Here is a 57482-nt window from a genome sequence, read left to right on the forward strand (position 1 = left end):
TCGGGGGGTCCGGGGGGCTGGCCCCCGGTCGCCTTCACATCAGTCTTTCAGACTTTCTTCGCGCAACCCGTCGGCCAGCAGGTTCAGACCCAGAACCAGCGTCAACAAGGCCAGCGCGGGTGGCAGAGCAGGGTGCAGGTAGATCGACAAAAGCTTGCGCCCCTCGTTGATCGTCGACCCCCAGTCAGGGCTTTCAGGTGGCAGGCCCAGACCAAAGAAACCTAAGGTTCCCAGAAGGATGGTGGTATAGCCAATGCGCAGGCAGAAATCGACGATCAGTGGGCCGCGCGCGTTGGGCAGGATTTCCCACAACATGATGTACCACGGACCTTCGCCACGGGTTTGTGCTGCTGCCACGTAGTCCCGTGTTTTGATGTCCAGCGCCAGTCCGCGCACGATGCGGAAAACGGTGGGCGAATTCACAAAGACCACCGAGACGAAGACCACCAGAATACCACCTGGAATATCGAACAGATCCAGATAGGTCGGCAGACCCCAGATACGATAGGCGTCGGTATTGATGATGTAGCCACCGGTCGAAATCAGAGACAGGTAGAACCAACCCGCTACCCCTAAAACTCCGATCAACAGCGGTGTTCGGAAGTTCGGTCTGGTATAGTAGCGTGAGTTCAGCAGCACACCGAGGAAGATGATCGGGAATACGAACAAGACGGCCGCCATGTAATTCGGTACCCCGGTCGCAACGATCTCGGGCGTGACCAGCAGATAGAACAGCAAGATCACCGGGAAGGCCAGAATCAGGTTCGCAAGGAACGACAGCAAAGTATCCAGCCGACCACCATAATAGCCTGCCGGAAGGCCCAACGTGATGCCAACCATGAAGGCAAACATCGTGGCAAGCGGGGCGATCTGAACAACAATCCATGCCCCTTTGACCATGCGGCTGAACACATCGCGGGCCAGATTGTCGCCACCCAGCAGATACCAGGCGTATTGACCGTCCTCTAGATTGGAAAGTGGCGTACCTGGCACTTTGTTCTTCATGCCCGAAACCTGTGACAGCGGGTCATGCGTGACGATCAAATCCATCGCGCCGAATACCCCGGTGAAAACCCAGAACATCACAAGGCCAAAGCCGATCATGCCGATGGGGCTGTCAAACAGTTTGCCGTAGAGGCCAAGCTTGCGTTTGAAAGCGATCGACATGGCATAAAGGATGATCAACGACACCCATACAGGCAAGAACTGCTGGGACATGGCGCCAATAATCCCGGCGCTGGTGCCCATCACAACGCCCAGCACGATATAGGCGAGTGCGATTCCGACACTGGCCAAGAAACTGTAGCGCAGTGCAAGTTGTATCAGTGTCCGCAGGCCCGAGCTTGAGCTCAACGTACCGTCCGGGTTCACCGTCATCTGGTCTTCGGGCAGCACGATGCTGGCCAGCATCCAGACGGCAATGGACAAGACCATTAGCGCAAGGCCAAGGGCAAAAAGCGGGTTCAGGAAGGCGATAGAGCCGGTCCAGGTAAGTGGTTCCATGATCTAACCCTCCTTAAGAAATGCGGATGCGCGGGTTGAGGTAGACATAGCCGATATCCGAAATCAGCTGGGTCACCAGCACCACAAAGACCGACACGACCGAAATCGCCAGCAACAGCTGAATGTCGTTATTGCCCGCGGCCTGAACCAGCGCCCAGCCGAAGCCCTTGTAGTTGAACAGGGTCTCGACGATCACCACGCCATTCAGCAGCCAGGGGAACTGCAGCATGATGACGGTGAAGGGTGCGATCAGCGCGTTACGCAACGCATGTTTCATGACGATATTGGGGAAGGACACACCTTTCAGACGCGCTGTCCGGATATATTGGGCGGTCATAACTTCGGTCATCGAAGCGCGAGTCATTCGGGCAATATAGCCCATCCCATAAAGTGCAATAGTCAGGACCGGCAGGAAGAAGTTCTCAAAGGTCGGGTTCTCCATCGCTTGCGTGGCCGTGCCTTTGAACCACTTCAAACCAACTGCGGATGAGGTGAAGATCGCGATAAAGATCACGCCCGAGACATATTCCGGCGTCGCCGTCGTTGTGATGGCGAAGGTCGATAACGTCCTGTCAGTGGCAGATCCTTCTTTCATTCCTGCCAAAACACCAAGGATCAACGCGGACGGAACCATCAGCAACATGACCCAGAGCATCAGACGACCAGTCAGAGCCAACCGGTTCCCAACAACGGTGGAAACCTCTTCCTTGAAGACAGTCGAATAGCCCCAATACCCTTGCAGGATTCCGCAGAAACTCGGGGATTCTTCGGCGGTTTTGCCCGGCAGGATGCATCTTCCCTGAACGGTTCCGTCTTCATTCGTGTACCGATACGAGGGCAGGACACCCAGCCATTCGCCGTATTTTATCGGAGTGGATTGGAGGTAACCATTTTTGCTCAGGTAGCTCTCAACCTGTTCATCCGACATCCGAAAGTTGCCCTGCGTTTTCGCCAGCTTCTCGAGGTTCGGATAGAGGTTGGTTAAGAAGAAAACCAGGAATGTCAGACACAATGCCGTCAACAGCATGATGCCAACGCGCCTTAGAATGAAAAGTCCCATATTTGCCCCTGTGGGTCGGCTAGCGCGGGTTTCATGGAACGCCACGCTTAGCTGTTATTATTTGTTCGTCGCGTTCAGGACGAAGAGGCCGCGCCAGGGGGGCGCCTCCTTTTGCGTTTTGGCTCAGGACGTAAAGCCGAACTTATAAAGCTGCGGCAGGTCTGCGATATGCTTTTCGACACCCACCAAATTGTCGCGGTGATGGCGCATCGCTGTCCGCCAATAAGGCTGGATCGTGACACCTTCGTCGATCATGATCCCCTGCAGTTTGGCCATCACTTCACGACGTTTGTCGACATCTGCGATCGAGTTCGCCTCGGCCAGCAACGCATCAAACTCTGCATTGGCAAAACCGGATTCGTTCCACGCGACTCCCGATTTATAGGCCAGTGCCAGAACCTGAGTGCCCAATGGGCGGTGGTTCCAGTTCGTCGACGAGAAGGCGTATTTCGTCCAGTCGTTCCAGAAGGTCGACCCCGGCAGAACTGTATGCTTGGCCTTGATGCCCGCGTCGTTCAGCTGCGCTACAACCGCGGCCGTGGTGTTACGGCGCCAGTCATCGTCGATTGATTGCACTTCGTGCTCAAAATCACCCATACCCGCTTCGTCCATCAGGGCTTTCGCCCCGGCAGGATCATACGGGATACGAGTCACGGCCGAGTCATGTTCAGGGTGCATCGGCCCGACGTGGCAGTTGTCTGCTGGAATGCCGTAGCCCGACATGCCCAGCTCCAGACACACCTCGTTGTCGACCGCCATGGCCAAAGCCTGACGAACGCGCTTGTCGCCGTAGATCTTGTTGCCGTTTTCGTCTTCGGCCAACTGGTTCGGGCGGATAACGATGGTGAAGCCTGATGGGATTTCCGAGCGCACAAGCCCAATGCCGTCGAAGATGTCGACGAATTCGCCAACAGATTCCCAGTTCATGTCGATCTCTTCGGCCTCATAAGCCGCAAGGAATGCAGCCGGGTCAGTGCCGTAGTCAATGAACTCGATGCGGTCGATATAGCCGCCTTTGCCAGCCTCATATCCCCACCAGTCGAAACCTTCGTTGCGCACCAGCACGCCTTTGACACCAACTTCGTGGCTGTCAGGCAGCATGAAGCCCGTGCCGACGGGGTTTGAAAGCATGTCGTTCGCATCGAAGCTGCTATGAACGATTGCGGCGGGATAGTCCGCCATACCCGGGATGATCGTGATGTCAGGCGCGTTGCACTTCAGTTTGACAGTATGGGAGTCAACCACAGTGATTGCACCGTCCGCAGCTTGCTGAGTGCTTTCGTCAATAAGCGACGCCATACGCGATGCCATCGAGTTGCCTTCCAGACCCGCGTCACACCATCCTGCAATGTTGCGGGCCACGTCTTCGGCTGTGAAATCGTCGCCGTTGTTCCACTTTACGCCCTTGCGAACGTTCAATGTGTATTCAGTGGCGTCATCATTGGCTTCCCAGCTTTCCAGCAGCATTGGCTTGAACGAGCCGTCGTTGTTGTATTCAACGAGGTACTCCAGCCAGCCTGCTGTGAAAGTGGCAATTTGCGTCCAGTCATAAGTTCGCGGATCTTTGAGCGCGCGCACTTCCATCTGATAGCGGATGGTACCACCGCGCTGCGGCTCTTGTGCCGCCGCAGGCGATTGCAGACCGATCAAACCATAGGCCGTCGGTACCGCGACACCCAGCGCCGTCGCGCGGACCAGAAATTCCCGGCGGCTAAGCTTGCCGTCACGGTATTCCTGCGCGTGCATCTCGGCCGCCCAGTGCACCTTGTCTGTGGTGATTGCCGTATTGGTCATAAATGTCTCCCTGTGACATTGATTTTGTTGATTTGTTCTTGTTCTAAGCGACACGGGCTTGTCCGGTCGAAAGAAAGAAGGATTCCGGTTTTTGGACTCTGTGCATCCCCATGCCGCCATTCGGCACCAGAAATCACTCAACGTCAACGTTCGGAATCGACATAAAATGCACAAAAGCGACGTTCCCGCAGTGTTGATATTTCGGTACGGATTTTGTCATGTGGCGCCCCGCCAGAAGAAACCCTTGCGGAGATTCGGCGTCAAATCACTGATAACAGACGAAAAACCAGTTAGTTTCCGTTGATCTGTTTGCTTTCGGTGTCAAATCCTGTGGAATGAACAACACCAGATATCACTTTGAGAAATCAACGTGATTCCATGTTTTCATTCTGGCTCGAAACCACGTGCGTTGACGTTTGGCAAATTGCCGGGTCGAGATTGTGGCCCGTTCACGGGCCTGATCCAAAGTCAGTGTTCCATCCAGATAGGCCATAAGCTCTGGCACACCAATGGCTTTACAGGCGGGAAGAGCGGGGTCGAAACGATTCCGCATGGCGCGTACTTCGTCGATTGCGCCCAGCTCCAGCATCTGATCAAAACGGCGTTCAATCCGATTCAGAAGCCACGTTTTGTCGACGTCAAAAACGATGGGAACCGCATCATCCAGCCGTAAAATTGGCGGTGGCGTATCGGCCTGCCAAGATAACAGGCTGCGACCAGTGGCGCGCTGCACTTCCCAAGCACGCTGCACGCGCGCGCGGTTCTGCGTATCCAGGCCAGACAGTGTCCGTTCGTCGACCCCGGCGACAAGCTCAGCAACGGTCAGCAAGTCTGCTTCGGCCCGCACCTGCGACGGAGTTGCGGGGATCTCGGCCATGCCTTCGGTCAGGGCCGTGAAATATAAACCGGTCCCGCCGACGATGATTGGCCGCTGGCCCCCGGTCAGCAGTGGCACCACTTCGCGCAGCCAGTGACCGGCTGAATATTCCTGATTATAGGCGATGTGACCATAGAGCAGATGCGGCGCGCGTGTTTCTTCTTTGACAGATGGTCGGGCCGAGATCACTCGCCAGCAGTCATAGACCTGACTTGCATCTGCATTGACGATGACGCCGCCATGCCGTTCGGCGATCTCCAGCGCCAGTGCTGATTTCCCGGATGCCGTCGGCCCTGCAATCAGGACAGGTTTGTCAACGGGAATAGGGGGCAATTGCTGAAATATCGCGTCCGTTGATCGCCGGGTCATATGCGGTTGCCTCAATCCTCACCAACCGCATTGAACCTGCGGAGCTTTTGCTTCATTTTGCGCCGGAAATTAACCCCGTGCCAGCCCGGAGCGCAACATGAGCCTTTCCCCGTCTTCTGAAACTGCCGAAACCCCGAAAACCACATACAAACGTGTCATGTTGAAAATTTCAGGAGAGGCATTGATGGGGGATCAGGGCTTTGGCCTGCACCCGCCGACAGTTCAACGCATCGCGCAAGAGGTGAAATCGGTTCACGATCTGGGCGTTGAGATCTGCATGGTTATCGGTGGCGGAAACATTTTCCGGGGCCTGAGTGGATCTGCTCAGGGTATGGAGCGGACGACAGCAGACTATATGGGGATGTTGGCCACGGTGATGAACGCACTGGGTATGCAATCTGCCCTGGAAGAGATTGGGGTGTTCACCAGGGTCATTTCGGCCATTCGCATGGATGAAGTGTGCGAGCCGTATATCCGCCGCCGCGCCGTACGACACCTTGAAAAGAAAAGGGTTTGCATCTTTGCGGCCGGCACCGGCAACCCGTATTTCACCACCGACACCGCGGCGACCTTGCGCGCCAATGAAATGGCGTGTGAGGCGATTTTCATGGGCAAGAACGGTGTCGACGGCGTCTACGACAAGGATCCCAAACAACATGCCGACGCGGTGCGTTATGACACGGTCACCTATGACGACGTTCTAGCCAAGCGGTTGCGGGTCATGGATGCGTCAGCCATCGCGCTGGCGCGTGACAACAACCTGCCTCTGATCGTCTTTGGTCTGGATGAGCCCGGAGGTTTCCGTGGTATTCTTGCAGGCGAGGGGACATATACCAAAGTTCAGGGTTGAGGCCCGAACGAGACCTGCCCCAGAGTGTTAGAAATTCAGCCCCGGCAACCCCGCCGGGCTTTTTCTTTTGCTTCAGCTTGACGGTCGCGGATGGTGCTGTCTAAGTAGCGTTGTCCTTCCGAAGTGAAGGGCTGCCCGGTGTTTCGTCAGCTCATGGCGCAAGCACAGGCTGGGCTGGAAGACCTGCCATGATTTCTGAGATGTCCGGAAACATGAGCGGGCATCTTGTTGATATGACAGCACAACTAAGGAGCAATGAGGCATGAGCTCTCTGGATATCGATTTCGTTCGGGCACAGTTTCCGGCTTTTTCCGAACCCAGCCTGAAAGGACAGGCGTTTTTTGAGAATGCGGGCGGGTCATATACCTGCAAGCCGGTGATCGACCGGTTGACGCGGTTCTATACGCAGCGAAAGGTTCAGCCCTACGCCCCTTATGAGGCCAGCCGTCTTGCAGGTGCCGAGATGGATGAGGCACGCGTGCGCATGGCCGCCATCCTGGGTGTTGAAACCGATGAGCTGAGCTTTGGCCCTTCGACGACACAGAATACCTATGTTTTGGCACAGGCGTTCAGGCAATGGATGAAACCTGGCGAGGCGATTGTCGTGACCAATCAGGATCACGAGGCAAATTCGGGCCCATGGCGTCGTCTGGCCGAGGCAGGGATTGAAGTGCGGGAGTGGCAGATCGATCCTGAAACCGGATCACTGAACCCGCAGGATCTGGAAAATATGCTGGACGAAAAAGTGCGTCTGGTCTGTTTCCCGCATTGTTCCAATGTCGTTGGAGAGATTAACCCGGTCACCGAGATCACTGCGATTGCCCACGCGGCTGGTGCATTTGTCTGCGTGGACGGCGTATCTTACGCCCCGCATGGGTTTCCGAATGTTGGCGATTTGGGGCCGGATATCTATCTGTTTTCAGCCTATAAAACTTTTGGCCCGCATCAAGGCTGCATGGTCATTCGCCGAACACTGGGAGAGTTGCTGCCCAACCAAGCGCACTACTTCAACGCCGACGTTCTTTACAAGCGCTTTACCCCGGCAGGCCCGGATCATGCTCAGATTGCGGCAAGTGCAGGTATGGCCGATTACGTCGAGCTCCTGTGCACGCATCACGGTGGGCCTGACGCCGGTGCAGCAGAGCAGGGTGCCTTTGCCCATGACCTGATGCGCGCGCATGAGGTGTCCTTACTTCAACCGGTTCTGGATGCGGTAAAGGACCGCAACGCGGTACGTCTGATCGGCACTTCAGATGCCACCCGGCGTGCGCCGACGGTAGCGCTGTCGCTGAACCGTCCCGCTGAGTCAGTTGCAGCAGAACTGGCGCAATACGGTGTTATGGCGGGGGGAGGCGACTTTTATGCTGTGCGCCCATTGCAAGCGATGGGCGTGGATCTGGCACAGGGCGTTTTGCGGGTCAGCTTTACACATTATACCTCGCAGCAGGAGATTGATCAGCTTTTGGAGGCGCTTGAACACGTTTTGTGATCCACTCAGCTTGGGGCTTCGTAGAACGAAGAAAACCTCAGGGTGGATATGGAAAACGAGCGGTCTCCGATCATCTTATGGTACCGACGGGATCTGCGCCTGTCGGACCATCCGGCATTGACTGCTGCTGTTGCAAGCGGCCGTCCGATCATACCAGTCTTTGTTCATGACCTTCTTGTGCAACACCTTGGCGCGGCCCCAAAATGGCGGTTGGGGTTGGGTCTGGAGGTCTTTTGCGACGCTCTGACGAGGCTTGGTAGCCGTCTGATCCTGCGGCGTGGCGATGCGCTTGAGCAATTGCGGACACTTGTCAAAGAGACGGGCGCAAAGGCTGTCTATTGGTCGCGGGCCTATGATCCAGCGTCGATCAGACGCGATACACAGATCAAAACGGCGCTGACCGAACTGGGTGTAAGCGCAAAGTCCTTTCCTGGTCATTTGCTTTTTGAGCCCTGGACGGTCGCAACAAAGCAGGGCCAGCCGTTTCGTGTCTACACTCCTATGTGGCGCGCGGTTCAGCGGCGGGACGTGCCAGCGCCGGATGCGTTGGTGTCACGCTTGGCGGGGCCTGCAACCTGGCCTTCCAGTGATAAACTGAGTACCTGGCATATGGGTGCGGACATGTACCGAGGCGCTGCAATCGTGCGCCCCTATGTCCAACCCGGAGAGAAGGCCGCCCGCGATCGACTTGAGCACTTTCTCGACCAGGTCCCCCGTTATTCCAATGACCGTGACCGGTTGGATCTGGACGGAACATCAAACCTGTCAGAATACCTTTCATTGGGCGAGATCGGGCCACGCACGGTCTGGCACAGGGTTCAACAGGCTGCGATGACGGGAACCCCCGGCGCCGAGGCATTTCTGCGGCAGTTGGTCTGGCGTGAGTTTGCCTATCACCTGATGTATCACTCACCGCATCTGCTGACTGATAACTGGAAAGCGGAATGGGATGATTTCCCGTGGAATATCGATCCGGACCACCCTGAAGTTGCCGCCTGGAGGCAGGCCCGAACCGGAATTCCTGTCGTCGATGCTGGCCTGCGGCAGATGTATGTGACAGGCCGTATGCATAACCGGGCCCGGATGATTGTTGCCAGTTACCTGACCAAACATCTGATGACACACTGGAAAATCGGGATGAGCTGGTTCGAGGATTGCCTGATTGACTGGGACCCAGCCTGTAACGCCATGGGCTGGCAGTGGGTTGCGGGATCAGGCCCCGATGCGTCGCCCTTCTTTCGTATTTTCAACCCCGAAACGCAGGCCGAAAAGTTTGATCCGCAGGGGTCTTACCTGCGGCGCTGGATCGCCGAAGGCCAGACGAAACCCAGTGACGTTGCACTTTCCTATTTCGCTGCGGTTCCCGGGTCATGGAACCTGTGTCCGCAGGCGGATTATCCCGAACCTGTCGTGAAACTGGCGGATGGACGAAACCGCGCCTTGCGTGCGTATGAAAGCCGAAAATCCCACTAAGGAACTGAAAACTTGCCAGAAACAAAATCGCGGCCTAGCCTGATACCTGTGCCGCAGAGGGGAGAGCGGATGGTGCTGACGACAATAGAGGGGCAGTCGGATCTGCCCAGGTATTTCGCCCAGGTCTTCAAGATGCTGGCCCGAATGGAGTCGGGGCGACTAGACATAACATTGCCCGATGGACGCAGTTTTCGCGCAGAGGGACCCAAGGCAGGGCCTGTTGCTCAGATCGATATCCACGACGGAGATGTTTTTGCCCGTCTGATCCGCGAAGGCGAACTGGGGTTTTCTGATGCCTATCTTGAAGGACATTGGAGCACGCCTGATCTGCGCTCATTCATGGATCTTGTCCACCTGGGGTCCGAAACCGTCTATGACGGGTTTACTGGAAAGTTCCTTGTCCAGGCCTATGAACGTCTGCGGTTCTGGCTTCATCGCAATAACCGGACGCAGGCGAAAAAGAATATCTCGTACCACTATGATCTGGGCAATGACTTCTACGGTTTGTGGCTGGATGACACGATGACTTATTCCAGCGCCATTTTTGAGACCGGGCAAGAAAGTCTTGAGAAGGCGCAAACTGCGAAATACGCCAGCCTTGTCGATGAAATGGGGGCCAAACCCGGTGACCACATTCTGGAAATCGGATGCGGTTGGGGCGGTTTTGCCGAATATGCCGCGAGAGAGCGGGGCCTGCATGTAACCGGCCTCACGATCAGTGAGGAACAGTTTAAATATGCGAAAGAACGCATTGAAAAAGCAGGACTTTCCGATCAAGTGACCTTCAAGTTGCAGGACTATCGTGACGAGCGTGGGCAATATGATGGCATAGCCTCAATCGAGATGTTCGAGGCGGTTGGCCAAAAATACTGGCCGGTTTATTTCGAAACCGTTCGTGAGAGGCTGAAGCCGGGGGCGCAAGCGACCTTGCAAATCATAACCGTAGGTGACCACCGCTGGGATTATTACAAGAACGGTGTTGATTTCATTCAGAAATACATATTTCCAGGTGGAATGCTTCCGTCGCCTACGATCTTGCGGCAGCAGATCAATCAGGCCGGTCTGAATGTGGTGAAGTCGAAAGAATTCGGCAAAAGTTACGACCTGACGCTGCGGCGGTGGTATGAGACGTTCAATGCAAAATGGGAACAGATCGCAGATCTGGGCTTTGATGAGCGTTTTCGCCGCATGTGGAATTATTATTTGACTGCCTGTGGCGCAGCCTTTGACACGCGCAATTGCGATGTGACACAGATCACCGTAGAAAAGCAAGTTAACTGACGGACCGTAACATGCCCACTGCCTCGCGTCTTGTAGCCGCCGTTTGTCTCATCGTGCTGGCATTCATTGTCTCAGGAATGATTATCGAAAACGGTGAAGAAGGTAAGGATTACGGGTACTTTACGCTGGTTAACATGGGCCTTGGTGCGGTTTGCGGGTGGGGCATCATGGGCAAGCGTGCAGGGCGCGGCTGGACAGCTGGGATCAATAACGGTCTGACTGGTGTCGCCTCGCTGATTTTCTGGGCGTTGTTCGTGCAGGGCTGTTACGAAATGTTCCGGCTTGCCATGCGCAATCGTTACGGTGGCCCGTTTGAGGCCATTCTGGCCATTTTCAAGATCGGGGTTGAGTACGGTAAGCTGCTGATTTACCCGGAAATTCTGATTGCATTCCTAATCGGGGCTGTTGTATCGGGACTGGCCACAGAACAGGCCGCCCGATCATGGCGCTGATCCGTTACTGACAAGAGAGATCGACTTTGTCTGATTTGTTCTTTTATGGAACGCTGCGACACTTGCCGTTGCTGGAACGCGTTCTTGGCCATCCTCTGAGCGAAACCAAAGCGCGGCCCGCCCTACTTCGAGGCCATGCTGTCCATTCTGTTCAGGGGCAGGATTTCCCGATGATCCTGGAAATGGAAGGCGCCAGTGCCGAAGGTTTACTGGTGCAAGAACTGTCGACTGTGGATCTGGCCAGGCTTGATTATTATGAAGGGTCTTTCGACTATGATCTGAAGCCGTTGAAGGTCGAATTGGAAGATGGGATCGAGGCCGAAGCGCAGGTCTTTTTTCCTGCCCCCGATGCCTGGAGACCGGGTGATTTGTGGTCGCTTCAGGACTGGGCGGACAGATTGGGCGAACTTACAACGCTCGCCGCTGAGGAAGAGATGGCCTATTTCGGGAAGGTTGATCCCCGGATCATGGCCCGCAGTATTCGCGCCACTCAAACGCGAGCCTGGTCAAAGATCATGGCCGGGCAGCGGCGAACCGGTGATCCGCGGGACATTGCAAAAGACGTGATCGTGCATCGCCATGACCGGGTGTATCTTGATTACTTCGGGATGGAGGAAATCGATCTGCAACACCGGCGGCATGACGGCAGCATGGGTCCGGTTCTGCGCCGTGGAAGTTTGTTGCAGGGCAGTGCGGTCGGCGTTCTGCCCTATGATCCGGTCAGAGATACCGTTTTGATCGTGGAACAGTTCAGACCGCCGGTTTTCCTGAACAACGATCCGGAACCCTGGCTTTGGGAAGCGGTGGCCGGGATGATTGATCCGGGCGAGACACCCGAACAGGCCGCGCATCGCGAGGCGATGGAGGAGGCGGGTATTCGTTTTGACAGGCTGGAATATGCTGGCGGTGCCTACACATCGAGCGGATCTTCCACCGGGTTCATGTATCTTTATGTTGGTCTGGGTGAGTTGACGCACACCACAATCACCGGTGGCCTGGACACAGAAGGTGAAGACATCCGCAGTCAAATCCTGCCGTTCGACGAATTCATAGACATGACGGATCGCCATGTTTTCAAGGATCTACAATTGGTGTCTCTGGCTTATTGGCTGGCCCGCCACCGGGACAGATTGCGCGGGTGACTATCCCGCTTGTGGTCGCGGCGGTGCGGCTGTAGATCTTCGATGGTACAAAACGACAAGGGGCCATCATGCGCATTGCACGAGATCTTGCTGACGCAGTAGGAAAAACACCGCTGATCCGGCTGCGCCGCATCAGTGAAGAAACTGGTTGCGAAATTCTCGGCAAAGCCGAATTCATGAACCCCGGTCAATCCGTCAAGGACCGTGCTGCACTCTATATTATCCGTGATGCCATTGCGCGGGGCGATTTGAAGCCCGGTGGCACCATTGTGGAAGGCACCGCCGGCAATACCGGTATAGGTCTGGCGCTGGTGGGTGCGTCAATGGGGTTCAAGACCGTGATTGTGATCCCGGAAACCCAGTCGGAAGAAAAGAAAGACATGCTGCGGCTGGCCGGTGCACAACTGGTTCAAGTTCCGGCCGCACCTTATCGCAATCCCAATAATTTCGTGCATTATTCCCGGCGTTTGGCCGAGGAATTGGCGGAGACGGAACCCAATGGGGCAATCTGGGCCAACCAGTTTGACAACGTGGCGAACCGTCAGGCCCATGTTGAAACCACTGGACCCGAAATCTGGGAACAAACAGAAGGTAAGGTCGACGGGTTTATCTGTGCTGTCGGGTCGGGCGGTACGTTGGCCGGGGTTGCCGAAGCGTTGCAGCCCAAGGGTGTGAAAATCGGTCTGGTCGATCCTATGGGTGCGGGTCTCTACTCTTACTACACCACCGGTGAAATCGCGATGGAGGGAGGATCGATTGCCGAAGGTATCGGACAGGTTCGGATAACAAAGAACCTGGAAGGGTTCACGCCGGATCATTCCTATCAGATCACTGACACCGAGGCGTTGCCCTATATCTTTGACCTGCTCCGTGAGGAGGGGTTGGTCATGGGCGGGTCAACCGCGATCAACATGGCGGGCGCCGTGCGTCTGGCCAAAGAAATGGGGCCGGGCCACACGATTGTGACTGTCCTTTGCGACTATGGCACGCGGTATCAGTCCAAGCTGTTCAACCCGGATTTCCTGCGCGAGAAAGAATTGCCGGTGCCGGATTGGATGACTGAAGCACCGCGCAGCATTCCCGGCGTTTTCGAGGACGTGTGATGCCGAGGCAGGTTCGCCTGTTTCTGACACTGGTATTCCTGTGTCTTGTCGGGCTCGCAGGCGGTGCTGTCGCGCAGCTGACCGACAGGCAAAGTGAGTATTACCGGGGCTGGATAAAAACGGCTGACCGTGCCGAGTCCGTGATTGAAGCGAACCGTGCGTCAAACGCTGCGTTTGAGAATTTACGTTCTGAAATAAACGGTTACCGAGAGGACTTTAACAAGGCACGCAGCGCCAACACAGACCGTATCGCAACGCTGGAAAGCCAGATCAAGGCGCTTGGTCCAAAACCCGAAGGGGACGCGGCCGAACCTGAAGACATCGCTAAATTGCGAACTCATCTTAATGAGCAGCTCAACAGTTTGCGGGTGCCGCGCATCATTTCCGAAGAAGCTTATACCCGCGCAAATGGATTGATCAGTGAAATCGATCGGATCATCCGGACGCGGCAGACAAAACAATTCTTTGAGCGCGGGCCGTCACCGATCAACCCCGTATATTGGGGACCTGCTTGGCAAGACGTAAAAGAGGCGCTTCAGAGCCTGACAAATGAAACAATTACCAACCTGCGTTCGGACGTAGTGAAAGAACGTATCCGTGATCGTGGCTTGGGAATCTTGTTTCTGGTGATCCTGGCCGCGGTTTTACTGATCTTCGGCAAACGTTGGTCCGAACGGGGCGGCGACTATCTGAGGTTGCTGGGCGGAGCGGGCACTGGTGTTTGGTCCTTCATCATTTCTCTGTTGCGGATTCTGTTGCCATGGATCGGTGTCGTTGCCGCCATCGCCGCAATCAGTCTTTCGGGTATTCCGGGTCTGCGAGGCAGTTTGTTGCTGGAAAAAATCCCCTACTGGGCGGCAATTGCCTTCTTCTACGACTGGATTGGCCGACAGATTTACGTGATTGGCGCTTCACAAGGATTCAAGCGCCTGTCTGCTGCTCGGATTACCGAATTGCGGATATACATTGATCTGTTGGCTTTGATGTTGATCCTGCACGAACTGGCGCTTCTGTTTCAGCAGATCGAAAACGTCTCGGATGCGACTCGTGCGGTGATCAGCTTTCCCGTGATTGTTGGAACGGCATTGCTTTTGCTCCGTGTGCGGCAGATCAGAACGAACGACCGCCTGCTGGACCAGACGGCGTCTACCCGGGCCGCTGGATTCAGCCAATTGGTAGAATTCCTGCGCAAGGCCATGTTCCTGCTGGGGATCGCAACACCCGTACTGGCACTGGTTGGCTATACTAATGCGGCCGAAGCGATTGTGTTTCCGGCGGTAAAAACACTGGTTCTGATTGCCGCACTGGCAATTTTTCAACGGTTTGTCAGTCAGATATACGGATGGATCACAGGGCAGGGCGACGCTGCGCGCGACTCTCTTTTTTCAGTCTTGGTGGGCTTTGCACTGGCCATCGTCGCGCTGCCTGTTCTGGCGATATACTGGGGCGCGCGCGAAACGGACCTGCTTGAAGTATGGTCACGTCTGTTGCTTGGCTTTGACATCGGTGGTGTCACGATCTCACCCAGCAATTTCCTGACATTTATCGCCGTTTTCGCAATCGGTTATACGCTGACGCGGTTGTTGCAAAGCGGGCTGCGCAACTCGCTGTTACCCAAAACCAGTATCGATCCGGGCGGGCAGAACGCGATTGTCGCTGGCTCGGGTTATATCGGGATATTTCTGGCTGCGCTGGCCGCGATCATGGTCGCGGGGTTTGATCTGTCGTCTCTGGCAATTGTTGCGGGTGCACTGTCTGTCGGTATTGGCTTTGGGCTGCAAACGATTGTGTCTAATTTCGTGTCCGGCATCATCCTTCTGGTCGAACGGCCGATCTCCAAGGGTGACTGGATAGATGTGAACGGGATGATGGGCTATGTGCGTGACATTTCCGTCCGATCGACCCGGATCGAGACGTTCGACAGAACGGATGTGATCATTCCCAACTCGGACCTGATCAGCGGCGTCGTCACCAACTACACACGTGGCAATACCATCGGCAGGGTGATTGTACCGGTCGGTGTCGCCTACGGAACAGATACACGGCTGGTCGAGACCATTCTGGGCGAGGTCGCAAACAACCACCCGATGGTTCTGGCCAACCCGGCGCCCAGTGTAGTGTTTCAGGGATTTGGAGCGGATGCGTTGGATTTCGAGATCAGAGCGATCCTACGGGATGTGAACTGGGTTTTATCCGTCAAATCCGACATGAACCACGAGATCAATCGGCGCTTTCTGGAAGCGGGTATCGAGGTGCCGTTTGCACAGCGTGATATCTGGTTGCGCAATCCCGAAGCTTTGCAGACCTCGAACAAGGTTAAAGAGGCAGGCCTTGCGCCCAAACAGAACACAACCGATTCAACGGCAGGAAAGCCAGTTGAACTGACAGAATCTGATCTGGACTCTGACGCGGGCGATGAAATCTGACGACCAGCCCGACAGCTGAAAGGTCGCGTTTCTGGTTGCTTGACGCTCTGGGTAGACTACCGGATTTAATTGATCCTTTCCGGTGATTTCACCGAATTGGGGCCTTGCAAATCTCATGACATTGGTCCAAACATCGCCGGCACGGAGAGGTGGCCGAGTGGTCGAAGGCGCACGCCTGGAAAGTGTGTAGGCGGGGAACCGTCTCCAGGGTTCGAATCCCTGTCTCTCCGCCATTACCCCCCTCAGACAGAAACCCAAACCAGCCCCGGCGTCTTGGCTGTGTACAACTTGGTTTCGTGTACCACGCCGGGTCTTCGAAAGCGCAGGATTTTACATCCCGGACACTTTTGCTTTTCCTAAAATGAACGCGCGTTAAGCCGGAAAACGAAAAAAATACCATAAACATTAACAAAAATGTCCATCTGATATAGAATTACAGTGTTTTTGTTCGGTAACTCTTGGGTTTTCGTGTGGCGCAAACGCTTTATGATAAATACGGTGGCTTCAAAACGATCAGCCGTGTCGTGATGACCTTCTATGAAATGGCGTTGGATTCGGATGACATCGGCCATTATTTTGAAGATATAGATATGCCGCGGCTGATTGATCATCAGACGAAGTTTGTATCATCCCTGATCGGCGGACCGGCGTCATTCAGTGATGACAGGATCGAAGCCGTACACAGGCATCTGAGTATCTCACATGACGAATTTGATGTGATGGCTGAGCTGTTTGGCGAAGCGCTGAGCGTGCATGGTATGTCCGATCAGGATATCAAAACCGCGCTGGCCGCAATTGAAGGGAAGCGTTCAATTATCGTCGCCCGAAACGCGGCATGAGCATTCATGCAATAAACGAACAGCTGTTACGCGCCATCGGTGTCGGCATTGCCGTGGTGCGCGCCTCGGATCTTCAGTTCGTTTTTCATAACGGACCTTTCGCAGAGTGGTTTGGAACTCCCGAGAACGGCAGTACTCTTACGGACATTCTGCCTGCCCTTGATCCCAAAGAACTGGAAGACGTCAAGCAATCGGGCCTGAGATATTCGGTTGAGTTGCAGATCAAACCAAAACGGCGGACCTTGATCTTTGCGGTCGCAGTTTCGTTGGCAAGCGGATTGTCCGAGCAGGTTCTGATTGTCGAATGCCAGAACATCACGCGCATTCGCGAGCTGGAAAGCATGATCGACAGCTATTCCACCATGGTCGAACGCAACACACGAGAACTGGAACGCGAGAAAGAACGGGTTGAACGCCTGCTTTTGAACTTGATGCCACGGGCGGTTTATGAAGAATTCAAGACATTCGGTGTCGTCACTCCGCAGCTCTACAAGCAGGTGTCTGTAGTCATGCTGGACTTTGTGGGTTTCACCGATTTCGCGGCCAAGACCGACCCGACAGTGACCCTAAGTGAGTTGAACGACATTTTCACGGCGTTTGACAGGATCGTTGAACAATTCGGGTGTGAAAGGATCAAAACAATAGGTGACGCATATCTTGCGGTCTCAGGCATGCCTGACCCGACACCCGATCACGCGACCGCAGTGGCTCATTGCGCGGTACGTTTCCTGCGTTATCTCGAACGCCGTAACGAAAGCCATCCGCACAAATGGCAGGCCCGGATCGGTTTGGGCATGGGGGCCGCAGTCGGGTCTGTCGTGGGCATTCAGAAATACGTCTACGACGTTTTCGGTCCGGCGGTAAATATCGCGTCCCGACTGCAAATATTCGCCAATCCTATGAAAATCGTTGCACCGGAAGAGATGAAATACGCCCTGATTGACGAGTTTCAGGTCTCGGACCTGGGACGTGTCGACATAAAGGGAATGGGCGAGATGAATCTTATCAACGTAACGTCCGGGCTGAGCTTTCCGCAAAGCAGTCGAACTTTTTGAAAGGTGTCAGTCGTCCTGAGGGATCAGACCCAGCCCTCGCAGATAGATACCAATGCCGCTTTCCAGCAGGTCTTCTGGGGGGAAGGGAGACGTCGCCCCGGTATTGCGCGCGTATAATTCAACCACGCCATGGCTCATCGCCCAGATGTGCGCGCTGAACATCGACGCGGGCGGGCGCTTTTCTGGTGGAATATGTTGCGACAAGTCAGCGGCTGCTTTCTCCAGAACCGATTTGGCCCGATTGGCGGCCATGGATAATTCTGGGGTGCGATTCAACGAAATTCCGCTTTCAAACATGGCGATGTAGTGGCCGGGGTTCTTCCGGGCAAAAGCCAGATAGGCCCGCCCGGTTGCTTCGAAGGCGGATAGGGCAGAGGGTTGGCCTGTGTCATAAGCGTATTGCATCAGGTCCGCGAACATCTCGAATCCCTGCCGTGCGGCTTCGGCGATAAGGTCTTCGCGCCCTTCAAAATGGCGATAGACTGCGGCTGGTGTTACGCCAGCGGTTTTGGCGGCTTCAGATAACGTAAAACCTGTCGGCCCCTTTTCTTCGATCAGGGACAAGGCTGCCTCGATCAGAGCTTGCTTTAGGTTTCCGTGATGATAACCGCGTTTCGACATCCCGGCCTCAGGTTCTTCGATTAGGTATTGGAAGACAAGGGGATAGACCAAATACACCCGGTCGTCCAACACTTGCCCTTGAAAGCCTTGGCCGGGCAGGGCGAAAACGCAACCTACGCTTCCCAGACATCCGGACCACCGCAGATCAGGGGATCAATGTTACCAATGCTTTTTGCGTCCTTCTCATCATAGTCCAGCGTGTGCAGGACCGATTGAATTGCTGCAAGACGGGCGCGTTTCTTGTCGTCGGACCGGACTATTGTCCAAGGAGATATGTTTGAGTGTGACCGGGTAAGGGTTTCCGAAATCGACTGTGTGTATTCGTCCCACTTGTCCAACCCTGCCACGTCAATCGGGCTGAGTTTCCATTGCTTTAACGGGTCGGTTTCACGGGCCAGAAAACGGTTTAGTTGCTCAGCGCGCCCGACATTGAGCCAGAACTTGAAGAGTTTGATGCCATCATTGACCAGACCCGTTTCAAGCGGCAGAACCTGACGAAAGAACCGCTCGCGCTCTTCCCGGGTGCAGAAACCAAAGACGTTTTCGACCACGCCGCGATTGTACCAGCTGCGGTCAAAGAACACGATCTCGCCGGCTGCAGGCAGGTGCGGGATGTAGCGCTGAAAGTACCATTGACTGCGTTCAGTTTCCGAGGGTTTGCTGAGCGCCACATTGCGCGCGCCGCGCGGGTTCAGGTTTTCGCGAAACCGTTTGATCGTTCCGCCCTTACCGGCAGCATCGCGGCCTTCGAAGATGATGGCGATCCGTTGCGCCGTGTCCTTGACCCAAGACTGCATTTTGACCAGCTCGATCTGGAGCAGTTCCATCTGCTCTTCATAGTCCTTGGGTTTCATCTTCTCGCTATATGGGTAGGTCGGGTTCAGGATATCGCCTTTCTTCGAATTCTCGATCTCATCCCGCACAGCTTTGGGCGCGCTATCCTGAAAATACTTCTCGATAGAACCTTTTTCGGTCCGAGCCATATGTCACCTCGCGATAAAACCCATATCCGACTATGGATTAGAGCTTGGATTAACGCAAACCTGCACGCTGCGCTGCACGATCAATTGCGGCAGCAACCTCGGGCGCTGCGACAACCTGCGGCATGTGACCGATCCCCGGTAACGCGACCAGTTCGGCCTGCGGGATTTGCTGGATCAGACGTTGCGAATGCCATTCAAGGCCGACAGTGTCGTCGGCGGTGCCGTGAACGATTTCGGTTGGCACTGAAATCTCACCGTATCGCGGCTGCAATTGGGTTATCTCATCCAATAGGTTGGCCCGTTGCTTGGCATTTGCATGCATGGAACTGCGCCGGATGGTCAGGCCGGGCCCAAAATGTTCAGCATATCCAGCGGGGGCCGATTGGGGCGCAAATACACTGTCCAATGCCCGCGTTACGTACCAATCGGGCACAAAGGAAGAAATCAGGGGCAGGGCGAGCGTATTGCCGAGCGTGGTAGACGCCAATTGGTTAAACCCATCCAGCGGCGTTTCCCAGGGAATGGCGGCGGGTGCGATCAGAACAAGTGCTGAGAGGTCGTCGGGCCTGGTGACCGCCCATGCAAGTGCCACTGAACCGCCATAGCTTTGGCCCGCCACGACAGGCTTTTCCGCCCCAAGCTGGGCAGCAGCTTTTTGCAGGATATCCGCTTGTTCCGTGATCGTTTCACCGTCTGGGTTGAAACTTTCTGAAAACCCCAGGCCAGGCCGGTCAAAAACGATGACGCGGTAGTTTTCCGCCAGAATAGGTGCCAGCGCAAAGGTCATGTCGCGGGTGTTGCCGCTTGAGCCGTGAAGAAGGACCACATCCGGCCCATTCCCCATGACAACCGCATGAACCGCGATTCCGCCGACATCCAGAATCTGGCCTTCGGGTGGGAAAGCCGCTTCTGCCTGTGCTTCATTCCGGGCGCTGCGCCACGCAGTCACAGCGGCAAGGCCCAGAATGATGAGGCCAAAAGATATCAATGTCTTAGCGGCCAATTTTACTCATATCAAAAGGCGTCGTCTGATAGATTTCGTTTATCCAGTTTCCGTAAAGAAGATGCGCGTGACTGCGCCAACGGTTTTGAGGTGTCTTGGATGGGTCATCATCCGGATAGTAGTTGATCGGCACGTTGATGGGCGTGTCATTGGCGACGTCGCGGTCATACTCCTGTTTCAGCGTGTCGCTGTCATACTCAAAATGATTGAAGATATACAGCGCGCGGTGGCTGGGATCTTCGACCAGACAGGGACCCACATCATCACTGCCCAGCAGGGTCGTCAAACCCTGCGCGGCGTCGATCTCATCTTGTTTCATTTCCGTCCAGCGGCTGACCGGTATAACGCAATCGTCAGAGAACCCACGCAAAAAAGGTGATGCAGGGTTCAGGTTGCGGTGGCGGAAACAGCCAAAGGCCTTGGCATCCAGCATGTGTTTTCGGACACCGTGAAAATGGTTGATCATCGCCATCCCGCCCCAGCAAACACCAAAGGTTGAATGAACGTTTGTCTGGGTCCAGTCGAAGACTTCGCTGATTTCATCCCAATAGGTGACGTCGCCGAATTCCAGATGCTCGATCGGCGCACCAGTGATGATCAGGCCGTCGAATTTCTGGTCCTTAACCTCCTGAAAAGGCAGGTAGAACTCTGACATATGCTCGGCGGCGGTGGTTTTTGTCTGGTGTTCCGTCATACGGATCAAAGACAGTTCGATCTGCAACGGAGTTGCGCCGATCAGACGTGCGAACTGGTTTTCCGTCTGGATCTTCTTCGGCATCAGATTCAGCAGCCCAATGCGCAGGGGGCGAATATCCTGACGCATTGCCTGATCCTCGGACATGACCATAACGCCCTCTTTGTTCAGGACGTCGAAAGCGGGCAGATCTGAGGGGATTTTGATGGGCATGTGTCTGACTTCGAAGAGATTAGGGAAAACTGGTAGTTAGGCGTTATTGCGACTGGCCTCAAGGGTGCGTTCGATCAACTCGTCGAAATCAGCCGCATCGCGGATCTTGCCGATGTCGTTGGCATCAATCGTCACGCCCCAGTTCTTTGCCATCGCCTCGTACCGGGGCTGACGATGGGCCAGGGCTTGCGCATAGGTCCAGCGGACAAAATCATCGGGGTTGACCTCGGTCTCGGCACAGCCGTGTTGATCCAGATACTCTGTCCAGGAACGGGTCAGGAAATCGGCCTGATAGGACATGGGTTTCGGGGATTTGTCGAAACGGCGCACAAGATCGACCGTGTGACCCTCGTCACCCTTTAGCCAGATCATGAGGGTATGCCGTGCGAGTTCGGACAAAACCTGATCTCTTGGGTCTTCGGGGTCTACCCATTCGCAGATCGACCCACCCGTATCACAGATAAAATGGGGATATTTATATAAACGCTCGGCGCGGTCGATGAAGTATTCGGTGTCCAGCAGCGCATGAATTTCGGCCAAGCGAAACTGTTCCTGCCTGCGGCGGTATTCCGGCATGTCCAAGCCGCCCAGATCGGGGTTTCCCGGCTTGCCCAGATAAGCAGCAACAGGTGTCAGATTGGCGAATGAAATATTCGAACCGATATAGATCGAATCCGACAACAGCAGTTCACGCAAGAACGGAACTTTCATGGCCTCGGCCTTGGCATTGTCGGTGATGTACTCGCCCATATAGCGCGTTCCGATCCGGTAATCGATCGAGTAGTGGAACCAGTTCCCGGAATCTCTGAGGATGTTGGATACGTAGGTCTTGCCTAATCCTGACATGCCAAAGAACAGCACTTTCTTGCGGCTTGCGGTGCGCCAGTCATTGGCTGAGGTGTAGATCATTTTGCGCTGTCCTTTTTGCCCTAGCTAAATCGGGCAGCGCACGGCGTCAATTGGGCCGGGACGAACGATTCAGAACCAAAAGGCCAATCGCCAGAACGGCAAAGCCCAGAAAGGCGTTTGGGGACAGGGACTCTTCGCGCAGCAATGCGCCCAGAACAATAGCGACCGGGGGTATGACAAGCGTCACCAGCATAAGATTACTACTGCCGGCCATTGCCAAAACCCGATAGTAAAGCAGATATGCGCCGGCCGTTGCGACGATCGCATAGTACCCGATGGCCGCCCAGGTTATTGCGGGTAGCGCCAAGCTGGGTACTCCATCAACTGCAAGTGTTATTGGCAATACCAGCACTGTCGAAGCCGTCAGCATACCGGCGGCGGCAATCACCGGGGAAAGGTGCGATAACGTTTGCCTCGCCCAAGCCGCGGCACATGCGTAGGAAATTGTTCCGGTCAACACTGCAATCTGAGCGGTGCTTTGCAGGCTGAAATTCAAGAAATTCTGCACTCCGATCGCGATTGAGACACCAAGAAAGCCCAGGCAGACACCCAGTAGCCGGGTCTTTGTCAATCGTTCGTCGCGAAAAAACAGTGCTGCAATCAGAACGCCGAAGATCGCAGTCGCCGCGTTCAGGATCGCCGTCAGACCCGTGTCAATGTACAGCTGCCCCCAAGCCATCAGGCTAAAGGGGATGACGTTGTTCAATAGCCCCATGACCAAAAAAGCGCCCCAGATACCGGGCGAGCGCGGCACCTTGATCCCCTTGATCCAAGTCACCAGCCACAAGACAAGCATGGCCCAGAATGTGCGATGCAAAACCGACGTCATCACGGGAAGCGTGTCCAGAGCGACCCGGATGGAAACAAAGGAGGCGCCCCAGATCAGTCCAAGCAACAAAAGCTCGGCCCAGGCGCGAAGAGAGAGGTGTTTTTGTGCATCCATACGGGCACTGTTTCATTGAAGTTAACCAACGGCGACCCGGTTCATGCGAAAAAGCCCCGCAGAAACTGCGAGGCTTTGTAGGAACATATGATACTCAGATCAGTTCAGAGCGTATGTGATCTGGAAACCAACGCTCCAGGCGCTGTTGCCTGTGAATGTACCACGTGCCGCCGGACCGGCGCCATTCGCGGTGGCATCTCCGATATCCGTGTAACGTACACCACCGGAAATTTTGGCATTCTCAAGAGAATAGGTGCCACCCAGACCGATGCTCCAGAACCCATCTGTCGGGCCGAGGTTCGACACCGGCGTACCTTGGGAAGATTCGTAGCCCAGTGTCACAGCACCAGAAAACTCTTCCGAGAACTGATAGCCCAAACCCAGTGAGTAGGTGAAGGTGGCTTCGTCATAGTCAACCAGGTTCGTGGTCGGCGGATAGTTTGGCGGGTTATACACAAGCTGTGGCCAGTCGACCCAACGGATCGAGCCAAACAACAATGTCTTGGGCGCCACACCGGTCTGGAAATCCAAGTTGATTGACTGCGGTGTTTCAATCTCACTTGTGGTGTTGAACGTTGCCACAGTCCCCGGCGGAATTGGTGGGATAGGAGGCGGATTGAGCGATTCTGTCTGCGAAAGGTCGTGGCTGATCTTGGAGTTATAAGTCAGCGATACACGTGCTGCGATTTCGGGTTTTTCCCAGGCGACACCAACAACATACCCAAATGCGGTATCAGCGCTGGTATCCACCTGATAGCCTGCGGTAATGGGAACAGTTATCGAGGCCTTGACGCGCTGCGCGCGAATACCACCGATCGCACTGAACCCGCCATCGAATTTGTAGCGCAGCAGCGCTGTGATGGCATCTGTATCCGCTGTCGCCCTCAGGCTGTCGGTTCGACCGCCGGGAATTGGGTTGATAGACAAGGGATACGTGCTCGCGTACTGAATATCGGCACCGAAGGGCTGATCATACATGATGGCGAAATCAAGCTTTTCTGTAAGCGCCGTTTTGTACCCCAAGTGCGGTGTAAAAAAGTCGTTCGCAACTTCACCTGAATCAACGGGTTGGCCACCATTTGTGCCAAAAACGTCTGGCATCGTACCGGTCACGCTTGGGTCGGTATACCCCAACCGAAACTGAACTGCAGAGCCTTCTTCAAAGATCAGGTTGATACCCTGACCGCTGCGGTCCAGGCCGCCTGCAAAACCAGCCGTTGCTCCAACGCACAAAGCGCACGTTGCGAGTAGTGTTGTTTTCATTCTGTCCTCCCGAACTTTTTCGAGTATTTGCCTGGCGAAGAATTGAGTGAGTCCAGCGCCTACTCGTGTGTAATGCGCGATACTTTCTTTTCAGTTAGTTTAAGGTCAACTGGTGACGGTGCGTTACTTGTTGCCACTACAGTTCTGAACTGTTGCTAAACTGTTACGATTTTCGGACCAGATGTTCAGGAAAATGCCTGCAAAGATGATAGCGGCGCCGATCAGCACCCAATGGTCGATGGGCTCGTGATAGAGGATCATTCCGATCACCGCGATTGTCGGAAGGCGTGCAAAATCAAAGGGAATTACGACGGTTGCCGGGGCGATAGACAGGGCATTGGTAATGCAAAAATGCGCCAGCAAACCCGCCAACCCAACCAGAATCAAGTAGGGCGCGGTTTGCATTGTCGGAAGCACAATCTGACCGTCGATGCCAGCGGCTGTGGCCCCAAGGACCGCTTGCATTGCGGTCAGCCAGAAAACGATACACCCAATACTGGCAAATCGCGTAAGCTTCTTGGTGGTAATCGTTGTAAACGCAAAGAAAACCGCTGATGCCGCTGCTGTTATTAAGCCGGGGCTCAGGGGGGCAGCGCCTGGGCGTGTGACGATCAGAACCCCTGAAAACCCAATTAGCGCCGCAATCAACTTGAGCGGGGTCAACCGTTCGTTCAGAAACAGCGGCGAAAGCAGGATCACCCAAAGCGGTTGAGTGAACTCCAGCGCGAAAACCTGTGCCAAAGGAGCCACTGCCACGGCGTAGAACCAGAGATTTTGCCCTGTAAAGTGTAAGGTGTTTCGTAAAGCATGCAATCCCAGCCGTTCGGCTGAAACCTGCTGCCAGTTGCGCGTTAAAGTCAGGACTGTTGCAACAACAACGAACCCCACGATGCTGCGATACATCATGATTTCAAAGGTATCATGCGCAGAACTCAGCTCACGCCCTGCAACCGCCATGGATGAGAATGAGGCGATCGCACCTGTCATCCATAGACCGGCCTTCAACACGTCTTTCTGCGCATGGCTCATTTCGGGCGTCCCTCAGGTTCGTCGCGTAGCCGCGCGGCCAAAAGACCGCAAGGCCAAGAGCTTATGATAAGCAGGCTAGGTTTGCCCGGCCATTCAAACGTCGAAGGTGCACCAGATTCAAGGTCGTATAGATGACTGCCCCGAACAAAGGCTTGAACGAGAAGGACGTTTTGCAGCTCAATCAGTTAAGTTTTACGCAGACACCCACCGGTTATTCCCACTCGATGGTGCCGGGTGGTTTCGATGTGATGTCATAGGTGCACCGGTTGATGCCCTTAACCTCATTGATGATCCGCGTTGCCGTTTCGCCCAGGAACTCATGGCTGAACGGGTAGTAGTCTGCGGTCATGCCATCGACAGATGTGACGGCCCGCAGCGCACAGGCGTAGTCATAGGTGCGTCCATCACCCATGACGCCTACCGTGCGCACTGGCAAGATGGCGACAAAAGCCTGCCAGATGTCGTCATAGAGGCCGTGTTTACGGATCTGGTCGATATAGATCGCATCGGCTTCCCGCAAAATACCCAGTTTTTCACGTGTGATCTCGCCGGGGCAGCGGATTGCCAGACCGGGCCCGGGGAAGGGGTGACGCCCGATGAAACTCTGCGGAAGGCCAAGTTCACGGCCAAGCGCGCGAACCTCATCCTTGAACAGCTCTCGCAGGGGTTCGACCAGTTTCAGGCCCATCTTTTCCGGCAAGCCACCGACATTGTGGTGCGATTTGATGGTTACAGAAGGACCGCCCGAAAATGACACCGATTCGATTACATCCGGATAAAGCGTTCCCTGGGCCAGGAACTCGGCCCCTTCAATGGTATCGGCGTGTTTCTGGAACACGTCGATGAACAGTTTGCCGATGATCTTGCGTTTGGTCTCCGGGTCGCTTTGCCCTTCAAGCTCGCCAAGGAACAGTTCGGATTCGTCCGCGTGGATCAGTTGGATATTGTAGTTGTCGCGGAACATGCCGACGACTTCTGTCGCCTCGTTCTTGCGCAACAGCCCGTGGTCAACGAAGACGCAGGTCAACTGGTCTCCAATCGCCTCGTGGATCAGGATCGCCGCGACCGAGCTGTCAACGCCGCCCGACAAACCGCAGATGACCTTCTTGTCACCAACCTGCTCGCGGATCTTGCGGATCATCTCCTCGCGATAGGCCCCCATGGTCCAGTCGCCCTTGAAACCGGCCAGCTTGACGAAGTTCTCGTACAGCTTCGCGCCCTTGGGCGTGTGGTGCACCTCGGGGTGGAACTGCACGGCATAGAAATGGCGCGCTGGATCGGCTGTGATCGCAAAGGGCGCGTTGGGTGATGTGCCAAAGACCTGAAATCCCGGCGCGATTTCACTGACGTGGTCACCGTGGCTCATCCAGACCTGTTCATCCCCGTCGTCAAACCAACCCTTCAGAATTTCCAGTTCGTCTTGCGGCGTGACAAAAGCCCTGCCAAACTCGGCGGTGCCATGGCCACTTTCGACCTTGCCGCCAAGCTGGTGCATCATCACTTGCTGGCCATAACAGATGCCCAGAATCGGCACGCCGTAGTCAAAAATCTCTTGCGGAGCACGGGGCGACCCTTCGCGCGTCACACTGTCCGGCCCGCCCGAGAAGATCACGGCGCGCGGGGCCATTTCTCGCACGAAATCCATCGTGACATTCTGGTAGGGGTGAATTTCGCAATAGACATTCAGTTCGCGCAGGCGGCGGGCAATAAGCTGCGTAACCTGGCTGCCGAAGTCGATGATCAGAAGGCGGTCGTGGGATGTCTGGGTCATGTCAGCGCCTTAGGGCAAGCCTGCACATTTCGCAAGAGCGAGGTCCGATTCCGGCGCGGGATTCGATGAAGATCGCCACACAGGCCTTCGGCACTCGCGTTTCCCGCCGTTCGTGATCCGAAGTAGACAGGTGCGGTAACAATTGGGCCGCACTTTCCAAAATCCGATTATCCCCAATGGCAGCTCGTTGGCGGGATTGCAGAACGGCAATGTCGCTTTTTCCCCCAACGTGCCGCAATCCCTATGCTTGCGTTCCGGCAAACCTGTATCAAACGCTCAATCTAACCAACAACACGGGATCTTCTCATGACCGAGGCAAACACCCGGCGCAGGGCGAGAGGTGGCGGTGGCGCTGCCCGCCGTGCCGAGCGGACTGCAGTTCGTATCGAGACCGCGAAATACATCGAACGCAACATTCCGAACTTCGAAATCCTCAATGAAGAGGCACTGGAGATCATAGAAAACAATGCGGAAACCGTGTTGGAAGAGATCGGTGTTAACTTTGTTGATAATCCGGCTGCACTGGAACGCTGGCGCGACGCTGGCGCGGATATCGACGGTGAACGCGTGCGCATTCCGCGTGGCCTTGCTCGTGAGCTGATCAAAACTGCACCCAGCGAGTTTACCCAACATGCCCGCAACCCCGAGAAATCGGTCGTAATCGGTGGCCGAAACATGGTCCTGGCCCCGGTTTACGGCCCTCCTTTCGTGCGCGATGCACAGGGCGGCCGTCGTTACGCGACGATGGACGACTTCAACAAGTTCGTGAAACTCGCCTATATGTCCAAGTGGTTGCACCATTCGGGCGGTACTGTGTGTGAACCGACCGACATTCCGGTGAACAAGCGCCATCTGGACATGTTGAAGGCGCACATGACCCTGTCGGACAAGCCTTTCATGGGTTCTGTGACCGATCCCAGCCGGGCTCAGGATTCGGTCGAAATGTGCGAAATCCTGTTCGGCAAGGAGTTCGTTCAGCAAAACACGGTGATGACGTCGCTGACCAACATCAACTCGCCGATGACATTCGACGATGTGATGATGGGCTCGCTGGAAGTCTACGCACGTAACAATCAGGCCTGTATCATCTCGCCCTTTATTGTGGGCGGCGCGATGGCACCGGTCTCGGTAGCCGGTACTTTGACACAGGTTCTGGCCGAGGTTCTTGCCGGTGTGGCGTACAGCCAGATCGTCCGTCCCGGTGCACCCGCGATCTTTGGTGCATTCGTGACTTCGATCGACATGAATTCTGGTGCGCCGACCTTCGGAACACCAGAAGCTGCGCATATCACCTATGGCGCGGGTCAGCTGGCGCGGCGTCTGAACTTGCCCTATCGGTCCGCAGGATCGTTCTGTGGCTCGAAACTTCCGGATGCGCAGGCGGCTTATGAAACAGCGAACTCGCTGAATATGGGACTGTTGGCTGGCGTGAACTTCATGTTGCATGCCTGCGGCTGGCTGGAAGGTGGTCTAGTGGCCGACTTCGAGAAATTCGTTATGGATGCGGACCAGTTAGGTGTTTTGCATTCGCTGGCCAAGGGCGTGGCCTATGATGAAAACGCGCAGGCCATGGATGCGATCCGGGAAGTTGGCCCCGGCGGGCATTACCTAGGATGTGCCCACACGCAGGCGAACTTCAAGGAATCGTTCTGGAAGTCCGATCTGCTGGACTACAAGCCATATGAAACCTGGCAGGAAGAAGGCGCGCGTGATACGCGGGCTCTGGCCTCTGCGCGGGTTGAACACCTGCTGGCTAATTACCAGCAACCGCATATGGAACCGGATACAGCCGCAGCGCTGGAAGCCTATATCGCCGAGAAAAAGGCCTCCTTGCCGGATGCGTTCTCCTGATTACTGAAGGACCGGGGCGCGGCTGGCCTGATACAGCCGCGCCTCACCCAACAGCGCGATAAGAATGTCGAGATGCCGGACCAGAGAGTATGCGGCATCATCTTCTTTGCGCAGTTCATTTACCTCTTTTTCCATCTCCATCAGTCGCAGCAGGGCCTGACCTGAACCCGGCAATGATCCGTATCCCAGAATACGTTGCAGATGCCTGTCCCGGTTGTACTCTCTCGCTCCGAAATTGGCGGCTCTTGCCAACATGCGTGGGCGGTGAAGCGTTGAGATCATTGTCATCAGGTCCTGCATCTTATGTGTCCTGTGTCTGAAGGTTTACGGGACCATTAAATGCACAACCTAAGCGGGTGTTGCCTGCGTGACAGCCTCTCCGAACGATGGTTTCACGACTGTTTATCTTTTTGAATCAAATCTGGTTCGTGCCTTGTGAGGTTAACGAACGAGTAACGAATGGACCTCTAGTTAGATTTGGTTAACCCGCAATCCGAGGGCGAAAAGTGACATTTTGTTTTGTCGACGAGGGCAAATAATCATGGAAAACAACATGGCTTTCACCATTCCGGCATGGGTTCCAGAGGGGGCGCAAAGATACCTTGCTCATACCGAAACCGGACGCTCGATCCGCGATATCGCGAGATCGGCAGGCTGCCATGCGTCAACCATCCTCCGGCAAATCCGGCGTATCGAGATGCGCCGTGACGATCCATTGGTGGATGCTGCTTTGCAATCGCTGGCAGAAACACATTTTTCCATGTCCAATGACGCAGGTGACGCGGTCGTGATCGCGGATGAAGCTGCCCAGGAAGAAGCGTTCGAAAGAGAAACATTGCGCATTTTGCGCCGCCTGAGTGAAACCGGTTCGGTTCTTGCCGTGGCTGAAGAAATGGACAAAGCGGTGGTCGTTCGCGACACCGGCAACGCCGGAGCGACCAGAACCGCGGTCGTCGATTGCCAGATCGCTCAGGCTCTGGCCTTAAAGGACTGGATTTCCTGCGATAACCCCGGTCGTATTTCACGGTATCGGATTTCTGCAGCTGGCCGAACGGCCCTGAGCCACCTGATTGCGAAAGCGGAAAACAAGGCGCGGGTGGGGACCGAATTTGGATTTGCCGAAGCCCAGTCGTTGTTTCAGTCTAAGACGTCGGCCGGGGCGGCTGACCGGATCAAGCGCATTCGCTATAGCGCCACCGAAAGCCCGTTGGTTGCCCTTGCACGCAGGCGTGACCGCGATGGTAAGCCATTTCTGGATGAATCGCTTGTCAGCGCCGGAGAGCGTTTGCGAGAAGATTTCGAATTGGCGCAGATTGGCCCACAGGTTTCACAGAACTGGGACCGGTTTCTAACGGCTGGTGGCCGTGGCTGTTATGACAGTGAAAGCCACGGAGGAAAGGGGTCGTCCGATGCGCGGGACCGCGTGGTGCGGGCATTGTCTGACCTTGGTCCCGGGTTAAGTGACGTTGCCCTGCGGTGTTGTTGCTATCTCGAAGGGTTGGAACTGGCGGAAAAGCGTATGGGCTGGTCCGCACGATCCGGCAAGATTGTTCTGCGGATCGCATTACAGCGGCTGAAACGCCACTATCAGGATCAGGCTGAACGCGACCGCATGATTGGCTGAAGGCACAAAAAAGGCCCGTCAAAACGGGCCTTTATTCGTCTTGTTAATACTCAGGCCAGTTCGGGCTCTGCCGTTGCCTGAAGATGTTTCATCAGGTTTTCGGGCGAAGACACGCCATAGGGATCTTCGGGGCAGTTATCCATCAGGCCAGGTTCTTCGAACCAGGATTCGACAACGCCGTCGTTTACGATGGCCGCATAACGCCATGACCGCATGCCAAAGCCCAGATTATCCTTGTCAACCAGCATACCCATTTTGCGGGTGAACTCGCCCGATCCATCCGGAATGACCTTTACGTTGGTCAGGCCCTGATCTTGCGCCCATTTGTTCATCACAAAGCTGTCGTTGACAGACATGCAGTAGATTTCATCGACACCCCGGGCAATGAAATCGCTATACCCGTTTTCAAAGCCGGGCAGTTGATATGTCGAGCAGGTGGGCGTGAACGCACCGGGCAACGAGAACAGGATCACGCGTTTTCCTGCAAAATAGTCAGCGGTGGACTTGTCTTCCCAACGGAATGGGTTTGGTCCTTCGATAGAGTCATCACGGACACGGGTGTGAAAGGTCACGTTGGGCAGAATTGCGCCGGATTTCATGGTCAAACTCCTGTGATTCACTTGTGATTTTGTTGTGACTTAAAACAGTTCTAAACTACCTTCAATCGACGAAACGCCGCATTCCGAATTAATAGTCTCTTCTCATTAGGCATTGAAAACATGCGGTAAAACGGGAATTTGGAATCGTGTTCTAATTCATGCACGGCGGCGTTGCATAGCGGCTATGCGCCGCTGGTGTAACACTGCGCATCTGTCTATGTTATGAGCGACAGGATTGACCCAAAGTCAGGAAAATTGCCCGTGCGAGATCTGAAGATCCCCGAACAGCGCCATCCGGAAAAAGCGCACCGCCCGGATAATGCGCAGCCCAAGAAACCGAACTGGATCAGGGTCAAGGCACCCGGCGGCAAAGGTTATGCAGATACGCGCCGGATCATGCGCGACAATAATCTGGTCACCGTCTGCGAAGAGGCAGGATGCCCCAATGTCGGCGAATGCTGGAGTCAGGGTCACGCCACCATGATGATCATGGGCGAGATTTGTACCCGTGGCTGCACATTCTGCAATATCGCTACTGGTCGCCCAGACGACCTTGACGCCTTTGAACCTGGGCGGGTGGCACATGCGGTCGAAAAACTTGGCCTGAACCATGTGGTTATCACCTCTGTCGACCGGGATGATCTGAGTGATGGAGGAGCCGAGCATTTTGCGCAGACCATCCGCGCGGTGCGGCACCGCTCTCCCAAAACCACGATTGAGATTCTGACACCCGATTTTCTGAAATGCGATGCGGATGTTCTGGAAATTGTGGTTCAGGCGAAGCCGGATGTCTTCAATCACAATCTGGAAACCGTACCGGGTTTGTACCCCGAGGTTCGCCCCGGTGCGCGGTACTTCCATTCCCTGCGTCTTTTGCAGCGGGTGAAAGAACTTGATCCGTCGATCTTTACCAAGTCTGGCATCATGGTTGGGCTTGGCGAAAACGAACAGCAGGTGCGCCAGGTCATGGATGATATGCGCGCGGCGGATATCGATTTTTTGACGATTGGCCAGTATCTGCAACCAACGCCGAAACACCACGGCGTTGATCGTTTCGTTACACCCGACGAGTTCGCGTCATACGAAAAGGCGGCATACGGCAAAGGCTTTCTGATGGTATCTGCGACACCTTTGACCCGGTCTTCTTATCACGCTGGTGACGATTTCACCCGACTGCGCGCGGCGCGTCTAGAAAAGCTACAAAAAGCGTGACGCCGGACCAGAGCGCGCGACTGACCCTTCTGCGCCACGAGTTGCATCAACATCCTGAACTTTCGGGGCAAGAAAAGAATACCGCAGCGCGGGTGGCTGAACTTGTGCACAAAGCGGGTGCTGACCATGTCTTGACCGGAATTGGTGGGCACGGAGTCGCCGCCGTTTTCGAAAGTGGCCAACCCGGTCCCACCTTGGGCATTCGCTGCGAATTGGATGGGTTGCCGATCCAGGAGTTGGCGGACCATTCCTATGTATCACAGGTCGTGGGCAAAGGGCATTTGTGCGGCCACGACGGGCATATGACAATGGTGCTGGGCGTGGCGTGTGGGTTGAAACATCAACGCCCTAAGAAGGGCCGCGTCGTATTGATTTTCCAGCCAGCCGAAGAGACCGGTCATGGTGCAATCGCTTTCCGGGCTGACCCTCAATTTGCCGGGGTTGCGCCCGACCTGGTGCTGTCTTTGCACAATCTACCGGGATTGGAGTTGGGGGCGGTCGAAATTTGCAGCGGTTCTGCCAATTGTGCCTCACGCGGGATGCAGATTGTTCTGACCGGAAAGACGTCACATGCTGCCGCTCCGCAAGATGGGGTGTCGCCTGCCGGTGCGCTGGCTAACCTGATGCCGGCTTTGACCGCGTTAGGCGGCGGCGGGGATCTGAATGACGGCTACGCGTTGACGACCGTCACACATGCCGCGTTGGGTGAGCGCACGGTCGGAGTAGCACCGGGGCGGGCCGAGCTGTGGGTGACGCTTCGCACCGTCACGGACGCGCGAATGGTGCAGCTGATCAGCGACGCTGAATCGTTGGTCCGTGAAATGGCCAAAGCCGAAGGACTGGCGGTCGAAATCAGTTATGACGAAGTGTTTGAGGCTTGTGCCAATCACCCGGAAGCAGTCTCGATCCTGTACACGGCCTGCACGGAGCAGGGCGTTGCTTGCAGGTTTGTCGATCAGCCACAGCGGTTTTCAGAAGATTTCGGCCAGTTTGGAAAAAGTGCGAAGGCCGCCATGTTCTGGTTGGGGTCGGGGAGCGACCATCCCCAGTTGCACAACCCGGACTATGACTTCCCGGATGCGCTTATCCCGATTGGGACCGGGATATTTCTTAAGGCCATAGAATCTATGCTCGGAAAAGCCATCTAGGGGCTAATTTTTCATTTTTATTAATAATTACAAGAGGTTGGGGCGAAGTATTCGTACAGCGCGACGTCAACTTTTTCTTCAGTTCAACCATGCTGTTGGTTGGACTGTGACAGATTCTTTATAGTAATCGAAAGAGTTACAACTCGGGTGTCTGGCCCGAAAGGAGCGGCAAATTGCCCGCTCAGCTATTCGTCTGTAAAGCGGACTTTGCCAATATAGGGCAGGTTGCGATTGCGTTGGGCGTAGTCAATTCCATATCCCACGACAAATTCGTCTGGAATCTCAAACCCGATCCAGTCTGATCGGAAATCCACTTCACGGCGGCTCGGCTTATCCAGCAGGGCAATGGATTTCAGGCGCGCGGGGTTACGGCTTTGCAGCAACTTGGTGACATGGTTCAACGTATGACCGGTGTCAACGATATCCTCGACAACCAGCACGTCGCGCCCTTCAATTGCGCCGCGCAAGTCTTTGAGAATACGAACTTCCCGGCTGCTCTCCATCGCGTCTCCGTAAGAAGAAGCTTCAAGGAAATCCACTTCGATCGGAAGGTCAAGTTCGCGCACAAGGTCGGCGATGAATACAAAGCTGCCGCGCAGCAGACCCACGACCACCAGCTTGTCGGTGTCTTTGAACTCTGCCGAAATGTCGCGACACAGCTCCTCGATTCGAGCAGCGATGGCCTTTGCCGAGATCATCTCATCTATCACATATGCGCGGTCAGTCATCGCAGCCCCCTTGATCTTTGGCGCGCAACATACGACATGACGCGCCATTGTCACCTGCAAATACCGGACATCATGCCTATCCATTCGGAAACCCGCCACCTGCCTTATACAGCCCAGCAGATGTACGACCTGGTTGCCGACGTGGCCAAGTACCCGCAATTTCTGCCGTGGTGCGCTGCTGCCCGCATTCGCAAGACCTATGCGCTGGAAGAGGCTGAGGTGATGGAGGCAGATCTGGTCATCTCGTTCAAGGTTTTCCGGGAACGATTTGGCAGCAAGGTAACCCTGTTTGCGGATCAAAAGAAAATCGACACCGAATACCTGGACGGCCCCTTCAAATACATGAAATCCGACTGGCAGTTCGAGGACGCGCCTGATGGGGGTTGCAACGTCTCGTTCCATGTGGACTTCGAATTCAAGAATGCCATCCTGCAAGGGATTATCGGCGTGGTATTCAACGAAGCCATGCATCGGATCGTGCGCGCGTTCGAGGCGCGCGCGCAACAACTCTACAGCTAGGTCTTTACCCTTGTCAGGCGCACGCTAGACTACGCGCATGACGGAATTTACAGCATCATTGGCCGCATTTGCGGCAGGCCCGGTTTCGACGTCGTCTCAGGCAAGAATCGTCACGTCGCTATCTGTTCTTGACTGGGTCGCTGTGGGCCGGGCAGGCGCGCGCGAACCCGTCTCAACCACGGTTCGCGAAATGATACTGTCCGAGGGCGGGAATCCTCAGGCACATCTCTTTGGCGGCGGCTCGGCACCGCTGCGTGGTGCGGCGTTGGTCAATGGCACGGTGTCCCACGCGCTGGATTACGATGACACGCATTTCGCCCATATCGGGCATCCTTCCGTCGCCATCCTGCCCGCAGCCCTTGCTGTGGCCGAATGGGATGACCTTATTCTAGTCGACATGCTCGAAGCCGCTTTGGTGGGCATGGAAACCTCAATCCGAATTGGCTTGTGGCTGGGGCGCGGCCACTATCAGGCAGGGTTTCACCAGACGGCAACATCCGGTGCCTTCGGGGCGGCAGTTGCTGTTGGTCGTTTGCTGGGGTTTAACGCAAACCAGATGCGAATGGTTCTGGGTCTGACGGCAACGCGTGCGGCGGGGCTGAAGGCGCAGTTCGGAACCATGGGCAAGCCGTATAACGCCGGACTTGCCGCCTCGGCAGGGGTCGAGACAGCATTGCTGGTGCAGCGCGGTTTTCATGCCAACGCCGACGCGCTGGAAGGTCCTTTTGGGTTTGGCGCAACGCATCAAGGCGCGGCAGACCAAACTGCTCTGGATGGGTTGGGCGATGAATGGCTGTTTGAAACGGTCAGCCACAAGTTTCACGCCTGTTGCCACGGTCTTCACGCCGCGCTGGAAGCCGCGCGGGAGTTGGACATAGCAGAACCGGAGGTCGCCGAGATCCAGATAAAAACGCATCCGCGCTGGATGAGTGTGTGCAATCAGCTGTCACCGACAACCGGACTGGGAGCCAAGTTTTCCTATCGGACAGTGATCGCGATGCAGGCACTGGGATATGATACGGCTTTGCCTGGCAGTTTCACTGACAAGGTCTGCCTTGACCCGCGTATTACGTCTTTGCGCGACTGCATCACGGTCGAGGCAGATGACAGCCTGTCAGAAACGCAGGCGCATCTGTCCCTGTTGCGTCGCGATGGCATTCGCCGCGAAGCAACGCATGATCTGCTGAACCCAATGTCGCTGTCTGACCGCGAGGATCGCGTGCGCGACAAAGCGACCAAGCTGATCGGCGCGGATGAGGCGGACACGATCTGGTCGATGCTGCGCACCGGGGGGCGTGCCCGCGATCTGGCCGAACGAATGGCGGGTTAAGCCACGCACCAGTGCAACGGAAAACCCGGGTCAAACACAGTGACCGGTCCATCGCCTGTGTCAATCCTTGAGGGATACGAAACGGGCTCACCCTTGGTCAGGGTGATCATATCCTGGTTCACCGGCAAGCGATAGAAACCTGGCCCGTTGAGCGACACAAAGCCTTCCAGCTTGTCCAATGCATCTTCCCGGTCAAACATTTCGGCGACCAAAGACATGGTGTTGGTCGCTGTGAAACAACCGGCACAGCCGCAAGCCATTTCCTTGTTGGCATCCGTGTGCGGGGCGCTGTCCGTGCCCAGAAAAAACCGCGCATCGCCCGATGTCGCGGCGGATAGCAGGGCCAGACGGTGTTCTTCGCGCTTGGCAACAGGAAGGCAATAGTAATGCGGTTTGATGCCACCAACCAGGATATGGTTGCGGTTGATAATCAGGTGATGCGCCGTGATCGTTGCACCCAGATCAACCGCGTTGGCTTTGACATAATCCACACCATTGGACGTGGTGATATGTTCCATCACCACACGCAGGCCAGGTGTCGATCTGCGGATCGGATCCAGAACACGGTCGATGAACACGGCTTCGCGGTCAAATATGTCGATCTCGGGATCCGTCACCTCGCCATGTACGCACATGGGTAAGCCGATTTCGGCCATCTTCTCAAGCACCGGGCGCACTTTGTCGAAATCGCGCACACCCGAGGCAGAGTTGGTCGTAGCCCCGGCAGGATACAGTTTGACGGCCTTGATCAGACCGCTGGCATGGGCTGCAGCGACATCTTCGGCATCTGTATCCTCGGTCAGATACAGGGTCATCAGCGGCTCGAACGTCATATCGTCGGGCAGGGCCGCCAGAATGCGGTCTCGATAGGCGGCGGCCTGGTCGCCGCGCACAACCGGCGGCACCAGGTTCGGCATAATGATCGCACGGGCGAAATGGCGCGCGGTTTCGGGCAGGACGGCCTGTAGCATCGCGCCATCGCGCAGATGCAGGTGCCAGTCGTCGGGGCGGCGGAGCGTAAGGGTGTCGGTCATGGCCTTCCGCTAGCATAGCTGTTGCGAAAGACCAACTGCGTCCGCGCAAGCCACAAAGAAAATCTTGTCAACCGACCTGAACGTCGTAGCTCTGACCAAGGTTGAGGCCTTGACGGCCAGACGGTTGCATGACCTGTTTATCCCTAAAGCAGAGAGGGGTTCCATGACACAGCCAGTTTCCATCGATGCCGTGCAGCAGATGCTGGGTCGTCAGGGCTATGTCTGCGGTCGCGCCCTTGCGACGGTTGTGTTCCTGTCGCTGAAACTTGGACGCCCGTTGTTTCTGGAAGGCGAGGCAGGGGTTGGAAAGACCGAGATCGCCAAGGCTCTGGCATCCGGGTTGAACCGGCGCCTGATCCGTCTGCAATGCTACGAAGGTCTGGATGCGTCCTCTGCCGTTTACGAATGGAACTTTCCGGCGCAGATGTTCGCGATCCGAACGGCCGAGGCCGCAGGTGGGGCCGACCGGGGCGCGTTGCAGACTGAACTGTTCTCGGACGAATACCTGATCGAACGCCCCTTGCTGCAGGCGATGCGCCCGGACGAAAACGGAGCACCAGTTCTGCTGATCGACGAACTGGACCGGACCGATGAGCCGTTTGAAGCGTTTCTGCTTGAAGCGCTTAGTGACTTTCAAGTCACCATCCCCGAACTTGGCACGATAAAAGCCCCCGAACCGCCCATCGTGATCGTCACCTCGAACCGGACGCGGGAGGTGCACGACGCGCTCAAGCGCCGTTGCCTCTATCACTGGGTCGATTACCCGAACTTCGAGCGTGAGATCGAAATCCTGCACGCCCGTGCGCCTGAAGCCGCGGAAGCACTCAGTCGCGAGGTTGTAGCCTTCGTTCAACGTTTGCGCACCGAGGATCTGTTCAAAAAACCCGGCGTGGCCGAGACCATTGACTGGGCGAAATGCCTGTTGGCGCTGAATGTGATGAACCTGAGCCCCGAGGTGATCGGGGATACGCTGGGTGCGATCCTCAAATATCAGGACGACATTCAAAAACTTCAGGGGTCCGAGGCAAAACGCATCCTCGACGAGGCCAAGGCCACGCTCGAACCGGTCTGATGTTTCATCTTTTTCCAAATACTCCAGGGGTATGGGGGCATAGCCCCCATAACGTCTGATGGCCGAACAACTTCCGCTGGATATCCCGGACTACCCAAAGCTGGCGCACAACATCACCCATTTTGCCCGCGCACTCAGAAAGGCTGGGCTGCCAATCGGACCCGGTCGTGTGATCGACGCAATTCGTGCGGTGCAGGCGGCAGGTTTTTCCGAGAAACAGGATTTCTACTGGACCTTACACGCCTGTTTCGTGAACCGCCCGGAACACCGCGTGGTTTTTGCGCAAGTCTTCCGAATGTACTGGCGAGATCCGCGTTACATGGAACACATGATGGCGATGATGCTTCCTGCAATTCGCGGCGTTCAGGAAGAACGCAAGGCCGATGCCGGTGAAAAGCGCGCAGCTGAGGCGCTGCTGGACGGGGTTGAGCGTGATTTGCCGGACGCTGCAGGACAAGAGGAAGACGAAACCGAGATCGAAATCGACGCAACCCAGACCGCATCGTCCGAGGAGCGGTTGCGCAATCTGGACTTCGAGCAGATGAGCACGGCCGAAATCGCGCAGGCCAAGCGCGTATTGGCGCGGATGACACTGCCAGTAAAGCCAATTGAATCACGCCGCGGGCAGACCAGCCATCTGGGGCACCGCATCGACCGTGCCCGCACCTTGCGCGCGGCCATGCGGCAAGGGGGTGAGTTGCGCGATATTGCCAGACTACAACCCAAACCGCGCTGGCCAAATCTTGTCGCACTTTGCGATATTTCCGGCTCGATGAGCCAGTACAGTCGGATCATCCTGCATTTCCTGCACACGGTATCGAACACCAAGGGAGCGGGGTGGGCCAAGGTCCATGCCTTCACATTCGGCACACGCCTGACCAACATAACGCGCCACCTGCACCAACGGGATGTAGACGCGGCACTTGCCGCCGCAGGTGCCGAGGCACAGGATTGGGAGGGCGGCACTCGTATCGGAGAGTGTCTGCATCAATTCAATCGGGACTGGTCACGCCGGGTGATGGGGCAAGGGGCGGTCGTTCTGCTGATCACCGACGGGCTCGAGCGGGGTGATCCCGAGCTCCTTAAGAAAGAGATTGAGCGTCTGCACCTTTCCTCAAAACGCCTGATCTGGCTGAATCCCTTGTTGCGTTGGGACGGGTTCGCGCCCAGGGCGCAAGGCGTCGCCGCGATGCTGCCGCATGTTGACAGTTTTCGCGCAGGGCATTCGATTGCCTCACTCGAAGACTTGGCCGCAGCGATTTCACAACCCGACGACCAGGGGCAGAAAGCACGGCTGATGGCCGCGCTTTCCGACTAGCCGATTACGACAGTTGCTCTTCGTTGCACTTGCGGGCCATCTCCATGGCTTTGTAAGTGCCTGTCAGATCGACCGTGAAGGCATAGGATGTCTCGGGGAACACGATCATGACCTTTTTCTTTGCCAGATCATCCGCGAACTGAGGGCTGTCCGACAGGACATAACCACCGGAATAGCCTTTGGTGATGTTGCCTTTCATGCCGGTCGCTTCACCCAGATAGATGTTGTCGCCCAGCAGGATGGCGACTTCTTGCGTCTCGCCACGTTTGATATCGGTTTCAGCCTTGGTGAACACGCCGACATATCCCACACCGCGATCTTCGGTCAGACCCATCTGAACGACGTTTTCCGCATCATCAACGGCCTCGATCAGGCAGGATTTCTTTTCATTGTCGATGAAGACTTTCCAGCCTTCAACCTCTCCATAGCGTTGGAATGTGTCAGCCCACGCTGCGGTTGAAGTCAAAAGACCAACTGCCGCGCCCAGTGCAAGAATACGTTTCAACTGCATGTCTCCGATCTATGAATTGTTTGGTATGCAAGCCAGACCCGATGCCGGTTGCCTGTACAAGCTAGAACTCGGGTCACAAACAATCAATGCTATGATTTGTTGAATATCTTTCAGGCCGTGGCGTTGCCTAATGGGGTCCAATATAGACCTTTTGGTAAGCTTGGTGCGCTTTTCATCCCGCAAATCCCGCTTATGTTGGTGTAATAGGTCATCCAGAGGTTCCGATGAAGCGATTCGACAACAGTCCTGAAACGGCGCTTGACTGGCACCGCAGCGGGCGCGGCGCGGCGCTCGCTACAGTTGTCGAAACCTGGGGCAGTGCGCCGCGGCGGGTGGGATCCCAATTGGTGATTGGTGGCGATGGTCGGATCGAAGGTTCCGTTTCTGGTGGATGTGTCGAAGGTGCTGTTATCGTCGAGGCGCTTGAAGCCATTGACGAAGGCGAAGCGCGTTTGCTTGAATTCGGGGTCAGTGACGACGATGCCTTTGCGGTTGGTTTGGCTTGTGGGGGGACCATACGCATTCTTGTCGAACCCATAGGACAAGTCCTGCCCGAACCTATGTTGGCGGAACTGGTTGCCGCTCGGACCGCTCGTGCACCCATTGCCTACGAAGTCAATGTCGAGACCGGGCGCAGGGCGTTGCGCCGCAATGCTTATGCCGACAGGCTGCGCATGGATCGGTCAGGGTTCGAAGAAGATGGCCAGACCTTTGTCGCAGTGCACAACCCGCCGCTAAGGTTGCTGGTCGTTGGGGCGGTTCACATTGCGCAGGCTCTGGTGCCGATGGCGCGGATTGCGGGCTACGATCCAACCATCATCGACCCACGTGACGCCTTCGCGTCCAGTGCGCGTTTTCCCGGCGAAACGATCCTGACGGATTGGCCGGATGAAGCCGTTGCGAAGCTGGGATTGGACGCGCGGACCGCGATTGTCTTGCTGACACATGACCCAAAACTTGATGATCCGGCGCTACAAGCCGCATTGGACGCCGATGTGTTCTATATTGGTGCATTAGGGTCAACACGCACCCATGCCAAGCGCATTGAGCGTATGAAAGCGGCCGGTTTCACCGATGCGCAAATCTCTGGCATTCATGGGCCCATTGGCTTGGATATCGGGGCCGCCGGTCCCTCGGAAATCGCGGTTGCGATACTGGCGCAAATCACTGCAGTTCTTCGAGGGAAATCATGAAATTTGGACCTGTGCCGGTGTCCCGGGCAGAGGGGGCCATTCTGGCGCATTCGGTTACAGCGGATGGGCGAAAGCTTCGCAAAGGGCTTGAATTGCGCTCGGAACATGTGGAGCAACTGGAAAAGGCTGGTCTAAACGAGGTCATTGTTGCCCGGTTGGATACCGGTGATTGCCATGAAGATCAGGCTGCGCGCAAGCTGGCGTCTGCGCTGGCACCTGATCCAGCTTCAGCCAACTTGCGGGTAACCGAGGCATTTACCGGGCGGGTAAACCTTTTGGCCGACGGGCCTGGGGTTGCCGTGCTTGATGTTCGTGCACTTGAATTGTTCAATCTGGTCAATCCGATGATTACCGTTGCGACCGTTCCGCAGTATCAGCAAATGGGGGCGAACGGCATAGTGGCGACCATCAAGGTCATCTCATACGCTGTGCCAGAGGCTGATGTTCGGCGCGCCGCCGGGCTGGCACAAGGGGCTGTGCGTTTGGCGCGGCCTGTTCATCGGACAGCCGGGCTTGTTGTCACGGAAATTCCCGGTGGCCCACCGAACGATAAGGGGATTGCGGCCATTCGGGGACGGGTCGACGCATTGGGAATGGAGCTTGCGCAGGTGCAGATTGTTCCGCATCGAACAGATACTTTGACCAGCGCGATTTCTAAGGGGAAGGGTGATCTGCTAATGATATTGACGGGTTCGGCCACCTCGGATCCCAACGATGTCGCACCGTCGGCCGTTCGGCAGGCCGGTGGGACGATTGATCGCTTTGGTATGCCGGTTGATCCGGGAAACCTTCTGTTTCTGGGGGACCTGCAAGGCCGACCTGTGATCGGTTTGCCGGGATGCGCCCGCTCTCCAGCGTTGAATGGGGCGGATTGGGTGCTGTCGCGTGTCGCATGCGGGATTGAAACAACAGGCGCAGATATTGCCGGAATGGGTGTTGGCGGATTGCTGAAGGAAATCCCAACCAGACCCCAGCCGCGGGCGAAACGAAACGACTGACCGCCGCCAAGGTCCGCGATATCGCGTATGTACTATTGATATTCTAGGGTTTTCTCATCCTTGGCAAAACGCCGGGCCGCCAATACGCGCCGGTGTCCTCCCGCGCTTTTTGAAACTGTTCGACCCTATCCCGTGCAGCTTCGCCCCCTGCATCAAAGAGATGACCGAGCAGGCATTCCAGAACCGCCATCGCGCCGGAAAAGCTTGAAAACGGATGTAATGTGCGGGTGCTGACGGGCAGAACCACATCCGGGTTGACGCCGGGGGCAATCACCTCGCTATCCGACAGCAGTACAATCTTTATGGCCCTGTCGCGGGCAAAGCGCATCGACTGGATCGTATCTGCGGAGTAGGGATGGACCGTGATGGCAAACAAACAATCCTCGGACGTGGCCTCGACCAGGTCATCGATGGCCGAGCCCATGTGCCGAGGTATCAGCTGTAATCCGGGATGGGCCATGCGCCCCGCGTAGTGAAAATAATAGGCCAGCGCATGACTGGACCTTGTGGCGGTCACATAACAACGACGTGCAGACACCATGTATTCAACGGCACGCTTGGCCAAATTCGGCTCCATCAGACGCAGAGAGCGGGACACAACATTCATCTCATTGCGCGCGAATCTGGCCTGTGCGCCGTGGAAAGGGTCTTGTCCGGGTGATGTGGTTAGCCACCCATGACCTATCCTGTCTTCGCTGTCTGTTGTGAGGGCAAGGCGAAATGGGTGGCGGAAGGCGTCAAAACTGTCGAAACCCATACGCTGTGCCAGTCGAACAAGAACACTGGTGCTGATGCCGATCCGGTCAGCGGTCACCCGGACCGGGTTCAGGCCGAAATCACCGGGATGGTCGATGATATATTTCGCCGCGACTTGCATCTGCGCAGGCATCTCGTCGATCTCGCGCCGAATTTGGCTGGTCAAGGCTGCAAGGGTGGGTGCCATACCAAAAAGAAACATATGTTTTCTTTAGTGTAAATTGAAAACGTCATCCAGCGAATCTAACTGAAGGCAAAGACTTGGGTGGTGCTATGACATCAAAAACAACTGACAGCTTGGACAGGCCCTACATTCTGGTTGCGCCAAACGGTGCCCGGGGGAACGCGTTGGATCATCCCGCCTTGCCGCTCAGGATTGACCAGATCGTCATATCTGCACGGGATTGCCATGCCGCAGGTGCGGACGGGTTGCATCTGCATATTCGAGATGCAGACGGACGGCATTCACTGGACGCCGGATTGTACCGGGAAACGCTTGCGGAATTGCAGCGAGAGGTTCCAAAAATGGAGCTACAGATCACGACCGAAGCCGTTGGGCGGTTTGACGTAGCATCGCAACTGGACTGTTTGCAAAAGGTGCGACCTGAATGGGCCTCAATCTCGGTGCGTGAAATCGCCCGCGACCTTAACCTTGCACCCAGGGTCTATGCACAATGCGCGGATCAGGGCACACGGGTTCAGCACATTTTGTATGATGCAGAGGACGCACGATTACTGGACCATTGGCGCGCTCAGGGCATCGTACAGGCGAACCAGACAGACCGTTTGCTTGTTCTGGGGCGATACAGCGATGGACAGCAATCTATGCCAGCCGATCTCGAGGCTTTTCCAAAAAGCCCGGCTCGTTGGATGGTGTGCGCCTTTGGTGCGCAAGAACATGCCTGTCTGGCCGAGGCTGCACGACGCGGTGGTGACGTGCGGGTTGGGTTTGAAAACAGTCTGACGGGGCCGGATGGCAGACCTTGGGCAGATAACGCGGCTTCGGTCGCAGCATTAGTTGAATTGCTTGGAAGGGCAAAGAAATGAGTCATGTTTTCCCACGTCACACGAAATCGGACCTCCCCGTCGCGGTTGGCGGCGATGGCTGTTATCTGATTGATGCAGAGGGCAAGCGATACCTGGATTGCGGTGATGCCGCGGTATCATGTCTGGGTCATTCGAATCAGGCCGTGATCCAAGCGGTACAGCAACAGGTGGAACAGATCGCTTTTGCACATACCGGGTTCATGACATCGGAACCGGCCGAGGCTTTGGCCGAATTGTTGATCCGGCATGCACCGGGGGATCTGGACCGTGTGTATTTTGTTTCGGGCGGGTCGGAGGCGACCGAAGCGGCGATCAAACTGGCGCGCCAATATTTTCTAGAAATCGGACAACCTGAACGCCGTCACGTTATCGCGCGAAAGCAAAGCTATCACGGCAACACTTTGGGGGCTTTGTCCGCAGGGGGTAACGCATGGAGACGGGCACAATTCGCTCCGATGCTGATCGAGATGACCCATATCTCTGCCTGCTACGAATATGCTGAAAAACCGGAAGACGAGAGCAGTTTTGACTACGGCCAGCGTGTGGCGAATGAATTGGAAACTGAAATCCTGCGGCTGGGTCCCGATACGGTCATGGCATTTATGGCCGAACCAGTGGTCGGGGCCACCCTTGGCGCAGTTCCTGCGGTTGAAGGATATTTCAAGCGTATTCGCGAGATTTGCGACCACTATGGTGTGTTGCTGATCTTGGATGAGGTGATGTGCGGTATGGGCCGAACCGGTCACATGTTTGCCTGCGATCATGACGGTATCGAACCGGATATTCTTTGTATTGCCAAGGGGTTGGGGGCTGGATATCAACCAATCGGAGCCATGCTGTGCACCGGTAAAATCTATGACGCGATCCGCGATGGATCAGGGTTTTTCCAGCATGGGCACACCTATGTCGGTCATCCGGTCGCCACAGCCGCCGCATTGGCGGTGGTCCGTGAGTTGACCGAACGGGATTTACCTGCGCGTGCCGGGGTCATGGGCAACAAGCTGCAATCTGCCCTTGAGGCAGCATTCGGACAGCACCCGAACGTGGGAGATATCCGTGGTCGTGGGTTGTTCCGAGGTGTTGAACTGGTCGTTGACCGTGACACCAAGGAACCTTTTGATCCATCACGCGGCATCGCAGGTAAGGTGAAAAAGGCAGCACTGGCTGAAGGGTTGATTTGCTATCCCATGGCAGGCACGCGGGATGGCCGGAACGGCGATCACGTCCTGCTGGCGCCGCCTTTTATCATCGAAGAGGAACAGATAGGCGAACTCGTCAGCAAACTGGAACGCGCCATTTCCGCCGTGCTTTGACATTACCGTGAGCGCACTGTTCGCCCGCAGGTTATTTGTTAGTGTCGCGGGAGAAGTATCTGAAAAGGCGAAATCAATGGCGCTGGATATTTGGCGCAGTTTCCGCGCGCTTCCCCTTTGGGTGCAGATCTGGGTGGCCGTAATATTGGTGCCGGTTAATTTGGTTCCGCTTGCTTTCCTGGATCAGCCGCAGGGGATGCTCATCGCTGTTCTGGCGATTACCGGTATGGCGCTGAACATACCCATCATGGCGGTTGCGCGCGGGATGAGCGGTGCGATGGCTTTGCCGCACATTCTGTGCTGGGTTCCACTGGTTGTCATCGTAACGCTTTTGTTGTTTTCCGATGCGACCCTGAGCATTGCCTTTATCAAGTTTCTTTGGGTGCTTCTGATCGTTGACATAATTTCCTTGCTTTTCGACTTCAGAGATGCGGTCAACTGGTTACGAAGCAGACGCGCGACCTGAACGAAAAAGCCCCTTCGGCAGCGAAGGGGCTTTGATCGTTTCTGTCTTTTAAGCGGATTACTTATGCGGAAGCGGGCCGATCATCATGACCATCTGACGGCCTTCCATCTTTGGCATGTTTTCGATCTTGCCGACCTCTTTGATGTCCTCGGCCACACGTTCCAGCAATTCGCGACCCAGGTTCTGGTGCGCCATTTCACGGCCGCGAAAGCGCAGGGTGACTTTGACCTTGTCGCCCTTTTCCAGAAACTTAAAGACGTTCTTCATTTTGACGTCATAGTCATGCGTATCTGTGTTCGGTCGGAACTTGACCTCTTTCACTTCGATGACTTTTTGTTTTTTGCGCGCTTCGTTTTCGCGTTTTTGCGTTTCGTACTTGTACTTGCCGAAATCCATGATCTTGCAGACCGGTGGGTTCGCATTGGGCGAGATTTCGACCAGATCAAGACCTGCATCTGCGGCCATCTGCATGGCTTTGGCGGGATGAACCACCCCGACGTTTTCACCTTCGGCGCCAATCAGGCGAATTTCGGGGGCACGGATCTTATCATTGACGCGCGGGCCTGTGTCTCTCTGTGGCGGCGCGTTGTGAGGTCTGCGAGCTATGGGTTCATTCCTTTGATGATTGCAGAATTTCGAGCCCGGAATTTAAACCGGGCAGAGCCGCACTTCAAGCGGCATAAATACAGGGTAATGCGAAAAAACTTGTTTTCTGCCGGTGTTTTTCGCGTTCAGGGTGGCAAAGCCCTGAACGCAGGGTTGCTTTAGCCGACAAAGGCTTTTTCGATCACGAACTCCTTGGGTTCCGAGTTGGCACCTTCACGCAATCCAAACCCTTCGAGGATTTCCTTGATATCTAGGTTGAAAGCCAACGAACCGCATACCATTGCACGGTCGGTTTCGGGCTTGATGCCACCGTCAATACCCAAGTCGGAAAACACGGTGCCGTCCTGAAGCAAAGTGGTGATGCGACCCATCTTTGGGCTCTCTTCCCGTGTGGTGGTCGGGTAATAGCGGATCTTGTCGGCAAATCCTTCACCGATCAGTTCGGCCAACAGTTCGTCCTGACGGATGCTGTCGATCAGCTGACGGCCATATTCCAGCTCTGCCACTTCGCGGCAGGTGTGGGTGATGATGACCTCGTCATAGTCCTCATAGGTCTGCGGTTCACGCAGCAGCGAGGCAAAAGGCGCAAAGCCGGTGCCGGTCGCAAAAAACCACAGGCGCTTGCCGGGCAGCAGGGCGTCATGCACCAATGTGCCAACCGGTTTGGGACGCAGGATAATCTGGTCACCCGGTTTGATATGTTGCAACTTCGAGGTCAGCGGGCCGTTCTGAACCTTGATCGAATAAAACTCCAGCTCTTCATCCCACGAGGGCGAGGCGATGGAATAGGCGCGCAGCAACGGCTTGCCGTTGTCGCCCAGAAGACCAATCATCACAAACTCGCCCGAACGGAAACGCAGCGAGGCCGGGCGCGACACCTTGAATGAAAACAGGCTGTCGGTCCAGTGTTTGACTTCGGTTACAGTTTGCGCATCCGGAAGGACGGGGACTTTTACGGCGGTTGCTTCGCTCACGGGCTTCATCTCTGTCATCGTTTACCTGCCGGTCTGCTAAACCGACATCTCCGTTTAATCTTTGATCCAAGTCAGGAAAAGGGGACAGATTGCCCCCTTTGCGTCACAGGCTGGCAATCGCGGGATCAGCCGCGCAGGCGGGCCTGATAGTTATTCTCTTTCCAGTTCGCGCGGGCCAGCCACTGATCCTCGGGTTGGCGGTCTGCCAGTTCTCCGTCGATCTCGACCTCGTCAAAGCCGCTGCGGCGCGCCATGGCGTATTGATCGGCAAGCACATGCCCTTTGGCGCGCAGCCGGCCTTTGTAGCCCTTCAGGCGCAATGTGCGAGCGATGGTAAATCCGCGACCATCTGCGAAAGACGGGAAGTCTACCCGAACCAGCCTCGTGCCGCCCAACCGGTCAAACAGTTCGTCCGGGTCTGTCTCCGAGCTCACGTCTAGCGCGACCACGTCATTGGCGGCATCATCCAGAGTGACAAAGCCGTCGGTCCAGTCATCAGGCGAAAAGCCCTCATCCGTTACGATTACGTTCATGTTTTCTCTCCGATGCGCATCATCTTGCCATCGACAAAATGGATGCCGCATTCTTCCTTGTTCTGGTCGCGCCACCGTCCGGCGCGGGGGTCTTCGCCCTCTTTGACAGGCGAAGTGCAGGGCGCACAGCCGATCGAAGGGTATCCTTTGGCCACCAGCGGATGCCGGGGCAGGTTGTTTTCTTCCATATAGGCCCGCACATCCTCGGGCGCCCAATGGGCGAGCGGGTTGACCTTGATCCGGCCTGTACCATCTTCGACCTCGAAGAATTCCAGCGCAGCGCGCGTGCCTGCCTGAAACCGCTTGCGTCCGGTTATCCAGCCATCGAACCCCACCAGCGCTCTTTGCAGCGGGAAAGTCTTGCGCAGGTTACAACATGCATCGGTGTCGCGCAGGCGCAATGCGCCGTATGGGTCTTCGCGTTCAACCTCTGCATCCTCGGCCCGGATGATGCGAATGTTGGTAAGCCCCAGACGCTCGCTCACCTCCTGCTGGTATTCCAGCGTTTCGGTGAACAGCATTTGCGTGTCCACGAAAAGAACGGGCGTTGCCTTGTTCACCACCGCCGCCATGTGCAACAGAACGACGGATTCCGCACCAAAGCTCGAGACCAGAGCAAGCTCATCGATCTCATCAATCGCTCCATGCATGACATCATGGGCGCTGTGGTGCCGGAACCGGGCATTCAGGTCTTCGACACGTTCAGTCAGTTCGTGTCTGTCCCAGCCCAGTTCCGTCTGGATCAGGTCAAGCGGCATTTGCGCGGGCCTCGGGGTAGAGGGCGTCTTTGAACGGCGCCATGCCCACCCGGCGATATGTTTCCAGGAATGTCTCCTCTGCGCTTGCACGCTGGTTCAGATAGGTGTCGACAATGCGCTCGACGGCAGGAACGATTTCGTCATAGGCAAAGCCCGGACCGGTGCGATCACCAATTGCCGCAGTTTCGGTCGCATCGCCACCCAGAGTGATCTGGTAATTTTCCACGCCTGCGCGGTCCAGACCCAGAATGCCGATATGGCCGACATGGTGATGACCACAGGCGTTGATGCAGCCTGAGATCTTGATCTTCAGGTGGCCGATGTCATGCTCGAGCTTCAGGTCCTCGAACCGTGTTGCAATTTCCTGAGCAACCGGGATCGAACGCGCCGTCGCCAGCGCGCAATAATCCATACCCGGGCAGGCGATGATGTCGCTGATCAGACCGATGTTGGCGGTGGCCAGTTCGTATTCCTTCAGCTTGGCGTGGATCGCGGGCAGGTCCGATTTGTGGACATGCGGTAGGATCACGTTCTGCTCGTGGCTGATGCGCAGCTCGTCATAGGCGAATTCTTCGGCCAGATCGGCCATAACGCGCATTTGCTCGGCAGTTGCATCGCCCGGTGTTGCTCCATGCTTCTTGATCGAGATCGTGACGATCGCATGGTCCGCGTTCTTGTGCGGCGCGATGTTGGTGTCGACCCACGACCGGAAGACCGGATCGTTGGTATAGGTGCTTTCAAACGACGCGACCGAGCCTTCACGGTAGGCAGGTGGTGCAAAGTGGCCCTTGATCTCTTCCAGCAGGTTCATATCCGCGCCTTTGAACTGCGGGCGGACCTTCAGGAAGCGTTCGTTGACCTTGGCGCGGATAGCGTCGATGCCATGCTCGTGCACGGTGATCTTGATACGTGCCTTGTACTTGTTGTCGCGGCGACCAATCTGGTTCCATACGGAAACTGTGGCCTCCAGATAGGCCAGCAGGTCGTCAAAGGCGACGAACTCGGACAATTCCTTGCCGATCATGGGCGTACGGCCAAGGCCACCACCAACAATGACGCGAGCGCCCAGAACGCCGTCACGTTCGACCAGTTGCAGGCCGATGTCATGCGCTTTGATCACGGCACGGTCATTTTCTGAACCGGTGATGGCGATCTTGAACTTGCGCGGCATGAACTGGAATTCGGGGTGGTCGGTCGACCACTGGCGTAGCAGTTCGGCATAGGGGCGCGGATCTGCGACCTCGTCCGCTGCGGCACCGGCGAAATGGTCGGCGGTCACGTTGCGGATGGTGTTGCCCGAGGTCTGGATGGCGTGCATGCCAACCTCGGCCAGCGCGTCCAGCATATCCGGTACGTCGTTCAGCTTTGGCCAGTTGTACTGGATGTTCTGACGCGTGGTGAAATGGCCATAGCCTTTGTCCCACTTCTCGGCCAGCAGCGCCAGTTGACGCATCTGCGCACTGTTCAGCGTGCCGTAGGGAATGGCGACACGCAGCATGTAGGCATGCAGTTGCAGATACAGCCCATTCATCAGGCGCAGCGGCTTGAATTCGTCTTCGGTCAACGAGCCGTCAATGCGACGCTCGACCTGGGCACGGAACTGCGCGTTACGTTCTGCCAAAAATGCTGTGTCGAACTCGGAGTAGCGATACATGTCTAGCTGTCCTTGTTTGCAGCCCCGAACCTAGGGGCCTTGAAAGGGGAGAGAGATGGCCAGAGGTCAGGCCCGGGGCTGCTGGGAAGTTTCCTGTTTGCCGTGGGCATAGTTGGACGGACCAGTCCGGCGGAAATCTTCCCGAAAATGGGTGGGTTCTGGGCCGTTTTTGCCAGCAACGGCATCGGCCAGATAGGCGCCCACGACTTTATTTGCCTGACGCGCCGCATCCAGCAGACGCACCTGTGCATGTGCTTCGTCAGTGATCAGTTCCGCCTGCGACAGATCACGCGTCCAACTGTCATCATCGGTCTGGTAAATGACGTCACCTACCAGCAAGTCATTTGCGGTGACGACTTTGGGGGTAAAAGCGCGGGCCATCAGGCAAGCTCCTTGTTGAATTCGGTTACGGCCTGCGTCGCTTCGCGCGGGGCAAGGCCATAGAATGTCAGGGCCGGTCCGTCCATTTCGGCGGCGGCCAGGTCGGCGGGCAGTTGATCCAGTGTGGTGGCCAGTATCCGCTGGTTCGGACGCGAAGCGTTTTCGACCAGTGTGACAGGGGTGGCGCGATCGGCGCCATGCATGATCAGGCGACCCTGGATAAAGCGGGCAGATTTCTTGCCCATATAGATCGCAGCAACCGAACCGGCCCTTGCCAGGGCATTCCAGTCATGATCGGCAAAACCTTTCATGTCGTGCCCGGTCAGAAACCGCACCGAGGAATTCCGGCCGCGTTGAGTCAGACTTTGGCCGATTCCAGCCACCGCGGCAGATGCCGCCGTGATACCGGGAACGATCTGCCACGAAATTCCAGCCGCCTCGACGGCCTCGATCTCTTCATCCAGACGGCCAAAGACAGTGGGATCGCCAGACTTAAGGCGGACCACGCGGTTACCATTCAAGGCATATTCGACCAAAAGCGCGTCGATATCACTTTGCTTCCAGGATGGGCCGAACCCGGCTTTGCCGACATCAACCAAGGCGGCGCTTTGACCGGCTATGTCCAGTACGGGTTCACTGATAAGGCGGTCATGCAGCACAACATCAGCCCGCTCAAACGCAGTCAGCGCCTTGAGCGTCAGTAACTCAGGATCGCCCGGACCTGCGCCGACAAAGTCGACATGTCCTTTGGGGCCTGTTGTGCGAACGTCCTGCATCGGATCATCTCGGGTGTGGTTTGACTTGACCCTCAATATAGGAAATATTCCCACCAAAGTGCCATATGGGCGCTCAAATAAGGACAAACGTTCCATCGAAACGAAAATTTGGAACGAATTCTTCGATGTGGAAGGAATATTGGAATGTCGGTGCGGATAGATGATACGGATCGGAAAATTCTGGCCGAGCTGCAACGCGATGCAGGGCAGTCACTGGACGAAATAGCGGCTCGTGTCGGCAGTTCAAAGACGCCTGTCTGGAATCGAATACGCAAGCTCAAGAGTGCGGGAATCATTGGTCAGCAAACGGTTTTGCTGGATGCCGAAGCGCTAGGGTTTGAGGCGACTTTCTTTGTTTTGATCCGCACGTCGGAACACGAGGCTGAGTGGCAGCGCAAGTTCCTTAAGGCATTGCGCGAACATCCCGAAGTGCAGGAGGCGCATCGGCTGGCAGGCGACATCGATTATATTCTCAAGGTTCGGGTCAAGAACGCGCGCGCCTATGATCAATTCTACCAGTCTCTGATTTCGGAAGTGCGGGTGCACAACGTGACCGCGCTTTTGTCTATGGAAGAAATCAAGTCCACAACGATGCTTCCCCTCAACGCATTGGTTGAAGGGGCATAGAAGGCAGGTGCTGCCAGCGCCGGATCGATCCGCGCCTTATATAGGTCAGACCTGAACCATTAACCGTTCCAGACCATGGAAGTGATAGCTGTCTGAGTAGGTCGGCGGATCGGCAAGCCGCAGGTTCGGGCAGCTGTTGAACAGAATGGGCAGGGCTATGCGCATTTCCAACCTTGCCAAAGGGGCGCCGACGCAGAAGTGGATGCCTCCACCAAAACTTGTGTTGACCTCAATCGAGCGCGTCGGAACAAACCTTTCGGGTTCATCCCAGACGGTAGGGTCGCGGTTTGCAGCGCCAAGCAAAAGCGCGACCTGATCACCGCGCCTGAACGAATGCCCAAATATGTCAACGTCTTCATACGCATAGCGTGTGAACATGTGTAGGGGCGGGTCATAGCGCAGGATTTCTTCAATCGTTGCGTCGATCTGGTCCGGGCCTAGAACGTCGGGGCTGGTATGTGTTTGCAACAGGGTTTTCACACCGTTCGCCAGCGAATGCACCGTTGCTTCGTGACCTGCATTCAACAGCAAGATGCATGTTGCGACCAGTTCGTCGATGGACAGCTTTTCGCCTTCCTTCTCGGCGCTGATAAGCCGGGTGATCAAATCGTCACGCGGATCGTTGCGTCGTTGTTTAATGTATCCCAACAGGAAATCCGTGAACTCCTGAGAGGACTTGGCGGCCTTATCCTCGGTCGCCTGTGTCCGGTTGGCCTGATACATCGCGACCATGTCATGCGACCACTGCAACAGGTTGGGCGCCATGTCTTCGGGAACGCCCAACAGTCGGCAGATAGTTATCACCGGGACCTGAGTGCAATAAGCGCTCAGCAGATCGAAAGGTGTATTCGGAAACGCCTCGACAAGACTGTGGCATAGCGATTCTATGGAAGGCTGCAACGCAGATATTTCCCGCGACGTGAAAGCGCGCATAACAAGCGCCCTTAGGCGGGTATGTCGCGGGGGTTCAGCTTCAAGCAGCGAATGGGCTTCGATAGCCAGCCAGGGGGCCAAATGGGCGGGGCCCTGTATCGCGCATTCAGGCGGAACTTCCCGCCCAAACCGGCGGTCGCGAAGAAGTGCCCGCACGGCACGGCAGGACGTCGCAGCAGCCATATCGTAGTCGCGCCAATAGAACAGATCACCAGCAGCGCGGGCCTGATCATAGAAAGGGTAGGGGTTCTGAACGAAACCCGGGTCTGTCGGGGATTGCGAGAATGACTTCATGCGACGCACACTTGCCACGAGCCGCGTTGAATGCAAGACCCTGTCTATGCAGAGAGTTTGGATCATTGTCGGTTTTTTGTCCGCTGTCGGGCTGCTGTCAGGTTTTGTTTGGTCTTATGGCTATCGTCAGGCGCTGTCTCAGCTAAGCGACAAGGCCGAAGCCGACCTTGAACTGGCGGCGGATCGGCTCAGCACCCAGATGCAGGTCTACCAGGAACTGGCGGTTCTGATGGCGACACATCCCGCCTTGCACGCGTTGGATACACCGACACAAATACATGACGCGCAAGCGATGTTGCTGGACGTTGCCGACAAGACAGCGGCCGTCAACATGATGTACCTGGATCGCAGCGGTCGGGTTCTGGTCGCCGCACAGCCAGTGGCACAGCGAGACATGTCCGCACATCCAGCGTTCAGGCGCGCCATGCAGGGTGCGGCTGGCACAGCGCATGAGGTAGCTCCGGACAGTGGCGACCGGATATATTCCTATGCCGCTCCGACTTTTGCCGCCTCCGGGCAAGTCGAAGGTGCAGTGATGGTGGTTGCCGATGTCCAGGACATTGAACAAACCTGGCGGGGCAGTACCGAAGCCGTTTTCTTTGTTGATTCTGACGGTGTCGTCTTCATCTCGAACCGGTCGGACTTGCTGTTCTGGAGGCGCGAGGTTGGCCAGTCCGGGCTGACACCGCCAGAGGGTGCCTCGGTGGATTTTTCTGCGACGCGGGTCGGCCAGCATGAATTGTGGCGGCTGAGCTGGGGGCGGTATTTGCCACGCGATGCGTTGCACCTAACGCTTGAATTGCCTGTGATCGATATGACCGCCGAGGTTTTGGTGGACGTGGCCCCGGCCCGGCGACTTGCCGGGTTGCAGGCGGCGGCGGTCGCAGCGATCTGTCTGGCGTTTGGCGCGATGCTGTATCTTGCGATGGAACGGCGACGGACGCTGGCTAATGCCAACACGGTTCTGGAAAGCCGGGTGGCGCAGCGTACCCGTGCTTTGACCCAAGCAAACACCGCATTGCGCCGCGAAGTTGCAGAACGTCAGGAGGCCGAAGTAGCACTGAAAAAAGCGCAGGCCGAGCTGGTGCAGGCAGGTAAGCTCAGCGCGCTGGGGCAGATGTCGGCGGGGATCAGCCACGAACTCAACCAACCGTTGATGGCGATCCAGCAATTCGCCGACAATGGTACGGCCTTTCTTGAACGCGGCAAAGGCGACAGGGCCAGCGAAAACCTTGGGCGTATTTCGGAAATGGCCGCCCGCATGGCCCGGATCATCAAGAACCTGCGCGCGTTTGCCCGAAACGAAAGCGAACCGATGGGCCGGGTCGATCTGGTGCAGGTTCTGAAAACTGCCGTCGAATTGACCGAAACCCGATTGCGTGACGATGATGTGACGCTGGAATGGGAACCGGGACAGGCTGCGGTTTATGTTTGGGGGGGTGAAGTCCGCTTGGTGCAGGTCTTTGTTAATCTGATCAATAACGCGGCGGATGCGATGCTGGGGAGACCCAAGCGGTACATTTCGATTGTGATGCACGAAGAAGACCGGTTGCGCGTTTCTGTGCAGGATACCGGACCGGGGATCGAAGACCCCGACCGGGTGTTCGAGCCGTTTTATTCGACCAAAAGCGTAGGTTCCTCTGAAGGTCTGGGGCTTGGTCTTTCTATATCATATGGTCTTGTTCAAAGCTTTGGGGGTGAAATCCGCGGGGCAAACACGGCTGATGGCGCAGTGTTTACCGTCGAGCTGGAGCCCTATGGGAAAGAAGAGGCAGCATGATGCGCAGGGTTCTGTTGGTCGATGATGACGCAGCTGTTCGCGAGGCATTGGCGCAAACCATTGAACTTGCAGATTACGCACCGACAACAGCCGGTTCTTTTGTGGCGGCCAAGGATCATATTCGGCGGGATTTCCCCGGTGTGATTATTTCGGACATTCGAATGCCCGGGCGGGATGGCTTCCACTTGTTGGCGTATGCTCGGGACATCGACCCCGAGCTTCCGGTGATCCTTTTGACCGGAGAAGGTGATATCCCAATGGCCGTAGAAGCCATGGGAAAAGGAGCGTTCGATTTTCTCGAAAAACCCTGCGCTGCGTCTGACCTGATGGATGTTCTTGAACGCGCATTCGCGGCCCGCACTCAGGTGTTGGAACAGCGCGCCCTGAAATCCGAACTTGAAAGGGGGGACCCGGCCGCACGTTTGCTGTTTGGCCTGTCTCCGCAAGCTGAGGCGCTGCGGGATCGCGTGCGGACCGTCGCACCGACGGGGGCCGAAGTCCTTGTTACCGGCCCGCCGGGCAGCGGCATATCCAAAGTAGCCGAAGTGGTTCACCTGATGTCGCCCGCTGGTCAGGGGCCTTTTGTCAAACGTCCGGCTTCAAGTCTAAGCCCTGATGACCTTGCCCAAAGCTGCGGCGATGCCGTGGGTGGTTCCCTGTTTCTGGACGAAGTGTCCGCCATGCCCCAAGCCACGCAGTTTGCGGCGTTGGAGATCATCGAGCGCGGTCCGGGGGGGCGCATTATTGCAGGAACAACCGCTGATCTGTCTGCGTTAAGTTCGGAGGGGCGGTTCAACGCTGATCTGTTCTATCGTTTGGATGTGATGCGGGTACGCGTTCCATCATTGGCGGAACGCCCCGACGACATTCCGGTGATTTTTCGCCACTATGTGGCGCAAGCGGCCGAACAGGCTGGCATCGCAATTCCCGAGATTTCGTCCGAACATCTCGCGGCCTTGATGGCCAGCGACTGGCCGGGCAACGCCCGTTCTTTGATGTCAGCAGCAATGCGGTTTGTTCTTGGAATGCCCGAGGAGGTTACGCAGGCAACAGATCTGGGGTTGAGCGAACAGATGGCGCGGGTTGAACGATCCTTGTTGATTGCAGCTTTGGGCCGCCACAATGGAAAAGCGTCAGATGCGGCCAAGGCGCTGAAGCTGCCGCGCAAGACCTTTTACGACAAGCTGGCGCGCTATCAGATTCGTCCCGAGGATTACCGCAGATAAGCAGGAACCGGAATGGCGCATCTGATTCGGATGAACTGATTCGAAATTTGTGCGGAAATCCGCACAAGCCTCTCTGAGAATGTGCGAGTTTTCGCACGGCTCAGAACTGTGAAGTGCATAACCCGAACCAACAAAGCCGTAACGCTTTGGTATTAAACAGGTAATCAGACATTTCCTGTAGTCGCAGTCAAAAGTTGTGTGCTTTACCCTGAGTCGCTTCACTGCACGCCATACGGCGCTTACCCGGCGTCGACTGCAAGTTTCAAAGAACTCTGGGAGGATATCAGATGAAGCTTTTGACAACGGCAGCAACTGCGCTTGCTCTGACGGTAACCGCAACGGCTGGTATGGCTGCATGCGATGAAGGCGAAATCGTCGTTAAGTTCGCACATGTGACGAACACCGACAAACACCCCAAAGGCATCGCGGCATCGCTGTTAGAGCAGCGGGTCAACGATGAAATGAACGGCACGATGTGCGTTGAGGTCTACCCGAACTCGACGCTCTACAACGATGACAAAGTTCTCGAAGCGATGTTGCAGGGTGACGTGCAACTGGCCGCGCCCTCGCTGTCGAAGTTCGAGAAGTTCACCAAACAGTTCCGCCTGTTTGACCTGCCGTTCATGTTCAAGAATGTCGACGCTGTAGACGCGTTCCAGGCCTCGGCCGAAGGGCAGGCGATGAAAGACAGCATGCAGCGCCGCGGCCTGCAAGGGCTGGCGTTCTGGCACAACGGCATGAAGCAGATGTCGGCCAACAAGGCTTTGGTTGATCCGTCGGATGCAAACGGTCTGAAGTTCCGTGTACAGTCGTCAGATGTGCTGGTGGCGCAGATGGAAGCCATCGGGGGCAGCCCGCAGAAAATGGCCTTCTCGGAAGTGTATGGCGCGCTGCAACAGGGCGTTGTGGACGGGCAGGAGAACACCTGGTCGAACATCTACGGCAAGAAGTTCTTTGAGGTGCAGGACGGTATCACCGAAACCAACCACGGCATCATCGACTATCTGGTCGTGACATCGGTGGATTGGCTGGACAGTCTTGATCCGGCGGTGCGGGATCAGTTCCTGACCATTCTGGCC

General features: G+C 56.1%; 53 protein-coding genes, 1 tRNA gene and 1 pseudogene (1 of these 55 running past the window's edge). 28 read left to right on the plus strand and 27 right to left on the minus strand.

From position 1 onward, the window contains the following. Window positions 1–39: 39 nt before the first annotated feature. The 4 genes from ACR0BZ_RS03365 to miaA all read right to left on the minus strand — a co-directional run bounded on the left by ACR0BZ_RS03365 (window position 40) and on the right by miaA (window position 5603). On the minus strand, window positions 40–1503 hold the full coding sequence (locus ACR0BZ_RS03365; RefSeq protein WP_209596036.1) for an ABC transporter permease: 1464 nt from the start codon (window positions 1501–1503) through the stop codon (window positions 40–42). Window positions 1504–1516: 13 nt separating this feature from the next. Beyond that, the gene (locus ACR0BZ_RS03370; protein WP_480919464.1) at window positions 1517–2563 is read right to left on the minus strand and encodes an ABC transporter permease; all 1047 of its coding nucleotides are present in this window, start codon (window positions 2561–2563) and stop codon (window positions 1517–1519) included. Between the two features lie 123 nt (window positions 2564–2686). Next, a complete protein-coding gene (locus tag ACR0BZ_RS03375) occupies window positions 2687–4357 on the minus strand; it encodes an ABC transporter substrate-binding protein (RefSeq protein ID WP_480583928.1) in 1671 nt (556 codons plus the stop codon). Window positions 4358–4709: 352 nt separating this feature from the next. Continuing rightward, window positions 4710–5603: a tRNA (adenosine(37)-N6)-dimethylallyltransferase MiaA gene (miaA, locus tag ACR0BZ_RS03380; RefSeq protein ID WP_480919465.1), complete on the minus strand. Its 894-nt coding sequence runs from the start codon at window positions 5601–5603 to the stop codon at window positions 4710–4712. A gap of 97 nt (window positions 5604–5700) precedes the next feature. On the opposite strand from miaA, the gene pyrH reads away from it, so the two are divergent. The 11 genes from pyrH (at window position 5701) to ACR0BZ_RS03435 (ending at window position 17713) form a co-directional block, all read left to right on the plus strand. Further along, the gene (pyrH, locus tag ACR0BZ_RS03385) at window positions 5701–6453 is read left to right on the plus strand and encodes a UMP kinase (RefSeq protein ID WP_209504110.1); all 753 of its coding nucleotides are present in this window, start codon (window positions 5701–5703) and stop codon (window positions 6451–6453) included. Window positions 6454–6715: 262 nt separating this feature from the next. Further along, entirely contained in the window at window positions 6716–7942 is a 1227-nt protein-coding gene (locus tag ACR0BZ_RS03390; RefSeq protein WP_480472429.1) for an aminotransferase class V-fold PLP-dependent enzyme, read from the plus strand. Window positions 7943–7990: 48 nt separating this feature from the next. Then, entirely contained in the window at window positions 7991–9415 is a 1425-nt protein-coding gene (locus ACR0BZ_RS03395) for a cryptochrome/photolyase family protein (protein WP_480919742.1), read from the plus strand. A 69-nt stretch (window positions 9416–9484) separates the two neighbouring features. After that, complete coding sequence (locus tag ACR0BZ_RS03400) at window positions 9485–10696, plus strand: class I SAM-dependent methyltransferase (RefSeq protein WP_480919743.1); 1212 nt, start codon at window positions 9485–9487, stop codon at window positions 10694–10696. Between the two features lie 11 nt (window positions 10697–10707). Then, window positions 10708–11148 carry a TrgA family protein gene (locus tag ACR0BZ_RS03405; protein ID WP_480919466.1) on the plus strand — a complete coding sequence of 147 codons (441 nt, stop codon included), beginning with the start codon at window positions 10708–10710 and terminating at the stop codon, window positions 11146–11148. A 26-nt stretch (window positions 11149–11174) separates the two neighbouring features. After that, window positions 11175–12290, plus strand: coding sequence for an NUDIX domain-containing protein (locus ACR0BZ_RS03410; protein ID WP_480919467.1), 1116 nt, complete (start codon window positions 11175–11177; stop codon window positions 12288–12290). Window positions 12291–12358: 68 nt separating this feature from the next. Then, the gene (locus ACR0BZ_RS03415; RefSeq protein WP_480919468.1) at window positions 12359–13393 is read left to right on the plus strand and encodes a cysteine synthase A; all 1035 of its coding nucleotides are present in this window, start codon (window positions 12359–12361) and stop codon (window positions 13391–13393) included. After that, complete coding sequence (locus ACR0BZ_RS03420) at window positions 13393–15819, plus strand: DUF3772 domain-containing protein (protein WP_480919469.1); 2427 nt, start codon at window positions 13393–13395, stop codon at window positions 15817–15819. The genes ACR0BZ_RS03415 and ACR0BZ_RS03420 overlap by 1 nt, the downstream gene beginning before the upstream one ends. A gap of 143 nt (window positions 15820–15962) precedes the next feature. Then, window positions 15963–16052 (plus strand) — tRNA-Ser (locus ACR0BZ_RS03425). Window positions 16053–16277: 225 nt separating this feature from the next. Next, a complete protein-coding gene (locus tag ACR0BZ_RS03430; RefSeq protein WP_245222458.1) occupies window positions 16278–16658 on the plus strand; it encodes a group I truncated hemoglobin in 381 nt (126 codons plus the stop codon). Next, window positions 16655–17713: an adenylate/guanylate cyclase domain-containing protein gene (locus tag ACR0BZ_RS03435; protein ID WP_480919470.1), complete on the plus strand. Its 1059-nt coding sequence runs from the start codon at window positions 16655–16657 to the stop codon at window positions 17711–17713. The genes ACR0BZ_RS03430 and ACR0BZ_RS03435 overlap by 4 nt, the downstream gene beginning before the upstream one ends. A gap of 6 nt (window positions 17714–17719) precedes the next feature. On the opposite strand, the gene ACR0BZ_RS03440 is transcribed toward ACR0BZ_RS03435, so the two are convergent. The 9 genes from ACR0BZ_RS03440 to guaA all read right to left on the minus strand — a co-directional run bounded on the left by ACR0BZ_RS03440 (window position 17720) and on the right by guaA (window position 27142). After that, window positions 17720–18334 (minus strand): TetR/AcrR family transcriptional regulator, encoded by a 615-nt coding sequence (locus tag ACR0BZ_RS03440; protein ID WP_480476721.1) that lies wholly within the window; start codon window positions 18332–18334, stop codon window positions 17720–17722. 113 nt (window positions 18335–18447) lie between these two features. Then, on the minus strand, window positions 18448–19317 hold the full coding sequence (gene ppk2 / locus ACR0BZ_RS03445) for a polyphosphate kinase 2 (RefSeq protein ID WP_480919471.1): 870 nt from the start codon (window positions 19315–19317) through the stop codon (window positions 18448–18450). Window positions 19318–19366: 49 nt separating this feature from the next. Next, the gene (locus ACR0BZ_RS03450) at window positions 19367–20320 is read right to left on the minus strand and encodes an alpha/beta fold hydrolase (RefSeq protein WP_480919472.1); all 954 of its coding nucleotides are present in this window, start codon (window positions 20318–20320) and stop codon (window positions 19367–19369) included. Further along, window positions 20310–21227 carry a homoserine O-acetyltransferase MetA gene (metA, locus tag ACR0BZ_RS03455; RefSeq protein ID WP_480919473.1) on the minus strand — a complete coding sequence of 306 codons (918 nt, stop codon included), beginning with the start codon at window positions 21225–21227 and terminating at the stop codon, window positions 20310–20312. Before metA ends, ACR0BZ_RS03450 begins: the two co-directional genes overlap by 11 nt. 36 nt (window positions 21228–21263) lie before the next feature. Further along, window positions 21264–22136, minus strand: a complete 873-nt coding sequence (locus tag ACR0BZ_RS03460; protein ID WP_480583960.1) for an ATPase — start codon at window positions 22134–22136, stop codon at window positions 21264–21266. A 46-nt stretch (window positions 22137–22182) separates the two neighbouring features. Beyond that, window positions 22183–23079: a DMT family transporter gene (locus ACR0BZ_RS03465; RefSeq protein WP_480919474.1), complete on the minus strand. Its 897-nt coding sequence runs from the start codon at window positions 23077–23079 to the stop codon at window positions 22183–22185. A gap of 99 nt (window positions 23080–23178) precedes the next feature. After that, the gene (locus ACR0BZ_RS03470; RefSeq protein WP_480481189.1) at window positions 23179–24342 is read right to left on the minus strand and encodes an OmpP1/FadL family transporter; all 1164 of its coding nucleotides are present in this window, start codon (window positions 24340–24342) and stop codon (window positions 23179–23181) included. Window positions 24343–24465: 123 nt separating this feature from the next. After that, a complete protein-coding gene (locus ACR0BZ_RS03475; protein WP_480558544.1) occupies window positions 24466–25371 on the minus strand; it encodes a DMT family transporter in 906 nt (301 codons plus the stop codon). A 211-nt stretch (window positions 25372–25582) separates the two neighbouring features. Continuing rightward, window positions 25583–27142 (minus strand): glutamine-hydrolyzing GMP synthase, encoded by a 1560-nt coding sequence (guaA, locus tag ACR0BZ_RS03480; protein ID WP_480919475.1) that lies wholly within the window; start codon window positions 27140–27142, stop codon window positions 25583–25585. Between the two features lie 306 nt (window positions 27143–27448). Between guaA and ACR0BZ_RS03485 the strand changes: the two genes are divergently transcribed. Beyond that, the gene (locus ACR0BZ_RS03485; protein ID WP_480481183.1) at window positions 27449–28993 is read left to right on the plus strand and encodes a trimethylamine methyltransferase family protein; all 1545 of its coding nucleotides are present in this window, start codon (window positions 27449–27451) and stop codon (window positions 28991–28993) included. Here the strand turns inward: ACR0BZ_RS03485 and ACR0BZ_RS03490 are convergent, their stop codons facing one another. After that, entirely contained in the window at window positions 28994–29293 is a 300-nt protein-coding gene (locus ACR0BZ_RS03490) for a DUF6477 family protein (RefSeq protein ID WP_480481181.1), read from the minus strand. 241 nt (window positions 29294–29534) lie between these two features. Between ACR0BZ_RS03490 and ACR0BZ_RS03495 the strand changes: the two genes are divergently transcribed. Further along, the gene (locus tag ACR0BZ_RS03495) at window positions 29535–30617 is read left to right on the plus strand and encodes a DUF6456 domain-containing protein (RefSeq protein WP_480919476.1); all 1083 of its coding nucleotides are present in this window, start codon (window positions 29535–29537) and stop codon (window positions 30615–30617) included. A 50-nt stretch (window positions 30618–30667) separates the two neighbouring features. Here ACR0BZ_RS03495 and ACR0BZ_RS03500 read toward each other — a convergent pair whose 3' ends face one another. Beyond that, window positions 30668–31216 carry a redoxin family protein gene (locus ACR0BZ_RS03500; protein ID WP_480558540.1) on the minus strand — a complete coding sequence of 183 codons (549 nt, stop codon included), beginning with the start codon at window positions 31214–31216 and terminating at the stop codon, window positions 30668–30670. Between the two features lie 261 nt (window positions 31217–31477). Between ACR0BZ_RS03500 and lipA the strand changes: the two genes are divergently transcribed. Further along, the gene (gene lipA, locus ACR0BZ_RS03505) at window positions 31478–32428 is read left to right on the plus strand and encodes a lipoyl synthase (protein ID WP_480481175.1); all 951 of its coding nucleotides are present in this window, start codon (window positions 31478–31480) and stop codon (window positions 32426–32428) included. Next, window positions 32425–33576 (plus strand): amidohydrolase, encoded by a 1152-nt coding sequence (locus tag ACR0BZ_RS03510; protein ID WP_480919477.1) that lies wholly within the window; start codon window positions 32425–32427, stop codon window positions 33574–33576. The genes lipA and ACR0BZ_RS03510 overlap by 4 nt, the downstream gene beginning before the upstream one ends. A 185-nt stretch (window positions 33577–33761) precedes the next feature. On the opposite strand, the gene hpt is transcribed toward ACR0BZ_RS03510, so the two are convergent. Then, a complete protein-coding gene (gene hpt, locus ACR0BZ_RS03515) occupies window positions 33762–34304 on the minus strand; it encodes a hypoxanthine phosphoribosyltransferase (RefSeq protein WP_267365856.1) in 543 nt (180 codons plus the stop codon). A gap of 72 nt (window positions 34305–34376) precedes the next feature. Between hpt and ACR0BZ_RS03520 the strand changes: the two genes are divergently transcribed. Both ACR0BZ_RS03520 and ACR0BZ_RS03525 read left to right on the plus strand, forming a co-directional pair. Then, window positions 34377–34823: a type II toxin-antitoxin system RatA family toxin gene (locus ACR0BZ_RS03520; protein ID WP_480481682.1), complete on the plus strand. Its 447-nt coding sequence runs from the start codon at window positions 34377–34379 to the stop codon at window positions 34821–34823. A gap of 37 nt (window positions 34824–34860) precedes the next feature. Beyond that, window positions 34861–36153, plus strand: a complete 1293-nt coding sequence (locus ACR0BZ_RS03525; RefSeq protein ID WP_480564986.1) for an MmgE/PrpD family protein — start codon at window positions 34861–34863, stop codon at window positions 36151–36153. Here the strand turns inward: ACR0BZ_RS03525 and pyrC are convergent. Beyond that, on the minus strand, window positions 36150–37187 hold the full coding sequence (gene pyrC / locus ACR0BZ_RS03530) for a dihydroorotase (RefSeq protein WP_480919478.1): 1038 nt from the start codon (window positions 37185–37187) through the stop codon (window positions 36150–36152). The two genes, ACR0BZ_RS03525 and pyrC, sit on opposite strands and share 4 nt — an antisense overlap. A 163-nt stretch (window positions 37188–37350) precedes the next feature. Here pyrC and ACR0BZ_RS03535 point away from each other — a divergent pair, with 163 nt between their 5' ends. Together ACR0BZ_RS03535 and ACR0BZ_RS03540 are read left to right on the plus strand one after the other, a co-directional pair. Further along, entirely contained in the window at window positions 37351–38259 is a 909-nt protein-coding gene (locus tag ACR0BZ_RS03535) for an AAA family ATPase (RefSeq protein ID WP_480919479.1), read from the plus strand. Window positions 38260–38317: 58 nt separating this feature from the next. Next, the gene (locus ACR0BZ_RS03540; RefSeq protein ID WP_480919480.1) at window positions 38318–39577 is read left to right on the plus strand and encodes a vWA domain-containing protein; all 1260 of its coding nucleotides are present in this window, start codon (window positions 38318–38320) and stop codon (window positions 39575–39577) included. Between the two features lie 4 nt (window positions 39578–39581). On the opposite strand, the gene ACR0BZ_RS03545 is transcribed toward ACR0BZ_RS03540, so the two are convergent. Beyond that, window positions 39582–40088: a hypothetical protein gene (locus ACR0BZ_RS03545; RefSeq protein WP_480505374.1), complete on the minus strand. Its 507-nt coding sequence runs from the start codon at window positions 40086–40088 to the stop codon at window positions 39582–39584. 224 nt (window positions 40089–40312) lie between these two features. Here ACR0BZ_RS03545 and ACR0BZ_RS03550 point away from each other — a divergent pair, with 224 nt between their 5' ends. Next, window positions 40313–41281 (plus strand): XdhC family protein, encoded by a 969-nt coding sequence (locus ACR0BZ_RS03550; protein ID WP_480558529.1) that lies wholly within the window; start codon window positions 40313–40315, stop codon window positions 41279–41281. Beyond that, window positions 41278–42279 (plus strand): molybdopterin-binding protein, encoded by a 1002-nt coding sequence (locus tag ACR0BZ_RS03555; protein ID WP_480919481.1) that lies wholly within the window; start codon window positions 41278–41280, stop codon window positions 42277–42279. Before ACR0BZ_RS03550 ends, ACR0BZ_RS03555 begins: the two co-directional genes overlap by 4 nt. Before the next feature lie 43 nt (window positions 42280–42322). Here ACR0BZ_RS03555 and ACR0BZ_RS03560 read toward each other — a convergent pair whose 3' ends face one another. Further along, on the minus strand, window positions 42323–43222 hold the full coding sequence (locus ACR0BZ_RS03560; RefSeq protein WP_480919482.1) for a MurR/RpiR family transcriptional regulator: 900 nt from the start codon (window positions 43220–43222) through the stop codon (window positions 42323–42325). Between the two features lie 86 nt (window positions 43223–43308). Between ACR0BZ_RS03560 and ACR0BZ_RS03565 the strand changes: the two genes are divergently transcribed. From ACR0BZ_RS03565 to ACR0BZ_RS03575, 3 genes are all read left to right on the plus strand, one after another. Then, entirely contained in the window at window positions 43309–44082 is a 774-nt protein-coding gene (locus tag ACR0BZ_RS03565; RefSeq protein WP_480919483.1) for a beta-keto acid cleavage family enzyme, read from the plus strand. Then, window positions 44079–45395 carry an aspartate aminotransferase family protein gene (locus ACR0BZ_RS03570; protein WP_480481149.1) on the plus strand — a complete coding sequence of 439 codons (1317 nt, stop codon included), beginning with the start codon at window positions 44079–44081 and terminating at the stop codon, window positions 45393–45395. The genes ACR0BZ_RS03565 and ACR0BZ_RS03570 overlap by 4 nt, the downstream gene beginning before the upstream one ends. 76 nt (window positions 45396–45471) lie before the next feature. After that, window positions 45472–45861 carry a hypothetical protein gene (locus ACR0BZ_RS03575; RefSeq protein WP_480481147.1) on the plus strand — a complete coding sequence of 130 codons (390 nt, stop codon included), beginning with the start codon at window positions 45472–45474 and terminating at the stop codon, window positions 45859–45861. A 57-nt stretch (window positions 45862–45918) separates the two neighbouring features. On the opposite strand, the gene infC is transcribed toward ACR0BZ_RS03575, so the two are convergent. The 7 genes and pseudogenes from infC to cobA form a co-directional block, all read right to left on the minus strand. Beyond that, on the minus strand, window positions 45919–46509 hold the full coding sequence (gene infC, locus ACR0BZ_RS03580) for a translation initiation factor IF-3 (RefSeq protein WP_480492811.1): 591 nt from the start codon (window positions 46507–46509) through the stop codon (window positions 45919–45921). 116 nt (window positions 46510–46625) lie between these two features. Continuing rightward, window positions 46626–47459: a ferredoxin--NADP reductase gene (locus ACR0BZ_RS03585; protein WP_480537754.1), complete on the minus strand. Its 834-nt coding sequence runs from the start codon at window positions 47457–47459 to the stop codon at window positions 46626–46628. Window positions 47460–47566: 107 nt separating this feature from the next. After that, on the minus strand, window positions 47567–47974 hold the full coding sequence (locus ACR0BZ_RS03590; RefSeq protein WP_267365587.1) for a DUF934 domain-containing protein: 408 nt from the start codon (window positions 47972–47974) through the stop codon (window positions 47567–47569). Next, window positions 47971–48732 (minus strand): phosphoadenylyl-sulfate reductase, encoded by a 762-nt coding sequence (locus tag ACR0BZ_RS03595; protein ID WP_480919484.1) that lies wholly within the window; start codon window positions 48730–48732, stop codon window positions 47971–47973. The genes ACR0BZ_RS03590 and ACR0BZ_RS03595 overlap by 4 nt, the downstream gene beginning before the upstream one ends. Then, complete coding sequence (locus ACR0BZ_RS03600; protein WP_480919485.1) at window positions 48722–50386, minus strand: nitrite/sulfite reductase; 1665 nt, start codon at window positions 50384–50386, stop codon at window positions 48722–48724. The genes ACR0BZ_RS03595 and ACR0BZ_RS03600 overlap by 11 nt, the downstream gene beginning before the upstream one ends. Window positions 50387–50452: 66 nt before the next feature. Next, window positions 50453–50767: a DUF2849 domain-containing protein gene (locus ACR0BZ_RS03605; RefSeq protein WP_480919486.1), complete on the minus strand. Its 315-nt coding sequence runs from the start codon at window positions 50765–50767 to the stop codon at window positions 50453–50455. Further along, a pseudogene (cobA, locus tag ACR0BZ_RS03610) lies at window positions 50767–51513 on the minus strand (uroporphyrinogen-III C-methyltransferase); the annotation flags it as partial. The gene ACR0BZ_RS03605 and the pseudogene cobA, both read right to left, overlap by 1 nt. Window positions 51514–51687: 174 nt before the next feature. On the opposite strand from cobA, the gene ACR0BZ_RS03615 reads away from it, so the two are divergent. After that, on the plus strand, window positions 51688–52170 hold the full coding sequence (locus tag ACR0BZ_RS03615; RefSeq protein WP_267365581.1) for an Lrp/AsnC family transcriptional regulator: 483 nt from the start codon (window positions 51688–51690) through the stop codon (window positions 52168–52170). Between the two features lie 45 nt (window positions 52171–52215). Here ACR0BZ_RS03615 and ACR0BZ_RS03620 read toward each other — a convergent pair whose 3' ends face one another. Beyond that, window positions 52216–53397, minus strand: a complete 1182-nt coding sequence (locus ACR0BZ_RS03620; protein WP_480919487.1) for a cytochrome P450 — start codon at window positions 53395–53397, stop codon at window positions 52216–52218. 46 nt (window positions 53398–53443) lie between these two features. On the opposite strand from ACR0BZ_RS03620, the gene ACR0BZ_RS03625 reads away from it, so the two are divergent. The 3 genes from ACR0BZ_RS03625 to ACR0BZ_RS03635 form a co-directional block, all read left to right on the plus strand. After that, window positions 53444–55177: a sensor histidine kinase gene (locus ACR0BZ_RS03625; protein ID WP_480919488.1), complete on the plus strand. Its 1734-nt coding sequence runs from the start codon at window positions 53444–53446 to the stop codon at window positions 55175–55177. Beyond that, entirely contained in the window at window positions 55174–56403 is a 1230-nt protein-coding gene (locus tag ACR0BZ_RS03630; RefSeq protein WP_480505351.1) for a sigma-54-dependent transcriptional regulator, read from the plus strand. Before ACR0BZ_RS03625 ends, ACR0BZ_RS03630 begins: the two co-directional genes overlap by 4 nt. 287 nt (window positions 56404–56690) lie before the next feature. Further along, window positions 56691–57482, plus strand: the 5' portion of a protein-coding gene (locus ACR0BZ_RS03635) for a DctP family TRAP transporter solute-binding subunit (RefSeq protein WP_480472519.1). 210 nt of this gene lie beyond the right edge of the window; only the first 792 of its 1002 coding nucleotides appear in the window; the start codon lies at window positions 56691–56693; its stop codon lies off the right edge, out of view.

The sequence above is a fragment of the Ruegeria sp. P8 genome (assembly GCF_056534665.1).

Excerpts from the sequence above, each read along its gene's own strand:
- ACR0BZ_RS03365 (WP_209596036.1), bottom strand. The coding sequence starts at position 1,503 with ATGGAACCACTTACCTGGACCGGCTCTATCGCCTTCCTGAACCCGCTT.
- ACR0BZ_RS03370 (WP_480919464.1), bottom strand. The coding sequence starts at position 2,563 with ATGGGACTTTTCATTCTAAGGCGCGTTGGCATCATGCTGTTGACGGCA.
- ACR0BZ_RS03375 (WP_480583928.1), bottom strand. The coding sequence starts at position 4,357 with ATGACCAATACGGCAATCACCACAGACAAGGTGCACTGGGCGGCCGAG.
- miaA (WP_480919465.1), bottom strand. The coding sequence starts at position 5,603 with ATGACCCGGCGATCAACGGACGCGATATTTCAGCAATTGCCCCCTATT.
- pyrH (WP_209504110.1), top strand. The coding sequence starts at position 5,701 with ATGAGCCTTTCCCCGTCTTCTGAAACTGCCGAAACCCCGAAAACCACA.
- ACR0BZ_RS03390 (WP_480472429.1), top strand. The coding sequence starts at position 6,716 with ATGAGCTCTCTGGATATCGATTTCGTTCGGGCACAGTTTCCGGCTTTT.
- ACR0BZ_RS03395 (WP_480919742.1), top strand. The coding sequence starts at position 7,991 with ATGGAAAACGAGCGGTCTCCGATCATCTTATGGTACCGACGGGATCTG.
- ACR0BZ_RS03400 (WP_480919743.1), top strand. The coding sequence starts at position 9,485 with ATGGTGCTGACGACAATAGAGGGGCAGTCGGATCTGCCCAGGTATTTC.
- ACR0BZ_RS03405 (WP_480919466.1), top strand. The coding sequence starts at position 10,708 with ATGCCCACTGCCTCGCGTCTTGTAGCCGCCGTTTGTCTCATCGTGCTG.
- ACR0BZ_RS03415 (WP_480919468.1), top strand. The coding sequence starts at position 12,359 with ATGCGCATTGCACGAGATCTTGCTGACGCAGTAGGAAAAACACCGCTG.
- ACR0BZ_RS03420 (WP_480919469.1), top strand. The coding sequence starts at position 13,393 with ATGCCGAGGCAGGTTCGCCTGTTTCTGACACTGGTATTCCTGTGTCTT.
- ACR0BZ_RS03435 (WP_480919470.1), top strand. The coding sequence starts at position 16,655 with ATGAGCATTCATGCAATAAACGAACAGCTGTTACGCGCCATCGGTGTC.
- ACR0BZ_RS03440 (WP_480476721.1), bottom strand. The coding sequence starts at position 18,334 with ATGTCGAAACGCGGTTATCATCACGGAAACCTAAAGCAAGCTCTGATC.
- ppk2 (WP_480919471.1), bottom strand. The coding sequence starts at position 19,317 with ATGGCTCGGACCGAAAAAGGTTCTATCGAGAAGTATTTTCAGGATAGC.
- metA (WP_480919473.1), bottom strand. The coding sequence starts at position 21,227 with ATGCCCATCAAAATCCCCTCAGATCTGCCCGCTTTCGACGTCCTGAAC.
- ACR0BZ_RS03460 (WP_480583960.1), bottom strand. The coding sequence starts at position 22,136 with ATGATCTACACCTCAGCCAATGACTGGCGCACCGCAAGCCGCAAGAAA.
- ACR0BZ_RS03465 (WP_480919474.1), bottom strand. The coding sequence starts at position 23,079 with ATGGATGCACAAAAACACCTCTCTCTTCGCGCCTGGGCCGAGCTTTTG.
- ACR0BZ_RS03470 (WP_480481189.1), bottom strand. The coding sequence starts at position 24,342 with ATGAAAACAACACTACTCGCAACGTGCGCTTTGTGCGTTGGAGCAACG.
- ACR0BZ_RS03475 (WP_480558544.1), bottom strand. The coding sequence starts at position 25,371 with ATGAGCCATGCGCAGAAAGACGTGTTGAAGGCCGGTCTATGGATGACA.
- guaA (WP_480919475.1), bottom strand. The coding sequence starts at position 27,142 with ATGACCCAGACATCCCACGACCGCCTTCTGATCATCGACTTCGGCAGC.
- ACR0BZ_RS03485 (WP_480481183.1), top strand. The coding sequence starts at position 27,449 with ATGACCGAGGCAAACACCCGGCGCAGGGCGAGAGGTGGCGGTGGCGCT.
- ACR0BZ_RS03490 (WP_480481181.1), bottom strand. The coding sequence starts at position 29,293 with ATGCAGGACCTGATGACAATGATCTCAACGCTTCACCGCCCACGCATG.
- ACR0BZ_RS03495 (WP_480919476.1), top strand. The coding sequence starts at position 29,535 with ATGGAAAACAACATGGCTTTCACCATTCCGGCATGGGTTCCAGAGGGG.
- ACR0BZ_RS03500 (WP_480558540.1), bottom strand. The coding sequence starts at position 31,216 with ATGAAATCCGGCGCAATTCTGCCCAACGTGACCTTTCACACCCGTGTC.
- hpt (WP_267365856.1), bottom strand. The coding sequence starts at position 34,304 with ATGACTGACCGCGCATATGTGATAGATGAGATGATCTCGGCAAAGGCC.
- ACR0BZ_RS03520 (WP_480481682.1), top strand. The coding sequence starts at position 34,377 with ATGCCTATCCATTCGGAAACCCGCCACCTGCCTTATACAGCCCAGCAG.
- ACR0BZ_RS03525 (WP_480564986.1), top strand. The coding sequence starts at position 34,861 with ATGACGGAATTTACAGCATCATTGGCCGCATTTGCGGCAGGCCCGGTT.
- pyrC (WP_480919478.1), bottom strand. The coding sequence starts at position 37,187 with ATGACCGACACCCTTACGCTCCGCCGCCCCGACGACTGGCACCTGCAT.
- ACR0BZ_RS03535 (WP_480919479.1), top strand. The coding sequence starts at position 37,351 with ATGACACAGCCAGTTTCCATCGATGCCGTGCAGCAGATGCTGGGTCGT.
- ACR0BZ_RS03540 (WP_480919480.1), top strand. The coding sequence starts at position 38,318 with ATGGCCGAACAACTTCCGCTGGATATCCCGGACTACCCAAAGCTGGCG.
- ACR0BZ_RS03545 (WP_480505374.1), bottom strand. The coding sequence starts at position 40,088 with ATGCAGTTGAAACGTATTCTTGCACTGGGCGCGGCAGTTGGTCTTTTG.
- ACR0BZ_RS03550 (WP_480558529.1), top strand. The coding sequence starts at position 40,313 with ATGAAGCGATTCGACAACAGTCCTGAAACGGCGCTTGACTGGCACCGC.
- ACR0BZ_RS03555 (WP_480919481.1), top strand. The coding sequence starts at position 41,278 with ATGAAATTTGGACCTGTGCCGGTGTCCCGGGCAGAGGGGGCCATTCTG.
- ACR0BZ_RS03560 (WP_480919482.1), bottom strand. The coding sequence starts at position 43,222 with ATGGCACCCACCCTTGCAGCCTTGACCAGCCAAATTCGGCGCGAGATC.
- ACR0BZ_RS03565 (WP_480919483.1), top strand. The coding sequence starts at position 43,309 with ATGACATCAAAAACAACTGACAGCTTGGACAGGCCCTACATTCTGGTT.
- ACR0BZ_RS03570 (WP_480481149.1), top strand. The coding sequence starts at position 44,079 with ATGAGTCATGTTTTCCCACGTCACACGAAATCGGACCTCCCCGTCGCG.
- ACR0BZ_RS03575 (WP_480481147.1), top strand. The coding sequence starts at position 45,472 with ATGGCGCTGGATATTTGGCGCAGTTTCCGCGCGCTTCCCCTTTGGGTG.
- ACR0BZ_RS03585 (WP_480537754.1), bottom strand. The coding sequence starts at position 47,459 with ATGACAGAGATGAAGCCCGTGAGCGAAGCAACCGCCGTAAAAGTCCCC.
- ACR0BZ_RS03590 (WP_267365587.1), bottom strand. The coding sequence starts at position 47,974 with ATGAACGTAATCGTAACGGATGAGGGCTTTTCGCCTGATGACTGGACC.
- ACR0BZ_RS03595 (WP_480919484.1), bottom strand. The coding sequence starts at position 48,732 with ATGCCGCTTGACCTGATCCAGACGGAACTGGGCTGGGACAGACACGAA.
- ACR0BZ_RS03600 (WP_480919485.1), bottom strand. The coding sequence starts at position 50,386 with ATGTATCGCTACTCCGAGTTCGACACAGCATTTTTGGCAGAACGTAAC.
- ACR0BZ_RS03605 (WP_480919486.1), bottom strand. The coding sequence starts at position 50,767 with ATGGCCCGCGCTTTTACCCCCAAAGTCGTCACCGCAAATGACTTGCTG.
- ACR0BZ_RS03615 (WP_267365581.1), top strand. The coding sequence starts at position 51,688 with ATGTCGGTGCGGATAGATGATACGGATCGGAAAATTCTGGCCGAGCTG.
- ACR0BZ_RS03620 (WP_480919487.1), bottom strand. The coding sequence starts at position 53,397 with ATGAAGTCATTCTCGCAATCCCCGACAGACCCGGGTTTCGTTCAGAAC.
- ACR0BZ_RS03625 (WP_480919488.1), top strand. The coding sequence starts at position 53,444 with ATGCAGAGAGTTTGGATCATTGTCGGTTTTTTGTCCGCTGTCGGGCTG.
- ACR0BZ_RS03630 (WP_480505351.1), top strand. The coding sequence starts at position 55,174 with ATGATGCGCAGGGTTCTGTTGGTCGATGATGACGCAGCTGTTCGCGAG.